This window comes from Ruegeria sp. H9 (assembly GCF_056532915.1).
The window spans coordinates 1020930-1077957 of record NZ_JBQFNX010000001.1; the positions used below are offsets into that span (position 1 = coordinate 1020930).

Annotated in this window: 53 protein-coding genes, 1 pseudogene and 1 riboswitch (2 of these 55 only partly in view); of the genes and pseudogenes, 27 read left to right on the top strand and 27 right to left on the bottom strand. The window is 54.9% G+C overall.

Annotated elements, in window-relative coordinates; all coding sequences use genetic code 11:
- The 6 genes from ACR0CZ_RS04770 to ACR0CZ_RS04795 all read left to right on the top strand — a co-directional run.
- Positions 1-203, top strand: the 3' portion of a protein-coding gene (locus ACR0CZ_RS04770) for a DsbA family protein (RefSeq protein ID WP_170392750.1). 457 nt of this gene lie to the left of the window's left edge; 203 of the gene's 660 nt are visible here — the last part of the coding sequence; the start codon falls outside the window, past its left edge; it ends in the stop codon at positions 201-203.
- A gap of 18 nt (positions 204-221) precedes the next feature.
- Positions 222-701, top strand: a complete 480-nt coding sequence (locus ACR0CZ_RS04775; protein WP_170392749.1) for a copper chaperone PCu(A)C — start codon at positions 222-224, stop codon at positions 699-701.
- Positions 701-1327 (top strand): SCO family protein, encoded by a 627-nt coding sequence (locus ACR0CZ_RS04780; RefSeq protein ID WP_170392748.1) that lies wholly within the window; start codon positions 701-703, stop codon positions 1325-1327. Before ACR0CZ_RS04775 ends, ACR0CZ_RS04780 begins: the two co-directional genes overlap by 1 nt.
- Complete coding sequence (locus tag ACR0CZ_RS04785) at positions 1324-2691, top strand: M23 family metallopeptidase (protein ID WP_170392747.1); 1368 nt, start codon at positions 1324-1326, stop codon at positions 2689-2691. Before ACR0CZ_RS04780 ends, ACR0CZ_RS04785 begins: the two co-directional genes overlap by 4 nt.
- A gap of 76 nt (positions 2692-2767) precedes the next feature.
- On the top strand, positions 2768-2959 hold the full coding sequence (locus tag ACR0CZ_RS04790; RefSeq protein WP_170391782.1) for a hypothetical protein: 192 nt from the start codon (positions 2768-2770) through the stop codon (positions 2957-2959).
- A 23-nt stretch (positions 2960-2982) separates the two neighbouring features.
- Positions 2983-4878 (top strand): penicillin acylase family protein, encoded by a 1896-nt coding sequence (locus ACR0CZ_RS04795; protein WP_480503655.1) that lies wholly within the window; start codon positions 2983-2985, stop codon positions 4876-4878.
- 192 nt (positions 4879-5070) lie between these two features.
- Here ACR0CZ_RS04795 and ACR0CZ_RS04800 read toward each other — a convergent pair whose 3' ends face one another.
- Positions 5071-7413, bottom strand: a complete 2343-nt coding sequence (locus ACR0CZ_RS04800; RefSeq protein WP_170392746.1) for a heavy metal translocating P-type ATPase — start codon at positions 7411-7413, stop codon at positions 5071-5073.
- 159 nt (positions 7414-7572) lie between these two features.
- On the opposite strand from ACR0CZ_RS04800, the gene ACR0CZ_RS04805 reads away from it, so the two are divergent.
- Positions 7573-7872, top strand: a complete 300-nt coding sequence (locus ACR0CZ_RS04805; protein WP_480537045.1) for a hypothetical protein — start codon at positions 7573-7575, stop codon at positions 7870-7872.
- Positions 7873-7913: 41 nt separating this feature from the next.
- Here ACR0CZ_RS04805 and ACR0CZ_RS04810 read toward each other — a convergent pair whose 3' ends face one another.
- Positions 7914-8576, bottom strand: a complete 663-nt coding sequence (locus tag ACR0CZ_RS04810; RefSeq protein WP_170392745.1) for a L,D-transpeptidase — start codon at positions 8574-8576, stop codon at positions 7914-7916.
- Positions 8577-8791: 215 nt separating this feature from the next.
- A riboswitch (cobalamin riboswitch) is annotated at positions 8792-9004 on the top strand.
- Positions 9005-9080: 76 nt separating this feature from the next.
- On the opposite strand from ACR0CZ_RS04810, the gene ACR0CZ_RS04815 reads away from it, so the two are divergent.
- Positions 9081-9764: an energy-coupling factor ABC transporter permease gene (locus tag ACR0CZ_RS04815; protein WP_170392744.1), complete on the top strand. Its 684-nt coding sequence runs from the start codon at positions 9081-9083 to the stop codon at positions 9762-9764.
- Positions 9765-9869: 105 nt separating this feature from the next.
- Here ACR0CZ_RS04815 and ACR0CZ_RS04820 read toward each other — a convergent pair whose 3' ends face one another.
- The 10 genes from ACR0CZ_RS04820 to ACR0CZ_RS04865 form a co-directional block, all read right to left on the bottom strand.
- A complete protein-coding gene (locus tag ACR0CZ_RS04820; protein ID WP_255611833.1) occupies positions 9870-10493 on the bottom strand; it encodes a transglutaminase-like cysteine peptidase in 624 nt (207 codons plus the stop codon).
- Positions 10494-10997: 504 nt separating this feature from the next.
- Positions 10998-12419: an AMP-binding protein gene (locus tag ACR0CZ_RS04825; RefSeq protein WP_170392743.1), complete on the bottom strand. Its 1422-nt coding sequence runs from the start codon at positions 12417-12419 to the stop codon at positions 10998-11000.
- The gene (locus tag ACR0CZ_RS04830; RefSeq protein WP_170392742.1) at positions 12412-13257 is read right to left on the bottom strand and encodes a hypothetical protein; all 846 of its coding nucleotides are present in this window, start codon (positions 13255-13257) and stop codon (positions 12412-12414) included. The genes ACR0CZ_RS04825 and ACR0CZ_RS04830 overlap by 8 nt, the downstream gene beginning before the upstream one ends.
- Positions 13254-14585, bottom strand: coding sequence for a hypothetical protein (locus tag ACR0CZ_RS04835; RefSeq protein WP_170392741.1), 1332 nt, complete (start codon positions 14583-14585; stop codon positions 13254-13256). Before ACR0CZ_RS04835 ends, ACR0CZ_RS04830 begins: the two co-directional genes overlap by 4 nt.
- Positions 14582-15682 carry a DUF3419 family protein gene (locus tag ACR0CZ_RS04840; RefSeq protein ID WP_170392740.1) on the bottom strand — a complete coding sequence of 367 codons (1101 nt, stop codon included), beginning with the start codon at positions 15680-15682 and terminating at the stop codon, positions 14582-14584. The genes ACR0CZ_RS04835 and ACR0CZ_RS04840 overlap by 4 nt, the downstream gene beginning before the upstream one ends.
- The gene (locus tag ACR0CZ_RS04845; protein ID WP_170392739.1) at positions 15675-18131 is read right to left on the bottom strand and encodes a PEP/pyruvate-binding domain-containing protein; all 2457 of its coding nucleotides are present in this window, start codon (positions 18129-18131) and stop codon (positions 15675-15677) included. Before ACR0CZ_RS04845 ends, ACR0CZ_RS04840 begins: the two co-directional genes overlap by 8 nt.
- A complete protein-coding gene (locus ACR0CZ_RS04850) occupies positions 18128-19039 on the bottom strand; it encodes a UbiA family prenyltransferase (protein WP_170392738.1) in 912 nt (303 codons plus the stop codon). Before ACR0CZ_RS04850 ends, ACR0CZ_RS04845 begins: the two co-directional genes overlap by 4 nt.
- Positions 19036-20274, bottom strand: a complete 1239-nt coding sequence (locus ACR0CZ_RS04855) for a hydroxymethylglutaryl-CoA reductase (protein WP_480503650.1) — start codon at positions 20272-20274, stop codon at positions 19036-19038. Before ACR0CZ_RS04855 ends, ACR0CZ_RS04850 begins: the two co-directional genes overlap by 4 nt.
- Before the next feature lie 370 nt (positions 20275-20644).
- Positions 20645-22012, bottom strand: a complete 1368-nt coding sequence (locus ACR0CZ_RS04860; RefSeq protein WP_480544529.1) for a sensor histidine kinase — start codon at positions 22010-22012, stop codon at positions 20645-20647.
- Positions 22009-22677: a response regulator transcription factor gene (locus tag ACR0CZ_RS04865; RefSeq protein WP_480537043.1), complete on the bottom strand. Its 669-nt coding sequence runs from the start codon at positions 22675-22677 to the stop codon at positions 22009-22011. Before ACR0CZ_RS04865 ends, ACR0CZ_RS04860 begins: the two co-directional genes overlap by 4 nt.
- 139 nt (positions 22678-22816) lie before the next feature.
- Here ACR0CZ_RS04865 and ACR0CZ_RS04870 point away from each other — a divergent pair, with 139 nt between their 5' ends.
- The 5 genes from ACR0CZ_RS04870 (at position 22817) to ACR0CZ_RS04890 (ending at position 28461) form a co-directional block, all read left to right on the top strand.
- Complete coding sequence (locus tag ACR0CZ_RS04870; protein ID WP_170402506.1) at positions 22817-23905, top strand: type 2 periplasmic-binding domain-containing protein; 1089 nt, start codon at positions 22817-22819, stop codon at positions 23903-23905.
- Positions 23906-23984: 79 nt separating this feature from the next.
- Positions 23985-26015, top strand: a complete 2031-nt coding sequence (locus ACR0CZ_RS04875) for a tripartite tricarboxylate transporter permease (protein WP_170392734.1) — start codon at positions 23985-23987, stop codon at positions 26013-26015.
- A gap of 92 nt (positions 26016-26107) precedes the next feature.
- A complete protein-coding gene (locus ACR0CZ_RS04880; RefSeq protein ID WP_170392733.1) occupies positions 26108-27196 on the top strand; it encodes a 4-oxalomesaconate tautomerase in 1089 nt (362 codons plus the stop codon).
- A 51-nt stretch (positions 27197-27247) separates the two neighbouring features.
- Positions 27248-27484 (top strand): hypothetical protein, encoded by a 237-nt coding sequence (locus ACR0CZ_RS04885; protein WP_170391780.1) that lies wholly within the window; start codon positions 27248-27250, stop codon positions 27482-27484.
- Entirely contained in the window at positions 27481-28461 is a 981-nt protein-coding gene (locus tag ACR0CZ_RS04890) for a D-2-hydroxyacid dehydrogenase family protein (RefSeq protein WP_170465168.1), read from the top strand. Before ACR0CZ_RS04885 ends, ACR0CZ_RS04890 begins: the two co-directional genes overlap by 4 nt.
- Here ACR0CZ_RS04890 and ACR0CZ_RS04895 read toward each other — a convergent pair.
- Positions 28430-29494 (bottom strand): AbrB family transcriptional regulator, encoded by a 1065-nt coding sequence (locus ACR0CZ_RS04895; RefSeq protein ID WP_170465166.1) that lies wholly within the window; start codon positions 29492-29494, stop codon positions 28430-28432. The genes ACR0CZ_RS04890 and ACR0CZ_RS04895 overlap by 32 nt on opposite strands.
- A 78-nt stretch (positions 29495-29572) precedes the next feature.
- Here ACR0CZ_RS04895 and ACR0CZ_RS04900 point away from each other — a divergent pair, with 78 nt between their 5' ends.
- From ACR0CZ_RS04900 to tcuB, 3 genes are read left to right on the top strand one after another with little or no spacing between them, the layout of a single operon-like run.
- The gene (locus tag ACR0CZ_RS04900; protein WP_170392730.1) at positions 29573-30253 is read left to right on the top strand and encodes a GntR family transcriptional regulator; all 681 of its coding nucleotides are present in this window, start codon (positions 29573-29575) and stop codon (positions 30251-30253) included.
- Between the two features lie 11 nt (positions 30254-30264).
- Positions 30265-31659, top strand: a complete 1395-nt coding sequence (gene tcuA, locus ACR0CZ_RS04905; RefSeq protein ID WP_480503644.1) for an FAD-dependent tricarballylate dehydrogenase TcuA — start codon at positions 30265-30267, stop codon at positions 31657-31659.
- The gene (gene tcuB, locus ACR0CZ_RS04910) at positions 31649-32719 is read left to right on the top strand and encodes a tricarballylate utilization 4Fe-4S protein TcuB (protein ID WP_480537042.1); all 1071 of its coding nucleotides are present in this window, start codon (positions 31649-31651) and stop codon (positions 32717-32719) included. Before tcuA ends, tcuB begins: the two co-directional genes overlap by 11 nt.
- 226 nt (positions 32720-32945) lie before the next feature.
- On the opposite strand, the gene ACR0CZ_RS04915 is transcribed toward tcuB, so the two are convergent.
- Positions 32946-36038 carry a hypothetical protein gene (locus tag ACR0CZ_RS04915; protein ID WP_480503642.1) on the bottom strand — a complete coding sequence of 1031 codons (3093 nt, stop codon included), beginning with the start codon at positions 36036-36038 and terminating at the stop codon, positions 32946-32948.
- Between the two features lie 374 nt (positions 36039-36412).
- Here ACR0CZ_RS04915 and ACR0CZ_RS04920 point away from each other — a divergent pair, with 374 nt between their 5' ends.
- Together ACR0CZ_RS04920 and ACR0CZ_RS04925 are read left to right on the top strand one after the other, a co-directional pair.
- The gene (locus ACR0CZ_RS04920; RefSeq protein ID WP_170392727.1) at positions 36413-36712 is read left to right on the top strand and encodes a hypothetical protein; all 300 of its coding nucleotides are present in this window, start codon (positions 36413-36415) and stop codon (positions 36710-36712) included.
- Positions 36709-37743 (top strand): hypothetical protein, encoded by a 1035-nt coding sequence (locus tag ACR0CZ_RS04925; RefSeq protein ID WP_170392726.1) that lies wholly within the window; start codon positions 36709-36711, stop codon positions 37741-37743. The genes ACR0CZ_RS04920 and ACR0CZ_RS04925 overlap by 4 nt, the downstream gene beginning before the upstream one ends.
- 58 nt (positions 37744-37801) lie before the next feature.
- On the opposite strand, the gene ACR0CZ_RS04930 is transcribed toward ACR0CZ_RS04925, so the two are convergent.
- The gene (locus tag ACR0CZ_RS04930; RefSeq protein WP_480503640.1) at positions 37802-37927 is read right to left on the bottom strand and encodes a hypothetical protein; all 126 of its coding nucleotides are present in this window, start codon (positions 37925-37927) and stop codon (positions 37802-37804) included.
- 9 nt (positions 37928-37936) lie between these two features.
- Positions 37937-38038: a chlorhexidine efflux transporter gene (locus ACR0CZ_RS04935; protein WP_480503638.1), complete on the bottom strand. Its 102-nt coding sequence runs from the start codon at positions 38036-38038 to the stop codon at positions 37937-37939.
- A gap of 201 nt (positions 38039-38239) precedes the next feature.
- Here ACR0CZ_RS04935 and ACR0CZ_RS04940 point away from each other — a divergent pair, with 201 nt between their 5' ends.
- On the top strand, positions 38240-39046 hold the full coding sequence (locus tag ACR0CZ_RS04940; RefSeq protein ID WP_170392725.1) for a LysR family transcriptional regulator: 807 nt from the start codon (positions 38240-38242) through the stop codon (positions 39044-39046).
- Here the strand turns inward: ACR0CZ_RS04940 and ACR0CZ_RS04945 are convergent.
- From ACR0CZ_RS04945 to ACR0CZ_RS04965, 5 genes are all read right to left on the bottom strand, one after another.
- Positions 39043-39924, bottom strand: a complete 882-nt coding sequence (locus ACR0CZ_RS04945) for an SDR family oxidoreductase (protein WP_480537041.1) — start codon at positions 39922-39924, stop codon at positions 39043-39045. The two genes, ACR0CZ_RS04940 and ACR0CZ_RS04945, sit on opposite strands and share 4 nt — an antisense overlap.
- A gap of 53 nt (positions 39925-39977) precedes the next feature.
- Positions 39978-41093: a lyase family protein gene (locus ACR0CZ_RS04950; protein WP_170392723.1), complete on the bottom strand. Its 1116-nt coding sequence runs from the start codon at positions 41091-41093 to the stop codon at positions 39978-39980.
- Complete coding sequence (locus ACR0CZ_RS04955; protein WP_170392722.1) at positions 41086-42600, bottom strand: tripartite tricarboxylate transporter permease; 1515 nt, start codon at positions 42598-42600, stop codon at positions 41086-41088. The genes ACR0CZ_RS04950 and ACR0CZ_RS04955 overlap by 8 nt, the downstream gene beginning before the upstream one ends.
- 6 nt (positions 42601-42606) lie before the next feature.
- Positions 42607-43074, bottom strand: a complete 468-nt coding sequence (locus ACR0CZ_RS04960; RefSeq protein ID WP_170392721.1) for a tripartite tricarboxylate transporter TctB family protein — start codon at positions 43072-43074, stop codon at positions 42607-42609.
- 69 nt (positions 43075-43143) lie between these two features.
- Complete coding sequence (locus tag ACR0CZ_RS04965) at positions 43144-44103, bottom strand: tripartite tricarboxylate transporter substrate binding protein (protein ID WP_170392720.1); 960 nt, start codon at positions 44101-44103, stop codon at positions 43144-43146.
- 103 nt (positions 44104-44206) lie between these two features.
- On the opposite strand from ACR0CZ_RS04965, the gene ACR0CZ_RS04970 reads away from it, so the two are divergent.
- Positions 44207-45124, top strand: coding sequence for a LysR family transcriptional regulator (locus ACR0CZ_RS04970; protein ID WP_170392719.1), 918 nt, complete (start codon positions 44207-44209; stop codon positions 45122-45124).
- 231 nt (positions 45125-45355) lie between these two features.
- Here ACR0CZ_RS04970 and ACR0CZ_RS04975 read toward each other — a convergent pair whose 3' ends face one another.
- Positions 45356-46252 carry a LysR family transcriptional regulator gene (locus ACR0CZ_RS04975; RefSeq protein WP_170392718.1) on the bottom strand — a complete coding sequence of 299 codons (897 nt, stop codon included), beginning with the start codon at positions 46250-46252 and terminating at the stop codon, positions 45356-45358.
- Between the two features lie 85 nt (positions 46253-46337).
- Between ACR0CZ_RS04975 and ACR0CZ_RS04980 the strand changes: the two genes are divergently transcribed.
- Positions 46338-46769, top strand: coding sequence for a VOC family protein (locus ACR0CZ_RS04980; RefSeq protein ID WP_170392717.1), 432 nt, complete (start codon positions 46338-46340; stop codon positions 46767-46769).
- A gap of 27 nt (positions 46770-46796) precedes the next feature.
- Entirely contained in the window at positions 46797-47552 is a 756-nt protein-coding gene (locus ACR0CZ_RS04985) for an isochorismatase family protein (RefSeq protein ID WP_170392716.1), read from the top strand.
- A gap of 328 nt (positions 47553-47880) precedes the next feature.
- Here ACR0CZ_RS04985 and ACR0CZ_RS04990 read toward each other — a convergent pair whose 3' ends face one another.
- The 3 genes and pseudogenes from ACR0CZ_RS04990 to ACR0CZ_RS05000 form a co-directional block, all read right to left on the bottom strand.
- Positions 47881-48717, bottom strand: coding sequence for a TauD/TfdA family dioxygenase (locus tag ACR0CZ_RS04990; protein ID WP_170392715.1), 837 nt, complete (start codon positions 48715-48717; stop codon positions 47881-47883).
- Positions 48718-49222: 505 nt separating this feature from the next.
- Positions 49223-49891 carry a LysR substrate-binding domain-containing protein gene (locus ACR0CZ_RS04995; protein WP_480537080.1) on the bottom strand — a complete coding sequence of 223 codons (669 nt, stop codon included), beginning with the start codon at positions 49889-49891 and terminating at the stop codon, positions 49223-49225.
- A gap of 57 nt (positions 49892-49948) precedes the next feature.
- A pseudogene (locus ACR0CZ_RS05000) lies at positions 49949-50125 on the bottom strand (helix-turn-helix domain-containing protein); the annotation flags it as partial.
- Positions 50126-50306: 181 nt separating this feature from the next.
- Between ACR0CZ_RS05000 and ugpB the strand changes: the two are divergent.
- The 5 genes from ugpB to ACR0CZ_RS05025 all read left to right on the top strand — a co-directional run bounded on the left by ugpB (position 50307) and on the right by ACR0CZ_RS05025 (position 55423).
- Positions 50307-51617, top strand: a complete 1311-nt coding sequence (ugpB, locus tag ACR0CZ_RS05005) for a sn-glycerol-3-phosphate ABC transporter substrate-binding protein UgpB (RefSeq protein ID WP_170392713.1) — start codon at positions 50307-50309, stop codon at positions 51615-51617.
- 61 nt (positions 51618-51678) lie between these two features.
- Positions 51679-52560 (top strand): sn-glycerol-3-phosphate ABC transporter permease UgpA, encoded by an 882-nt coding sequence (ugpA, locus tag ACR0CZ_RS05010; protein ID WP_170392712.1) that lies wholly within the window; start codon positions 51679-51681, stop codon positions 52558-52560.
- Positions 52561-52580: 20 nt separating this feature from the next.
- Complete coding sequence (gene ugpE, locus ACR0CZ_RS05015) at positions 52581-53417, top strand: sn-glycerol-3-phosphate ABC transporter permease UgpE (RefSeq protein ID WP_170392936.1); 837 nt, start codon at positions 52581-52583, stop codon at positions 53415-53417.
- Between the two features lie 3 nt (positions 53418-53420).
- Positions 53421-54476, top strand: a complete 1056-nt coding sequence (gene ugpC, locus ACR0CZ_RS05020) for a sn-glycerol-3-phosphate ABC transporter ATP-binding protein UgpC (protein ID WP_170392711.1) — start codon at positions 53421-53423, stop codon at positions 54474-54476.
- The gene (locus ACR0CZ_RS05025) at positions 54476-55423 is read left to right on the top strand and encodes a glycerophosphodiester phosphodiesterase family protein (RefSeq protein ID WP_480503632.1); all 948 of its coding nucleotides are present in this window, start codon (positions 54476-54478) and stop codon (positions 55421-55423) included. The genes ugpC and ACR0CZ_RS05025 overlap by 1 nt, the downstream gene beginning before the upstream one ends.
- 431 nt (positions 55424-55854) lie before the next feature.
- Here ACR0CZ_RS05025 and ACR0CZ_RS05030 read toward each other — a convergent pair whose 3' ends face one another.
- Together ACR0CZ_RS05030 and ACR0CZ_RS05035 are read right to left on the bottom strand one after the other, a co-directional pair.
- Positions 55855-56463 carry a histidine phosphatase family protein gene (locus ACR0CZ_RS05030; RefSeq protein ID WP_170392710.1) on the bottom strand — a complete coding sequence of 203 codons (609 nt, stop codon included), beginning with the start codon at positions 56461-56463 and terminating at the stop codon, positions 55855-55857.
- A gap of 417 nt (positions 56464-56880) precedes the next feature.
- On the bottom strand, positions 56881-57028 hold the final stretch of the coding sequence (locus tag ACR0CZ_RS05035; RefSeq protein ID WP_480537040.1) for a mannitol dehydrogenase family protein. Its footprint extends 1352 nt past the window's final position; the window shows 148 of its 1500 coding nt (coding positions 1353-1500); its start codon lies beyond the right edge, outside the window; it ends in the stop codon at positions 56881-56883.

A 57028-nucleotide genomic window follows, 5' to 3' on the forward strand; every position in this document is an offset into this window, starting at 1 on the left:
CGGGACTGGATGCCGAGGCAGCGCAGACACAAATGCTCGCACCCCAGACAGTCGGTGTTCTCAATCAGGATCGCGCTGATGTCGAAGCAGTTGGTGTACGGCAAACTCCCACGTTTTTCGTCAACGGCAAATCGCTCGATCCGTTTGGTGAGGCCGAGTTGAGGCGCCTGGTCGCTGCAGAAGTTGCAGCGCTGCAAAGCTGATCTATAGCGAGAGATAAAATGAGACTCACTGCAAAAAATACTCTTCTAGCAGGGGCGCTAAGTGCATTCGGTTTTGCGGCCATTCTCTCGGCGCCGGTACTAGCAGGGGTCGATGATGTTGTCGTTGAAGGAGCCTGGTCGCGCGCGTCAATCGGCACCAACCGGCCGGGGGCCGCTTACATGACGATCCGCAACACCGGCAATGAGGCCGTTACGCTGACGTCTATCCGCACCGATCTTGCGATGATGCCCGAGATACATCAGACATCGACCAATGCAGAGGGCGTCAGTTCCATGGCACCAGCTGGCGAGCTGGAAATTGCGCCGGGCGGTTCCGTAGCGCTTGAGCCGGGCGGGCTCCACGCAATGCTCATGCGGCTGCAACGCCCTATGACCGAAGGCGAGAGCTTTACGCTGACTCTTATCTTTGCCGATGGCGCAGAAAAGACTGTCAACGTGCCGATATTTGGCATTGCTGCGCGAGGCCCTGAGAACTGATGCAGCGGCAACGCGTTCTCAAATTCGGGGCTGCTGGACTTGGTGTAATCGGCCTGACACTCTTTGCCGGATGGTGGCAAGTGGATGGGCCGGGAGCGGCTCAATCTGATCGCCTTCGTCCCCTTGCGTTGTCAGACATGAACTTTCGCATGGTTGATCACGAAGGGACCACCGTCACCCCGCAATCGCTCGTCGGACGTGCAACAATGGTGTTCTTCGGCTTTACCTACTGCCCGGATGTTTGCCCGACGACACTTTCGGATATTTCCCTCTGGCTGGATGATCTGGGCAATGACGCGGATGAATTGAACGTCGTGTTCATAACCGTAGACCCTGAAAGAGACACAGTCGAATCTATGGCCGACTATGTCAGCTACTTTCATCCCGCTGTCCGAGGGTGGGTCGGCGTTTCGGACCAAATCGCTCAGGCCGCAGACGATTTTCGCGCCACTTATGAAAAAGTTCCAATGGAAGATGGCGACTACACAATGAACCACACTGCAAGTGTATTTCTGTTTAGCCCCACAGGCGAATTTGTCAGCACCATCGACTATCATGAGCAGAGAGAATTCGCTGTGCCCAAGATCCGTCGTGCTTTGAAAAGTGGAGCGGATAAAACATCATGAACGCACGGTTTCTAGCAACCTCGGCAATTGCGATCAGCAGCGTCTCAATTGCTTCGATCGTGTTCATTGCCTCGAACCGGTCTGAAGTGACGGCGCCTGCGCCCACGGTCTTTCCGGTGCCCAAGCTTCCTGCGGAACCGCAGATCACATCGGCTCCGTTGCTGAACGTACCATCAGCAGAACTCGCTCCAAGCCCCGTTTCGTTTCGACCTGCTCAACCGGAACCCATTCAGGCAGAGGAACCTTTGCCACCTGTTGAACCGCCTTCACAGACATGGACGCGCGAACTTGCGTTGGGTGACACGCTCGACAGTTTGCTGTCTAAAGCCGGGATCAACGCAACCGATCGGGCCGAAATCGCACTTGCGCTTGGCGCTGAATATGATTTGCAGCGTTTGCGCCCGGGCCACTCGATAACAGTCATTACAACCGCAGCGGATCAACCGCAGAGCGTGGAGCTTGCGGTGGAAGATGGTGTAAGAATCGAGGTGATACTCAGCGAAACGTTGTCCACGCGCGTGGTCTCGCCAGAACCCGACACCGTCATTCTGGCCCGCAAAACAGAGATCGAAACTTCGATTTCAAATGCGCTGAGTAGCGCAAAGATCCCGGTTCGCTTTGCGGTGGATCTGGCGCAGATGCTGAGCGGGACAGTGGATTTTCGGAGGGACCTGACAGGTGGTGAAGCTCTCCGTCTTCTCTGGCGCGAAAAGAGCATCGATGGCGAGAGAACAGGCCAGCCAGAACTCATTTTTGCGGCGCTGGAAGTTGATGACCAACTTTATGAAATAGCATGGCCAGATGCCGAAAATGGCCGCGCCACAATCTATGTCGATGGTGAGCTTCTTCGCGTCTTCTCGCAGCCAGTCGAGGGCGCGCGCCTGAGTTCAGTCTTTGGTCGGCGAAAACATCCGGTCTACGGAAATGTTCGGATGCATACAGGTGTCGATTTTGCTGCCGCACGTGGTACTCCGGTGCATGCGACGGCCCCGGGCCGCGTGTCTTATATTGGTTGGCGCGGGGGGTATGGGCGTGTGGTCGAAATCGCTCATGGATCGGATACGGTCACGCGATACACGCATCTTAGCGCAACCGCCGATGGTCTGACCAAAGGTCAGCGCGTGGAGGCGGGCCAGGTGGTTGGTCGTGTCGGGTCGACCGGCACCGCGACCGGCCCAAATCTTCATTATGAAGTATTGGTCGACGGGCGCCCGACAGACCCGCTTTCTGACGATCGACTTGCTGCCGCTGCGAATGACAAGGTAGAAAACGAAGCAGCGCAAAAGCGATTAAGTAGTGCACGGGCACAGCTTGAGAAGCAGCTGGGCGATCTCACTGCCAAGAAACGCGAAGCTAACTCGTGAGAGTTCTTTCAGAACGCCTTCAGACGCGCGGCTATCAGTTTGACGGTTTGAACGCCTGAAGTGAACTGCACCGCAAATGAACAAAATCAGAGGATGTAAGATGATGGCAATCGCGGGTGCCTTGGTTGGCGCCGTTTGGGGTGGGGTTCTGGCAAAGCGCCGGAATGGCAACAGCCTTGATATTCTTCAGTATGCTGCAGGATACGCCATCGTTTGTGGCCTGATTGCGTTCTTTCTGTCGATCGCAGTTGTGCGTCTGATTTCCTAGGCTGATCCGAATGGTGGTTGAAATTGAAAGCGCTGCTCAGGATTGTGCTTGGGTTGGTTCTTGCAGCCCTGTTCATCGCTACCGTCTGTTTCGTCACGGCTACATATCTCATGCTGGCTTCTCTTCCGGACTATGAGGAAGATTTTAGGTTAGAGGGTTTGAAAGATTCTGTGGACGTCCTGAGGGACTCTATGGCGATCCCACATATCTCGGCTTCATCCCCGTCCGATGCCTATTTCGCACTTGGTTTCGTTCATGCGCAGGATAGATTGGGTCAGATGTTAAGGGAACGACGGTCCGCTTCGGGTAAAGTACCAGTTCCGCGATATCGCGATATAGATCCAGTTTTGTCTGAAATGCTGATTGCCTATGCAGCCGGTGTCAATGCATGGATCGGGGAGGTGTCAAAAGGCCGGCGTGGCCGGGGGGCACCAGAACTGTTGTTGTACGATGAAAAGACAATCATGGCCTGGCGGCCAGAGGATAGTCTCAGAATAACTCAACAGTTCTTAGGCAATCTTCGGCAGGCCGAGAGTGGCGGCGCGTCAATTCCAGGCGACAGACCGAAAACACCCGGATTGCTCAAGAGCACGCCAAAAGCTCGGCTGGGTGCCTGGGCATTGACCAGTGAACGAACGGTTTCCAATTCCCCAATTCTCGCGATCGAGACTAGCGGGCCGCTTTCGCTCCCATCAACCTTGTACATGGCTGATCTTCAATTTCCCTCGGGGGCAGTAGCAGGGGCGACTTTGCCCGGCGTTCCGTTCGTTGTTCTGGGTCGTTCAAATGACGTTGCTTGGGCCTTGGACTCAAATGCCGGGCAACCTGAATTGCAAAACGGCACATCCGAACGGGTAGATAGCGATATCTTTTTGAGAACTCTTTACCGACTGACACAGGTAGTCACCGCAAAAGACGCCGTGAAGTTGATCTCTGAAATGCCTCTGTTCGGGTTGGAGACCGTCGTTATTGACAAAGAAGACGTCATGACCTGGCCGGGCATCTCCGATGAAGATGCAATCCTGCTTCGGCAGCAAAGGCTCAAAGAACTTGATGCGCGCCAACGCGTTTTTTCAGTTGATGGTGTTATGGCGGTACAACAAGATACCGTTAGTTCAGCAGCGCGTAGCTTGTTGCCTCTGATGGCAGCGGACTTGTGGCGTTCTGCACCCATGATCCCCGCAACCGACGACCCGCTCGATGGAATCCGACAGGATGCCTTGAACCGCTTGGCTGAATGGAACGGTGAAATGGATCGTTTTTCGCCGGAGCCATTGATATTCTGGGCATGGACGCGTGCTTTGCAACGCCGATTTCTACAGGATGAATTTCCTGCGGCGCGTGATTTGTGGACCAATCCGAATCCATATTTTCTTGCCGCGGTTCTTTCAAATAGAGACGAGGCCGCGATGTGGTGTGACAATCGCACCTCAACTCGTGTCGAAACCTGCGACGAGTGGATCGTTCTCGCACTCGACGATGCGCTCGTCTGGATAATCGAGCGCTACGGTCCCGACCTTTCTTCGTGGAGCTGGGGAGCTGAACACATTGTGAATCTGGATTGGTCTGCGGTTAGCCCAGCCGGATTCCTCAATGGGTTGTTATCTGTGCGGGAACCGAAGTCCGGAGGACCTTATTCATTGCTCTCGTCTCAATTCGGGATGTCTGACGAAAAACCGTTTGCAACAAATATCGGCACGAATTTTCAGGCCGTCATGTCTGTTTCAGAAGACAAAGGCTTCTTTTTTCTGACACCATCCGGGCAGTCGGGACACCCGCTTTCGCGGTTCTACAAGAACTTGTTTTCTTCATGGATGCGCGGTGATTACAGGATGATGACAATGGATCTGGCAGTAGCAGAGGGTGGGGCAGTGGGGCGATCCAAACTAACCCCCCTCATTCAGGATGAAGTTGACTGATTAAAGTGCGGCGCCGGGAAACCAGATCAGTGTCAATGTCCCTCATCTTCAGGATGAAATGCCACACAAAGCCCAGGACTGATTGATATATCGGGCACCACGCCACAGTGATAGATTGCGAAAATCGGCTGTGGGATGCTGATTTCAATGGGCATCCCACAGCACACGCGATCTTAGGTTCCGCGCGCCTGATTACTGCCCATGCGCCAATTCAGCATTTTCACCTGGCGTTCCAACGGTTTCTGTTCCTGTTGAGTGTATGTTACCCTCCGAGGCTTTCAGAAGCCGCAAGGCGTTAGCCACGACCAGCAAGGACACTCCGACATCTGCGGCGATTGCACCCCACATTGATGCCAATCCAAAACCGGTAAGGGTCACAAACAGTGCTTTGGTCGTAAGTGAGAAGCCGATGTTCTGACGGATGATCGACATGGTTCGACGTGAATGATCGATCAGCCAGGGTACTTTGCCGATGTCATCAGTCATCAGAGCAATGTCTGCAGTCTCAATAGCAGCATCAGATCCAACTGCACCCATCGCAACTGCATAATGTGCCCGAGCCATCGCAGGCGCGTCGTTGACGCCATCGCCGATCATCGCAACCATCTCGTGCTGTTCTGCCAGTTCCTCAATCGCAGCGACTTTGTCCTCCGGCAGAAGTTGGGCCCGGACTTCGTCGATGCCGACTTCGGCTGCTACCGCTCTCGCTGTTTGTTCGTTGTCACCAGTCAGCATGATGATTGACTTCACGCCCTGCGCATGAAGCCGGGCTACGATGCTTCGGGCTTCGGGTCGAATGCGGTCCCGCAGCTCAAGCAAACCGGTTAACCCGTTCTCATCCCCGACAACAACAATTGTGCTTCCCGCGCTCTCGATTTGGTTGCGCAACTCGGCAGGGATGGACGCGCCAAAGCCTTTCTCGACAGCGAAGCGGTCAGAGCCAAGCCAGATATCTCCACGCTCGGTACGGCCTTCCAGACCACGACCGGGAACGGTTCGGATGTCTTCAGCCGCCGATATCGAAATGTCGGTCTGTTCTGCCCGGGTCAAAATGGCGCGGGCCAGCGGGTGTGAAGACCGAACCTCAAGGCTGGCAGCGTTCGCCAACAGCTCCTGCTCGGATGCGGCGCCCAGCGGATAGACATTGGCCACTTCAGGCTCGCCCATGGTGATCGTGCCTGTCTTGTCCATGGCCAGTGCGGTGGTACGCCCGGGGGCTTCGATATATGCGCCGCCCTTAATCAGAACCCCAGCCCGGGCCGAAGCGGTCAAAGCCGCAACGATTGAAACCGGTGTGGAAATGACGAGCGCACAGGGGCAGGCGATAACCAGCAGAACAAGTGCATTGTAAAACCAGAAGCCCCACGATGCGCCAAATGCAAGCGGTGGGATCAGGGCGATAGCCACTGCGACGACCATAACGATGGGCGTATAGATCCGCGCAAATTTTGTAACCCACTGCTCAACCGGCGCACGGCGAGCATGAGCATCACCGACCATCCGGATGATCTTGGCAAGCACGGTATCGGACGCTGTTTTCGTCGCACGTATTTTGAGGGTGCCTTCACCATTGATTGTGCCGGCATAGACCTCATCACCCAGCTCTTTAGGAATCAGCGCGCTTTCACCTGTGATTGGAGCCTGGTCAACGGCACCAGCCCCTTCGATGACTTCCCCGTCAAGTGGAATGCGATCCCCACCCCGAACGATGAAGCTGTCACCGACAAAGACATCCGCCGCCGGGACCGTTGCCTCAGAACCGTCAGCACGAACCAGCCGAACCGTCGGGGGGGCCAGATCAAGCAGTGCGGATACCGCGTTCCGAGCACGTCCGACACTCCAGCTTTCCAGATAAAGAGAGAGCGAAAAGAAAAATGCCACAGTTGCCGCTTCAAAAAACTCACCCAGAGCGATGGCACCAGCGACGGCAACAACCATCAAAAGGTTCATATCCGGCGAAAGTCGACGCGCCGAAGACCAGGCCTTAGGGGCCACCAGCCAGACGCCAAACAAGATCGCGACCGCGAACAAAGCTGCCTCGGCTAAAGGCATCGGAACCTCACCATGTCCCGAGAACAGCCCGAGCGCACCGCCCATGCCGGTTTCGAAAATGTGCCAGCCAAAACCTGCTGCCCAAAACCCTCCGCTAAGAGTGGTGAACCGCCGCTGACGTGCAATATGCGCCGCCTGGTCCTGGGCGGCATTTCCGTCATCCCATGGTTTGGCGGTCATACCAGTACTCGCAACCAGCAGCATGACATCTTCGTCAGATAACTTGGAAGCACTATCAAGAAGTGTCATCCGACCGTTGATCACATCAAATGCAAGATACTCTTCACCACCTGCTTTCGGGCCGACGACACGGTTCAGGATCGCCACCTCTTCGGCGCAATCAAGGCCAGAGACCTGAAAGCTTCTACCACCTTCAGGAATTGGACCGGCGGGGGCGATGTCGCCACACCCGCCACTACCGCATGCGTGGTGACCATGTTTGTTTTCGTGGCCATGGTCGTGGCTATGGGTATCGGATGACATGATTGGACCTCAAGAATCTCTATGGTCCTTTGTAAATAGTTCCTACAGTAACTAGAGCTTCAATACCTTTTATATTTTTTTCATCCGGGTTCTTTGCCTGCGATATTGTTAGTTCATTTCGTCTTGCGGGCCGGCCGTGTGGATGCAATCCAATTGCAGATGACGCAAAAAATTTGGAACAGATCAATGCAGAAACGGATCGCCATTACCATCACGTTAGTCTCGATTACGGCTGGTTGCTCAGCCCAGTTCACTGGGGCCAAAAGCAAAGCACTTGAACCAGGCAACGTGCCAGATTCGGTGGTAGCGCTGGCAGGGCCGGCGCAGGATTTGACCACGGCACGCCTTTTGCCAGAAGATAATTGCTTTTGGTATGAGCACAGCGGACCTGTCGAGACGACATTGGTACCATTGCGCGCGACGAATGGCGCTCCGATCTGCATTGCGCGCGACGCCTGATCGAAATGAGGGCAGCGACGTCCACCTACGCTGCCCAAAATTTATGAGCGGGCTGTGACGCTATCTTCGGCCGAGTATAGGAAAGCGGTCGAGCCGGTTTTCACGTTTGGGTAGAGGTCATTGATATGAGCCATGATCATTCGCACACATCCAGAACTTGCGCGACCGCCGATGCTTCTTGGCTCAGGCGTGCCGTGAATTCTGAGATATGTGTCTCGGTCTCCAACGTATAGATAAAGGGCACGAGAGCCGAGAGCATTATTCGGCCCGGGCTCCATGCCATTCCGGAATTCCGCGTATTCGGGGTTGCGCTCGATCATTGAAGCGGTTGGTGTCCAGTGTGGCCATTCGACCTTTCGGCGGATAACATAGGTGCCGGGCTCGTAAAGATTCCCACGCGCGATCGCTACGCCATAGCGCATTGCGGTCCCGTCTTCTTCGATATGATAGAGATAGCGCGCGACGGCATCCACATGGATGTCACCTGGAACCAAACCATCATTTGCCGCGACGCGTCTTGGTAAAAAACGGTCATGAACACCCCACGGATTTGAGGTCATTGGATCGTAACCAATTGGCGTGACCTGACTGTCCCAATAGGTCTTCTGCGATGCGGTTGGCCAGGTTTTGGCGATCAATGGACTGGCCGCAGACGCCGAGAACAGCGCTGTGGTGGATTGAATGAAATGGCGCCTTGTAAGCATAGGTCTCGTCCTGGTTCACAAGTTTAACGTATTTGGATCGCACTATCGCGAATTAATCCGAATCTTAAAGCCTCTAGCAGCTAGAGCTTCAAGAGGTTTCAGGTAACGCTTGGTTTACCCTGTCGATCAAGTGACCGGTTGCGTGAATCCTGCTTCGGTCGAGTTTACATTGGAATAGGTCGCAAAGACAATTGACACAGGCGAAGCCGCCATTGTAGCGGTGAATTGTTTTCGGTTCCTGATGGCTGAAGCCAAAAGGATTAAAAGGGAATACGGTTCGGTGTTTTCAATGGCGCCAATTCCGTAACTGCCCCCGCAACTGTGAGCGGAGAGCGATGCCAAGACACCACTGGTTCGTAATGGAACCGGGAAGGTTGGCGGAGCGAGCACCCGCGAGTCAGGAGACCTGCCGTAAAGCGCCGGGCTATGCCCAGACTGAACCTGTCGGCCTTACGGTCGATTCAACCTGACAAGCCGCCGGGTGAGGCGGTAGGGAGAAAGAACATGCATATCGAACCGGGCATCGTGAATGGTGCCAAAATCGCGCTTTCCTATGTTACCGCCGCAGGTGCGGCTACTTACGCAGCGAAAGAAACGTTTTCCACATTGCGAGCGAATGGACCTGCATCTTTTGTTATGCGCTCGGTGCTCGCCACTGTTGGGGTTTTCCTTTTCTTCGAAGTCCTGCCGCATTTCCCGGTTGGTGTCTCTGAAGTCCACTTCATCCTGGGGTCGACGCTGTTTCTGCTTCTCGGTGCTGCACCCGCGGCTTTTGGATTGGCAGCTGGTCTCCTGATTCAGGGTGTGTTTTTTGCCCCGTTCGATCTTCCGCAGTACTTCATCAACCTGACCACTCTGCTGGTGCCGCTATTTGCGCTACAAGCACTGGCCAGCCGCATCATCGCACCCGGCACAGCATATGTTGACCTCAAATATGGCCAAGCTCTTGCCCTAAGTGCGACGTATCAGGGAGGAGTAGTCGCATGGGTTGGGTTCTGGGCCTTCTACGGCCAGGGTTTCGGCGCAGAAACCATGGCGTCGGTTCTGTCCTTTGGCGGTGCTTATATGCTGGTAATTGTCATTGAGCCGATTGCTGATCTGGCAGTGCTTGCGGCAGCCAAGGCGATGCGCGGTTTGAACAGTACAGGTCTGGTGACTCCGCGTTTGTACAACGCTGCGAAAGCTTGACCAAAGTTTGAAGCGGTGTCCTAAACTTGGGTTGCCGCGAAACAACCAGTAGCCGCAGGACCAAAATTTTATTGTGGCGCGTCTCGAGGGCGCGCCACATTGTTTTTAGCCGCTAGAAACCTGTACCCAACGATCAGGGTGATTTGGGTCCTGTATTCGTAGGAAAAGATACCTCGTTTCCTTCCACGATTTGATCCTGTTGGTGACATTGTCCAGAATCAAATCGCCTTCACTCGAGCGATAAACTAAAACTGCATGGCCACTGCGATTGGTGTCTAAGACAGTTGCAATAAGTAGCTTCGTAGGATCCAAGCCGTTCTGCATTAGTTCAAACTTCTTTTGCAAAGCGAAATCTTCGCAATCCCCTGACCCCTGCATTGGTAGCGTCCAGTATTCCTTTGTCCCGTATTGGTTTTGATCCGAAACGGCGCGGATCCTCCGATTGACGCGCAAGTTAATCGCTTTAACGATCTGTTTCTCCTGCGCTTCTGGCAGACCAGAAGTACGAGTATTCGCGCACGCCCACGAATAATCTTTGCAGAGTGATTTGGCGCCCGATGGCGCCTGAACCTCTCTATCTAGTTTGATCCAGGGAAGCTCAGAAGCTTGCAATGAAGCGGCGGAGACAAGGTAGCTGCATATGATACAGGCCAACGATAGATAAACTGGTAACCGTTCCGAAAGTTTTTTCTGAGCGGAAGTAGGTTTTGTCATATCTGCTTTCCCCATACTCGTTTCTCCTGGGTATCTGAAGCTACCGAGCCAAGAGAACTCTATTTCAATCTTTTATGTTCATCGACGCATTACAACAGCTTATTCAATTTAAAATGCAGAGCAGCAAAATTCGCGAGCGCGCAGTTATTAGTCGTGATTGTGTGCGTGAGCTTAATTGAGATTCTTGCAGCAGCATAGAAGAAAGCCGGCTAGTAGTTCTGGGTTAGAAACGCTTGAGGTTTGGGACGGATTTGGATGACGCGTCAAGCCGAACATCTTTGTGCAATGACATGGGTATCAACCGTTCGCCGGGGCGCACCCTAACAGTGTATCTGCGATTATATGTTTCATGCGGCCAGATGTAACTGGCAATTGCAGATTTCCCCTGACCAAGGTGTGCAGGTTTTGATTGGAAATTCTAAAACAATGACTTCGTCGCTACACTCAGTCCTCTGTTAACGCGCACAGCGACGGGAGCGATGAGTTGGGCAGGCTCAGTGGCCTACGAGCCATATTGCGTCAGGTTTCTATTATGCGTGTAAGTTTCGTACGATCGACTTTGGAGGCATGACGCTTGTCCATAGGAATGTGCTTAATCGAAATCACATTTGGAACGTCAAAACCAAGCGCAGATTTAGTCCAATCGTCGATGTGATCCGCGGAACCTTGGACGCAAAGTGTGGGGCCTGCTTTGGTATTGACGAGCGCGCATCGATCTACACCTGGCCATCGCTGTGCCGCGACTTCGATAGCAAAGGGGAAGAGCGTACCTGAAAAGACTTCAATTTCGGACCCGACGCGCCCCCATAACCATAAACGCCCGTCATCATCCAGCGCGCCAGCGTCACCGGTCCGGTGCCAAATGACGTCACCTTCCTTGATTTTGTTGTTCTTTGAGTGGGTCGGGTTCAAATACCCGTCATTCACATGTGCGCCGGCGACCTGAATTTCATTGTCGCGGATGCGGAGCGTGATTTCGGGCACCGGGTATCCCACAAGAAGACCCCTTCCAACAGCCATGTCGCGGTGATCCTTCACCGTGATATCCGCGGCGTCAAGATGGGCAATCGGTTCAGCCTCGGTCGACCCATAGACGCACACAACTGACAGGCTGTGCCGGGTTCTCAACGCCTCGACAAGACTCGGAAACACCGGACCGCCGCCGGTAAACACCGTGTGCAACGGACCGGTATCGTCGGATTGAACCAGTTTTTCACATAGCGATGGTGGGATGAGGGCCCGGGTGATCTGTTGCGTTTGGAGCCAGCTTTCCAACTGCACAGTCGACAGGCGGTCCGGCTTGCTGAACCTCCAGTTGGGTAGAACACTTGTGCGCCCGGCCGCCAGATTGATCAGGGTGAACACCGGAAAGGCCACCAGATCGCGCTCGGCCTTGCGGCTGTCGAGGAGGGGTGCGATGGCATCGTACTGCGCCATCAAAAACGCGTGCGAGCGCGGAATGGCTTTGGGCTGGCCAGTTGTACCAGAGGTAAAGGAAATAAGGGCGATATCGTCCGGTTGTACCTTTTGCGCCACCGGGTTGCTACGGCTTTTACCAGGCGTCAGCAGGGGCAGGGCCCAGAGATCCGGAACCAGAAACTTCAGCAAAGAATACGCACCCGCTGCACAGAACGCTTTTGGCTTCGTTGTTCGGGCGGCGTGGCGCAGACCGGCCAGCCCTAAGGCTGGCTCTGGTAAGACAGCGGTTGCGCCAAGGGTCCAAAGCGCAGCCAGACTCGCATATAGGTCCGTGTTGACAGGCATGGCCAACAACACACGATCACCTGACCGGATACCCTTGTCCTGCCACCGACCTGCCAAGTGCTGAACGCGCGTGTGCAGGGTTTGAAAGGTGATCTCGCAGCCTTTGCCGTCCACTATGGCTGTCCGGTCAGGAACCCGTTTAACCGCTGCGGCGAATTGGGACAGCAGGTCAGCCATTCAGCTTCCGTCCAAGCAAAGTATAGCGCCGGAATATTGTCGCGCCTTCCGCTGCACTGCGCTCGGCGGAGGTGTTGTCATCATGGATCAGCGCATGAATGGCGGTTTCGTACCCCATCCTGAGCGCCGCCTTGTGAAACCGGTGAGCCAGATGCCGTCCGGCGCCCGGTTCGAGGCTTGCATAGGTCTTGAGGATTGCGGATGCCGGATTGGGGCCTTCGGCATAATTGGGAATGCCAAACAGAAACCCGGCCAATGTCCCGTCATGGCGGCGCGCAAAAAGGATCAGGTCGGGCTTCATCATCGGCACAACTGGCATATACATGGCCAGAAAATCTGCCTCGGCAATCGGTTTGTAGAACGCGTTGTTTGAGAACGCACGGGTTGAAAGTTTGAAGACCTGACGAAACAGGGCCTCGGGGTCTGTTCCATCCCATTCTTCCACGACAAAACCATCGGTTACTGGCGGTGCTGATCCAGCGGCGGTCCGCAACGGCACCCGGGCCGAAAAATACCGGCTGATCTCTGTAAATCCTGCCGACTGGAAAACCCCCGGCTCATGAAGTTTGTTGGTAGGCTCCATCAGGAACGGAGCGGACCCGTCGCTATCCGAGACGAACCGGTAACTGTGCCAGGTATCGCCTGACATCGGCCCGATGATGCGATCCAGGCCTGCGTCTTGCACCCTCTCGATCCCTTTGCGCAGGATTTCGGCACCGGCTTCGGGCGTTTTGCAGGAAAAATCGCCGAAGGTCGCGGCGCGCGCGCCTTCCCAGTTCGGACCGTTCAGATAAACGGTCAGCTTTGCATCCGCCGTTCTGATGTTCTCTTTGGTCATGAAAAAACTCCGGCAAAGAACCCAGCACTTAGCGATCCAGCAACGATCCAAACGTAATAAAGCAACGGCGGCGCGAGGGCCAATAGCGTCAGCCTGAGCACCCTATCTTTTTCGAACCAATGTGGTCGGAGTAACGGCGCAGCGACTGAACAAGCTAATGAGAACAGGGCCAGTACCGTCAGCGGCTCGGCCCAGTTCGACTGTTCAGAATTCTGGGAAACAGCCCATGTCCGAATAAGAAACAGGACAGCCGCAGCAATGGGTATCACAATAGGAATGGGACGCAGCGCTACAGCGGTGAGGCCCATAGCCAGCCCCATCGCGCTGAGCCCAAAAAAGGAAACCGCATCCCATCCCGTTGCATTTCCAGCCGCAAGCCAACCGAACCCCAAAAGCCCCAAGGCGGCTATGATATCCAGATCGGGGTACTTACTGTCACAAGGAGAAGCGGTACGCGCCCAGCCATGTGCGGCAAGAACCATGATCGGCAGTACTGTGTTCTGCAGTTTTGCGGCGGCCAGCAGCAAAAAAACCGCGACAACATACACACGGGTCGCATGTTTGGTCAGGCCCAGTTTGGTTCCCACCACGCCAAAACTGGCAAGGGCGGCAAAGAACATGGCGGCCAACAGCGCGAGCTCTGCCAAAGAGCTGAAATAGTGGCCGTTTAGGAAAATCAACAAGCCAAGCGGCAGGAACAGGTTGTCAAACCCGCGCCAGCTTTGTGCCTCGACCAATGTGCCAAAAGCCGCAACCATAAGGCACAACATCATGATGTTAGATGGCGGGAGTTTCGATAAGAACAAGAAGCAGATGATCGCAACCAATAGCGTTACGACAAAAAACACCACGGACCCTTCTAAGCTCTTGTCGCCATCTTCTACCACGTAGCGTTTGGTTCCATACGTAGTCCCGGCAAGCGCAGCGGCTGCATCCGCCAGTGTTAGAACGGCGATTGGCAGGATGTAGAACAGCGTGTTTTCCCCGGCTAGCAGAAAGCATAGCCCAACTGACAGGGCGAGCAGAAAGTCGCCGTAGGACGTACGATCCACACCATGCAAAGTTGCACCCAGACCCGACGAAAAACGAGGCAGGCGCAGCACCAGCATCACCAGGATTGTGGCCGCAATCAGCATGTAAACCGGCCAGCGATCGGGAAACAACCAGGGCAGCAGCAACGCAAAGAGGCCGGTGCTGACATGCATAAGCTTGCGCTGCACTTCGGGTTTCAGGCCCGCTGTATTAGCCAGATTGCGTATAATCATCATTACGCCGACCAGAGCCAGCACCGACCCCGCCGCCAGCAGAATCTGCCCAATAACAGTCACGGTTGAAACTCTTCGACGACGAAATCCGAATAGAAGAATGCCATGTCGCGGGCCTTCTGCTGTGTTTCGATGTCGGTCAGGGTTTCAACCTTGTTTCTGAATTCCGACGGAACCCTCCGGGGTGCCATCATGTTCCAATAGACTAGTCGGGCATTTGGCTCTGCAGCGGTCAGGATCGACCCGTAAACCTGATGGAAGGTCTCGGGCGACATGTACTCGAAGATGTCGGACAGGTTGAATCCTCTGGCTTTTTCGTCGGTTGACACAAAAGCCTCAAGCGATCCAAGGCGGATGTCTAGACGATCCAACCGGGATCGGATTGTCTCATAATGCTCGGGACGCCACGCCATTGGCAGCGCGTCGCCATGATCGCCTTTGAGAATCCAGTGCAGATAGGGATTTTGCGAGGGATCGGTGGTGACTCCCGCATGACGGATGCGGCGGGCGACATGTTGGGCCGGGCTACCCTCGACATGGTCGAAAAACGCACTGTCCCGGCCCATGCGACCCATGACGAGGCGAGAGAAGAAGATGTTCAGCAAAAGACGCCATCGCACCGTGTTGAACCGTGTGTCGAAGAACGACTGTCGCTCTGCGGGCGAGCGGGGTACAAACACTGCGTCAATCGTTCGGCGTGAATGCACAAGAGGCAGTAGCCAAGTTCGAAAGATGCGAAAATAGCGCTCGAACTTGCCGACGCCACCGATGCCGTGTTTTTCGACTTCCGTGATCAGAGTCCGCCAGAAAGCGCGCGTTTCGGCATCTGTGGCTTCCAAAACCTGGTTCAGCAATGCGCCCCGTCGGCTACTTCGCCGCGAGCCGGTGAGTTCAATGAATTCGGGATGGGTCAGCACCTTATAGGCCGCGATCCTGAGCTTAAGGCAGGCCAGCTGGGCCGGTGAAAGATCCAGAACGACAATGCGCGCGGGATCGAGTGTCAGCATTGCCAGCGCATTATCCCCGGCAGAGCAGATGGAGACCAATGTCTTGCCCGCACAATCGCCCAAGGCGGAGGTAAGAACATCCGCGTCTTCCCACAGTTGGGCATAGCGGATATGGTCGAAATCCGCTTTTTTCTCAATCTCACTGCTACCCATCGCAGCGTTCCACCGCACCGCTTGCCCCGTCGACCCGGATCATCTCGCCATCTTCGATCCAGTTTGTGGCGCCTTTCAGGCCAACCACGCAGGGGATACCCAGTTCGCGCGCGACAATCGCAGAATGTGACAACAGAGACCCCCGTTCGACGACGATGGCGGATGCGTTCGAGAATACTGCGATCCAGCCCGGATCGGTGTGGCGCGCCACAAGTATATCTCCGGGGTTCAAGGCCTCGGTGCGCGGGTCGCGGATCACGCGCGCGCGCGCCTTGATCTGACCTGCGGAACAGCCCGTGCCCTGCTTCATCCGTGCAGGGTCCACCTCGGCTTCTGCGCTCTCGGACCAGACCGGCGCGATGGCGGGGCCACGGATTTCGATGCGTTCCGGCGGATCTGGGCGTCGGGACGAGGCTTCGTCTTCCAGTTTGCGCTGCGCAACGATGCCTTTCAGATCAGGTGTCAGGCTATAACCTTCGACTGCTCCGAGAACTTCATGTGTTGTCAGGAAGAATACATCCTTTGGCGATGAAAGCAGGTCACGCGCAGCGAATTCGCGGCCGATGCCCAGAAACACGCGCCGCGCATAACCAAATATGCGCGTGCGTTCAAAGCGCAGGTTTTCTCGGTCGCGCACCCGCGCCTTGGTCCAGCCTAAAATCCATTTGGCGAAGTACCGTTTGAGTGGGTTTGACGGAAACAGAGCCTTCCAGTCCGGTTCATCGCCGTCCTGACGCCCGGCAGGTGGACGTTCAGCGCTGGCTGCAATGGCCAGCAACAGACTGGTCGGGTCATCGCGCAACGGAACGCTTTCCAGCTTGAGCTCTTCCGTACACCGGTCGCCGAACTTCTCAAGATACGCATCAACCTCGGCTTCGATTTGTCGGTGTCCTGACAAAACCGACAGATGTGCATTGGTCTTCAAAGGAGCGGCAAGCCCTGCCTGCCGAACCAACTCTCCCATCCGGGCGATGCGTTGCGCGGGTTCCGCCGAAACGATATCACCTTGCCCGATCATGAGGTCGTTGTGCAGGGTCAACCCGGCCTCGCCCAGCCACTTTTGCAGCAGGTTGCGCGAGCCGCCAAAGGCAATCATGCACAGGAAATCGTTGATCAGCGGGGCATCCCACCGATCCAGCAGAGTGCTTTCAATGCGCCGGTATTCCGCAGCCAGTTGGGTCGCGTTAGAGGCATCCACGTTCAGCCCCGTCTGTAATATGTCGTTCAGCCTGCGGTAAAAATCACGCCGGGTCTGCGGTAGGCGGATGGCCTGCCAGATCAGGCCGCCCGCAACCTTGACCAGTTTCGCGTACTCCACGACCTTGCGCCAGCCGGTGGTGGGGGGTGGGGCAAGAGCATCCGTGACCTCACGCGGCATCGGTTCAGAAACGCCCATCATCGTTTCCATATAGTCGCGGTTCAGTGAAAACCCGGGCAACAGTGCCAGCGCGCGATACCAGTTGATCAGATTGTAATAGGCGCGCCCGTCCACCCGCCCCAGTAAATTGTCAAACACAGTGGGGTTCAGCGCGACCGTGTACCGGGACACGCCCAGCAGCCTAACGAAAGCGCGATATACCTGAGAATACACGTGCAGGGCAAAGGAATAAGTCAGCGGGCTGACGATGCCCGGATAGCTTTCGACGATATTGGAATTGTCGAAAATGGTAAGCGTCTGATCTTCGAGCGGGGCAGGGCGCAGGGCCGTGGTGATCGGGCGGGCCTGCAGAATATGCAGCCCTTGCGCATCAATGGCCCATTCGATGTCCTGAGGAGAACCGAATAACGCCTCGGCCTTTCGGGCGAGGGTCTCGATGGATCGCGCCTCCGTGACGGTCAAATGTGCAGGGGCGTCAGGAGCGCTTTCCGGTACGCCATCTGCATCGATGACCCAGTCTTCTCCGTCCGCTTCCCCCGACACAAGCTGCTCTGCAAGCCCGTCAATCGCTGAGATCACGACCACATCGCGCCGGCCACTGACCGGATCGGCAGAAAAGGCGACACCGGCCGCTTTGGCATCGATCATGCGTTGCACGATGATCGCGGGGGCCTCGGCCTCGCCGCCGGATTTGACCGCGCGGTAGGTTTCGACCGTTGATGAGAAACCGGATTGCCAAACCTGCTTGGCCGCCGCGATTACACTCCTGCCGGGAACATTCAGGACCGTTGCGAACTGTCCTGCATGGCTGTGGTCCACGCCATCTTCGGACTGGCCAGAACTGCGTACCGCGTACGGCCCGGACCCGAGTGTTTCAAGCGCGGTGGACACAGCCAGTCGCAGGCCTTTTTGCGCGATCGGGCCCGATTGCCCCATACGAAACGCGTCATTTGTGATGACAAAGAATGCGGGCGGGGAAAACCCGTGCTGTGACAGATGCCACAGGGCTGCCGCTTTGCCTCCAACCACAGAGATGTCGTTGGCATCCATTTGGTCGACGATGAAAGTCATGCTACGGCTCCGATCAGGTAGGGTAGGAAACCAGCCGTGGCATAACAGAAAAATACCCACAGACCGGAAACAGTGTCCATCCTGTTCTGTGCTTTCACAGTGGGTGCCTGACCGTAGTGGAATGCAGCAACCCCGCAGGGAACCAGCGCTAGTGCGCCGATCAGGGCGCTTGGCCAGCCAACTCCGGTGGCGCTTCCTGTGCCGGCGAGAAGCGCGTAGGATAACAGAACGCAGCCGATCCAGATACGTCCCGCCGTACGCGGACCCCATAGGGAGGAATAGGTGTCGACCCCTTCAATCTCGTTTTCGGGCGCCCACAATTTCCGCCCGATCTCAAGGACGCAGCCATTCACAAAGGACAACGCCAGGAACAGCAATAGTGAGGGTGCTGCGCCGCCTGCCGGCAGCCATTCGAGGCCAGTCAGCAATAGATCGATCAAGGGCATGATTGCCATGTGGCTTAGCAGGTACAGAACCGGCCGGGCCTTCAGCCAGGCCGGGACACCGAATTCAACTGTCATCGCAGCGAGCCAGATCCAAACCGCGCCCAACAGCCACAAAACCGACGGGTGCCAGAACCAGGAAGCCGCAAGTGCAATTGGAATGGTCAGTAAGCCCAAGCTCAAAACTTCGCCTGGTGAGACCAATCCGCGTGGGATTGGCCTGTTGGGTCGGTAACGTCGGTCATCCTCGGCGTCTTTGAACTCGTCACAGACCCGCATCTGGAAGAACAGCGCCATGGCCAGCACAAAACCGGCGGCAAAGGCAGGCCACTCGGGCAAGGGGCGGTCTGCCAGACGGGCAGACACACAAATGCTGGCCGAGGAAAACACCAGCAGCAGGGGGACGGTTTTCTTAAGCGGAAAGCGCTCGGATTGGTAAATCCAAAATCGGTTCTGAAAGCTCATCTGTGGCGGGCCAGACTTTCATGGGCGCGGGTGAAATGACCGGCAGCAATCGCGGCGACAATGGAGATTTCGCCGCATAAGCACGTGGCCGCAGCAACTTCGGCCAAAGCCGTGCCACACCCGCTGCCCCGTAGACCGAGTATGTTCAGCGCTGCTGCCTGGCTTGGCAAACCGGTTCCGCCGCCGACCGAGCCGACAAGGATATTCGGAAGCGTAACCGAGCAGAATAGATCGCCGCCCCTAGGTTCCATACGCGTGACGCCCATTGCACTTTCGGCAACGCAGGCCGCGTCCTGTCCGGTTGCGATATAGAACGCAGCCAGCCCGTTGGCATAATGCGCCTGTGCGCCAAACTGGCCAGACAAATGTGCGCCCAGATTGGCGACACGGCCATAGTCCAGCATCGCCTCGACCGTCGTTCCCAGTGTCTTTTCGACAATCTCAGCCGGAAGCGTAACCGAGGCGCTGACTTTCCGCCCGCGCCCCGTCACCAACCCCAGCGCCGAGGCCTTTTTGTCGCCCGAGAAATTACCTTCGACATACCAGTTCTCAATCGCAACAGGACAGCTATCCGTGATTGCGTGGCAAAGGGCGTCGGTGGCGATGGTCACCATGTTCTGACCTGCAGCATCACCAGTGGTATAGCGGCAAATCAGGAAAACGACGTTGGTGTCAATGAATGGCTCCAGCGATACAAGCTTGCCATGACGGGTCGTCGCTTCGGCCGCAGATTTGAGCCTGTCAACATTGGTCACCACCCAATCCACAAATTGCCCCGCTCTTAGCAGGCTATCGAACACAAAGGCCGGGGTCCGCAGCACGCCTTCGTATAAAACAGCGGTACTGATACCGCCCGACCGAGCGGCGGCGTAGGCGCCCCGGGCATAAGATGCGACCAGCGCTGCCTCGGTTGTTGCGAGGGGGACATGAAAGTCGCCGTTGGCGTTCATTCCGTTCAGGCGTAAGGGGCCAATAACCCCGACTGGAAGCTTAACCGTCCCGATGAAATTCTCGATATTGGCGCCATAGGTTTCGGCATCTTCGATAGCCGCCGAATCTGCAATTTGTGCCTGATCCTTGTCGCTGGCCGTTGGTTTCAACTTCTCCCAGAATCGTGCGACCATCTCCTTGGTCGGCTTGCGAGATGGGCGTAAGGTTGAAAACTCTGCATCGCTTGGCGCCATCTGCTGAGGTATCTGGTCAGCATCAAATCGTGCTTTTATGCGTTGAAGCATTTCCCGGACATGAAACGGAATTACCAATAGCGCGCTCCAATAGATTTTCTGTGCAACGCTGTTGCAATCAAAAACCGCTGCGAGGCAAGTTATCAGTCGTTTGATCGAAATCCAGTCAAATGTTCATCGATCAAGTGTTTGATCCTAAAGGGTCTCGCATTTGTCGCAGTTGAAATTACCGGTAGGCCTGAGGACGATGATCTTGGCACGACACGCATCGCCAATGCGGGCCCCCAACTCACGCGGGGCCGGCACGTTTAGTGAACATCTCAGTCGCAGCAAAAAGGACGCGGAAAACCTACATTCGCAGCAATTTTAAATAATGTATTTCAATCCTGATAGGGGCCGGATTTGTCAAAAACGAAACAATTCAAAGAATTATCGGAAGTTCAAGCGTAACGCTCGCTCCTCTTTCGACCTGGTTGATTAAGACTGATCCGTCGTGGCGCTGCGCCACCGCAGAGACGATTGACAAACCCAGACCACTGCCTTCGGAATATTCCAACTGGGAGAACCGACTAAATGCAGCTTCGCTTTGGTCGGGCGAAAGGCCAGCGCCGTCATCAGCGACAGTAAGCCTAACGTTTCCGCCGTCAGAACGCAGCACGACTGAAATGCGGCTCAGTTTAGCGCCACCGTGCTTAACAGCATTGTCTAACAGGTTCTTTAGAGCTTCAGTTAGAAACACCTGATCACCTGATACTGTGACCGCCGTCTCTGGCATCGTGACATCAAACTCGATGCCTTTTGCAAGAATGTGAACTCCCATTTCTGCGCAGGCTTCTTCGACAACCGAGCGGAAATCAATTTCAACCATTTGATCTTGGTGCGTCGGTTGCCTGAGCCGTTCAAGTGATAGCAGTTGTTCAGCGACTGTTGCTGAGTTCTTTGCCGCTGCGACAAGCTCGATGATGCGTTTATCGCGGTCTTCATCGGTTTTCGCATCTCGAAGCGCTTCGGCCATCGACTGAACGGCGGCCGCAGGGTTCCGTAGCTGATGTGCGGCTTCGGATATGAACACCTGATGGGCATTGATACTTTTTTCCACCTGTCCAAAGAGTCGGTTCAAGGTTTTGACGACACCTTGAACTTCGACCGGTACAGGGCGTTTGATCTCACTCAGGTCATCTGGGGAGCGCAGGTCGATTGCGTCCTGTAAATCCAGGAGGGGCCGCAGGCCGCGAGCAACTCCGAACCATACCACAAATGCCAGAGTGGCAAGTAGGATTCCCATGAGAATTCCTGCGCGGATTGACAGCTCATTTGCAAACGCGTTGCGATCCGCCATACGTTGCCAAACTGTGACCGTCGCATCTCCTATCAAATTTTCTATGGTCACACGTTCTGTCAGCTTAAGAACTCGTACCGGCTCGTCGCGATAGAGTGCTTCGAAAAACTGCGGCCTGTTCGCCTCTTGAGCAGACGGGTTTGCGGGTGCCGGAGGGTATGCATAGCCGGTCACGTAGATGCCACCCGGGCCCGTAACATGATAAAAGATCTCTCCGCCCGACGCGTCGCGGATCAAGCTGCGCGTGGTGGGCGAAAGTGCGTCACCTCCTGAAATCGCGACATCTCGTGAAATTGCAAGACCGGCAGATAGCAGGCTGTCGTCGAACAGCTCCTGAGCCGTTTCCTGGGCAATCATAAAGCGCCAAAGCCCAAGAAGGATCGCAAGCAACACCAAGGGTGTCAGGATAAGAATGAAGAGTCGTAGCCTGAGGGAGCCGTGCCTGATCACTTCTGCACCTCAAGAAGGTACCCCAAACCGCGCGCTGTCTTGATCTTAACGCCGAGATTCTGAAGGCGTTTTCGTAACCGCGACACATGAGGTTCAACAGCTGAGTCATCGACATCGGCCCCAACGCCATAGACATAATCTGTGAGTTGGCTTTTAGGAACAATTCTGCCCCGACGCTCCAAGAGGCATTCAAGCACCGCTATTTCCCGCCGTGGTATATCCATGACTTGGCCCTGAACACTAACCTGACGCGATGCGCGGTCGAATTCGAGGCTACCGATGCTCTCCCGCGCTCCGTAGTCAAGTTCTTTGCGCCGAGAAAGTGCTCGGACGCGTGCTTCTAACTCGTCCATTTCGAAGGGTTTGACCAGATAGTCATCTGCGCCCATATCCAAACCGGTCACCCGGTCGCTTGTTTCGGTGCGCGCTGTTAGCAGGATCACGGGCGCACTGTCACCACGTTCGCGAAGCGACCTCAGGATGTCCAACCCTGACCGGCCGGGTAGGTTGATATCCAGAACGATCAAATCCGCGCCTTCTTGTTGAAGGTACAGCTCAGCCGCATCTCCGTCAGTCAGTATATCTGCCGCATGACCTCGGTCACGAAGGCGATAAGCAATGGCATTGGCGAGTGGCTCATTGTCCTCGACTATGACGATCCGCATTAGGTCTCCCGCAAGTTTCGCGCAAGGTTGGCGCTCCATGATTGCCAGATGGGAGGGGGAATCAACCCCACAGTTCTATTTGCGATCACGGTAGCGCCGGGGGCGATGACGTGATTGTCTGGTCAACAGGGAGGAACCAATGACCATTTCCAACTTCACCCGTCGCGCCGTCGTGGGGCTGATCGCCGCCGCCGGTATCGCTGCACCTGCCGCTGCCGAGGTTGATTTCTCGGGCAAGACCATCGAATGGGTCATCCCGTTCTCGGAAACGGGTGGTTCGGCGAAATGGGCCAACTTCTTTGCGCCGCTTCTGTCCGAAGCTCTTCCGGGTCAACCGACCGTGGTCGTGAAATTCATGCCGGGTGCTGGTTCGACCAAAGGCGCAAACTGGTTCCAGGAACAAAGCCACGATGATGGAACCTTGTTGTTCGGCACTTCCGGTTCAACTCAATTCCCTTATCTGCTGAGCGATCCGCGCGTGCGATATGAATACAACGACTGGATCCCGGTCATGGCGTCCGGGACGGGTGGTGTCGCCTATCTGAACGCAGAAGATGGTGCCAAGTTTGATGGCTCCGCAAATGCGTTGAAAGACACGAACTTCATCTACGGCTCGCAGGGCGCAACGCGTCTGGATCTCGTGCCGCTGTTGGCATGGCAAATGCTGGGTATGAACGTTGAGCCAGTCTTTGGCATCAAAGGCCGTGGCGATGGTCGTCTGATGTTCGAACGTGGCGAAGCTAACATCGACTATCAGACCTCATCCGGCTATTTGGGTGGATCGGCCCCGCTGGTTGAGGCCGGTCAGGCTGTGCCGATGATGACCTGGGGGGCGCTGGATGCCGATGGAAACATCGTCCGCGACCCGACCTTCCCTGATATTCCAACCTTCAAAGAGGTTTGCGAGGCAACGGATGGCTGTGAAACCAGTGGCGAGGCGTGGGACGCTTGGAAAGCGTTCTTTGTCGCGGGTTTCCCGGTTCAGAAGTTGGCTTTTCTGCCTGGTGATACACCACAGGAAGTGGTCGACGCCTACACCGCAGCGTTTCAGGCTGTGACCGAGCGCGGCGACTTTGCTGATATTTCGTCCAAACGCGTCGGTAAGTACCCGGTATTTGTAGGCGACGGTTCCAAGGCGGCGCTGCAAACCGCGACAAACGTCGACGACAATGCCAAAGGCTACGTTCTGAACTGGCTCAAAGAAGCCTACGGTGTCGAGCTGAACTAAGCCCACACACCACAGCGCGCACCCCAATGTCGGGTGCGCGCTTTTTTAAACACAAGACAGTATATGAAAGGCGGCCGCTATGGAGGTTTTCGCCACCGCTCTTCCTGCGCTCAATGATGCGTGGGGTTTGATCCTGCAACCTATCGTACTGGGATATCTTGTTCTCGGTGTCGTTATGGGACTGGCCGTAGGTGTTTTCCCGGGACTTGGCGGTATTGCCGGTTTGTCCCTGTTGCTGCCTTTCATGTTCGGGATGGACCCAATCCTTGGTTTGGCGCTGATGATCGGGATGGTCGCCGTTGTTCCGACCTCTGACACCTTTGCTTCTGTTCTTATGGGGATCCCCGGCAGTTCCGCCTCTCAGGCAACTGTCCTGGACGGCTTCCCAATGGCGAAGAAGGGTGAGGCTGCGCGGGCACTATCTGCCGCGTTCGCTTCATCGCTGTTTGGCGGTTTGGTCGGCGCAACCTTCCTAACAATGTTCATTCTGGTCGCGCGGCCCATCGTTCTGGCGTTTGGTCTACCAGAGATGCTGATGATCACCATCCTCGGCCTTTCCATGGTTGCCATTCTGGCTGGGCGCATCCCCTTAAAGGGCGTCGCAGCTGCTGGACTTGGGTTGATGGTGGGCACAATTGGTGAGGCGGACGCTGGCGGTTCGCTCCGTATGGCAACCTATGACATTCCGTATCTGACAGATGGTTTGAAGCTGGTCATCGTTGGATTGGGCATCTTTGCCGTTCCCGAAATCGTCTCGCTGCTGCGGCAGGATCGATCGATTGCCAAAGGGGCTTCGCTGGGGGCGGGTTGGCTGGACGGCGTCAAAGACTGGGCCGCGAATATCTGGCTGTCTGTTCGCTGCTCGATCATCGGGGTGGTCGTTGGCGTCATTCCCGGCCTAGGCGGTTCGGTCGTCGACTGGATCGCTTACGGCCATTCGGTTCAATCGACCAAAGATAAAAGCAACTTCGGCAAGGGCGAAGTGCGTGGCGTCATCGGGCCGGAAAGCTCAAACAACGCCAAGGAAGGCGGCGGGCTGGTGCCTACGCTACTCTTCGGCATTCCCGGCTCGGGCTCGATGGCGATCTTCATCGGTGCAGTGGCTCTGTTGGGATCTGGTGACATCGAGGTCGGTCCAAGCATGCTCAAGGACAATCTCGACATCACCTATTCGATCGTTTGGCTTTTGGCGCTTGCTAACGTCGTGGGCACCATCCTGTGCATCGCGGCTTCCGGAGGCATCGCCAAGCTGACAACGATCCGCTTCACCTATCTGGCACCTTTCCTGTTTATGCTGATCAGCTTTGCAGCTTTCCAGTCCGGTCAGAACTTCGAAGACCTTCTGGCGCTGTTCGTGATCGGCCTGATCGGGATCTTCCTGCGCCGGTTCGATTGGTCGCGTCCGGCCTTTCTTATTGGGTTCGTGCTGTCGAACCCGGTTGAGAAGTTTACCAATCAGGCGTTCCAGATTGCCTCATTCCGGTTCCGCAAAAGCTTTGGTGAGGGCATGGAGTATGTCTTCAGCCCGATCGTGATTGTTCTGATCTTGGTCACTGTGGCTTCGGTCATTTTAGGAATTCGGCAGGCTAAGATGATCATGGCCGAAGGTGAAGTCCAGTCTGGCAGCAAGCGCGCGCCGTTGATCTTCCTGCTGGTGATCATGGCCTACCTAATCGCGGCATTGATCAACGCCAACATGATCCCAGACTACAACATGACCGACAAGATCATCCCGTTGGTGATCGGCGGTGTGTCCTTGTTCTGCTGCGTGATCCTGCTGATCCAGATGATGCGGAGACCCGAGGGTGATGCAATCTTTGCCGATAAGGAAATTGCCGGTGAAGATGCGAGCGCACCGCATGGGCTTTGGTCGACGTTGGCGTGGTTTGCAGGTCTTATCGCGGCAACGTGGGTTGTTGGTTTCATCCTAGCCCTGATCGGGTTTCTGATTGCCTTCTTCCGCATTCGAGCCGGTTCAAGCTGGCAGATGACGCTGATCCTGACAGCCTGCGGCATCGGTTTCATGTGCGTCATGGCAGGCGCTCTGAACCGGGATTTCCCACCGGGACTGTTGCAAGACATGGTGAGCCTGCCATGGCCACTGAAATGAATGCTCCACTGAGGTCCGGCCTGCGAAGCAGGCAGGTCGGACAAAGCTGAAAACACAACAGTTTTTGACGGTTTGTAGAGGAGGGGTTCGAGATGACCCAGACAGCAATCCCGTATATTTTCATGCGTGGCGGCACTTCGCGGGGGCCCTATTTTCGTCGCTCTGACCTGCCCGCGGATATGGACACGTTGGCTGATGTGCTGGTCGCTGCCCTAGGGGCCGGGCAGGCGTTTAACATTGACGGAATCGGTGGCGGTACTGCTGTGACGACCAAGGTAGCCATGTTATCTGTCAGCGATGATGAATGGGCCGATATCGATTATTTCTTCGCGCAGGTTTCGGTTGAGGAAAAGCTGGTCGACTTCAAGCCAACTTGCGGAAACATTCTTTCCGGCGTCGCTCCGGCCGCAATTGAAATGGGTTTGTTTCAGCCTCAAGGCGATGAGACCGTGGTCCGGATACGCGCAGTTAATACGGGTGCGCGAGTGGTTGCCAAAGTGCAGACCCCGGGTGGTGATCTGGCCTATGAGGGCGATGCCGAGATTGCCGGAGTTCCCGGGCAATCTGCACCGGTACAACTGAGTTTTATGGGAGTTGTGGGTTCGGCAACGGGTGCATTTCTGCCCACCGGAAATCTGCGCGATACGGTGCAAGGGGTCGAACTGACCTGTATGGATGTCGCGATGCCTATGGCTATGGCCCGCGCCACCGATTTTGGACTAACTGGGTATGAAAGCGCAGAAGAACTGGACGCCAACCGCTCTTTCTTTGCCCGGATGGAGGCAGTTCGGATCGAAGCCGGGGTACTGATGGGTATGGGGGATGTATCGAAATCGGTAACCCCCAAATTCGGGCTGTTGGCACCAGCCAAAGAGGGCGGAACCCTTGCAGTTCGGTATTTCATGCCATGGAAAACTCACCCGACAATGGCCGTTACGGGTGCGCAGTGCATGGCGTCTTGTGCTTTGACGCCCGGAACCGTCGCTGATGGGTTGTTGGACCGACCTAAGGCAAGCCCGGCTGAAGTTGTGCTGGAACACGCTTCTGGGAAGATTGATGTGCTGGTGGACTTCTCGAATGATGGGGACTTCAACGTAAACTCTGCTGGTCTGGTGCGGACTGCGCGAAAGCTTGCAGATGGGCATGTTTACATACCCGGATCTGTGTGGAGCGGCAGTTGAAACTGGGATCTCCGTTATGTATACTAAGGTATACAATATGAAGGTGCCACGATGAACAATTATTCTGAATGCCTCGATATTGCGCGTCAGGAACTCAGGCTGGCGCAGTCGGTCCTGCGGCGGGATATTGCGGAATACCCGACGCCGATCGCCGGGTGCGATGAGCAGTTCAACCATTTGCTGGATCAAAGCGAGCGGGTCCGCAATGCGCTTGCAGCACTCGATACGCTGCATTTTGTGCCGACGCCAAGAAAACTGAACACCGGGCAAGGTGTGGAAAGTCGATGAAGGTTCACATTCTGGATGATTGGTTTGATACACTGCAGGGCTTGCCTTGTTTTGGAAAGCTATCCGACCACGAAGTGAAGATCTGGACAGATCATGTCGAGGATACCGATGAATTGGCGGCACGGTTGCAGGAGGCCGAGGCGTTGGTTCTGTTTCGCGAACGCACCAAGGTAACCCGCGACTTGATCGAAAAGCTGCCGAACCTGAGATTGATAAGTCAGCGCAGCGTGTATCCGCACGTTGATGTGCAGGCATGCTCGGACAACGGTGTTCTGCTGTGTTCAAACATGCATGGTGGAACGCCTTCGTATGCTGCAGCCGAACTCACTTGGGCGCTGATCATGGCTGGGATGCGCGATTTACCGGCGCAGATGGCCTCGGTCAAAGCGGGGCGGTGGCAGGCCGGAGTTGGCAAGACGCTGAGAGGGCGGCAACTGGGACTGTACGGCTATGGCCGTATCGCACGCGCTGTCGCGGGCTACGCCGAGGCATTTGGAATGAATGTAGTCTGGTGGTCCTCAGATGAAAGCCGGGTTCGGGCGCAGGCAGATGGTGTTCAGGTCGCCGCGAACCGCGAAGCTTTCTTTGCTAACAGCGATGTTGTCTCGATCCATGTTCGCCTGAAGCCAGGCACAAACGGCATCATTACTGCGTCGGACTTCGCGCACATGAAGCCGGGATCACTGTTTGTGAATACATCCCGTGCTGGCCTTATTGCAAAAGGGGCATTGCTTGGGGCGCTGAATGCCGGCCATCCCGGGAAGGCCGCAATCGATGTCTTCGATTCCGAACCCCTCAATGATCCGAAAGACCCCTTGCTTTCGCATCCAAATCTGATTGCGACGCCGCATATCGGCTTTGTGACCGAGGATGAGTTCGATCTGCAATTTTCGGACATTTTCGATCAAGTGAACGCCTACGCTGCAGGCGCTCCGGTTCACATGATCAACCCCGAGGTTTGGACCAGCGCAGGATAAGGTTGGCCGCTATCGGCGCACCGATGATTACCAACACGATCCTTGTCAGATGATGTGTGATCACAAAGCCCAGATCCGCGCCTGAGACGATGGCCAGAACTGTCATTTCTGCCTGCCCGCCGGGGGCAAAGGCCAAAAATGCCTCGACCGGTTGGCCCAGCCCCAAGGTGGTGACAACGGCAGTGAAAGCGGCCGCCAGAACGGCGAGGACAATGACATAGGCGATGCCCGCCGCTACCACACGGCGTAGTTCGACCCATGTGACACCTACGAATTTCACGCCGATTCCGCAGCCGATAAAGAACTGAGCCGCAAGGATGGCCTCGCGAGGCGGTCGGGTGTGAATGAAGTCGCCCAGTGACAACGCAGCCGTCAGGATCATTGGCCCTAGAATCGACGCCCCGAACAAGCCGATCCGCTCACCGCCTTTCCAGCCGACAAAGGCAGCAAGAACCATCAGCGCCAATTCATGTATCGGCAGGTTGCGCGCGGGCTCTCCGATTGGGTTGGTGAGTTGGGCGTCGTAAAACACCGTAAGAAACAGAGGGGCCAGCGTTACAATAATCAGAACGCGGGTTCCGTGGATTAGGGACAGCGTTCGCGGGTTAGCGCCAGCCTCGGCCCCGAAGATTATCATATCCTGCAATCCGCCGGGCATGGCCGCGTAAAACGCGGTCGTGGTATCAAAGCCCCAGACCTTGCGGAAGAATGGCACTCCGACCAGCGCGATCAGCAGGATAAAGAACGGGATCAGTGCAATCGACGCTGCCATCTTCGGCAGTTCTGCAAATAGGGCTGGGGTAATCGAAGCCCCTACAGCCACGCCGAGTATGGTGCGCGCCGCAATCGAGACCTGACCAAAGCCTTCCAGTGGAGCATGAGCCAGAGCCGCGATCAGACACGCGCTCATCGGGCCGAACAGAAAAGGCAATGGCAGATCCAACGCCCAGAATAGCCCTGTGCCAAGAAGTGCCAAGCCCAGTGTTAGGGCCCGCTTCGCTAGGAGAGAAGGTGTATTGTTCTGGGTGGGCAAAGTGCAGCTTCCGACAATATTGACTCACTATGTATCCAAATGTATACAAATGGACGCAAGAAGACAAGTGAGCACGCGATGACCATTCAGGACGACCCCTTACAGCCTGGCCCGCAAGGCAATTCGGCGTATCAACGCCTGTTGGATGAGATTCGCGAGGGCACCCTTCTGCCCGGCGAGCGCCTGCGCGAGATTGAGCTGTCTGAACGGTTGGGTGTCAGCCGAACACCGGTGCGCGAGGCGATCCGGCAGCTGGAGACCGACGGCCTGGTCACGCATGTACCGCGGCAGGGCGCGACCGTCCGCAGTCTGGATTACGCCGAGGTGATGGAACTCTATGAGATGCGCGCAGTGCTCGAGGGCACTGCGGCCCGTCTAGCAGCGCGTGCGGCGTCGGATGTCGAATTGGACGAGTTGGATGTTTTGAATGATCGTTTGGCAGAGGCTGGCACAGGTCCAGACGCGGCTCGGATCAACCGGATATTTCACGCCACGCTTTTGGATGCAGCCAAGAACCGATTTCTCGCGAAATCCATGTTGTCCTTGCAGAAGGCGCTGCTGATCCTTGGGCCGTCGCAATTGTTGGACGGAGATCGGGCCGAAGCGGCAGTCGCTGAACATCGGCGTATTATGGCCGCGCTGAAGGCACGTGATGGCGCGGCGGCCGAGACAGAAATGCGCGGGCATATTCAGGCCGCACAACGAATGCGTATCCGGGCGTTGCAGGAACGCGATCGGACAACCGACGAAAATCACTAGGTAGACAGGATATGGCCACCCAAATGGAAGCTTACGATATCGCTGTGATCGGTGGCGGGAACGCTGCTTTATGCGCCGCGATGACCGCCGCCGAAGCCGGTGCCCGCGTTCTGATACTGGAAACCGCACCAAAACCCTATCGCGGAGGAAACTCGCGCCATACGCGCAATTTTCGCTGCATGCATGGTGGCCCTTTGGGCCCGTTGATCGAAGAGTATAGCGAAGACGAATATCTCGCGGACTTGATGAAGGTCACCGGCGGCAAAACTGACGAGCATCTGGCCCGCCTTGCGATCCGCACTTCCGAGGAATGCCTGCCATGGATGGAAGAGCACGGTGTCAGGTTTCAACCCTCTCTTTCCGGAACACTTTCTTTGGCACGGACAAATGCCTTTTTTATGGGAGGCGGGAAGTCTCTGGTGAATGCTTATTACCGAACTGCGGCGGGTTTGGGTATCGATGTTTTGTATGAAGCCGCCGTCACGCATTTGGAGCTGAACGGGGATCGGATCGAATGGGTCGACTATACCTATGAAGGTCAAAACCACCGGATAATGCCAAACGCAGTCATCGTCGCCTCGGGCGGGTTTCAGGCCGATACGGAATGGCTGACCCGTGCATGGGGTGAGCCTGCAAAAAACTTTCTGATCCGAGGCACTCCTTATAACCGAGGCGTGGTCCTAGCTGATCTTCTGGATCAAGGCGTCGAGAGTGTTGGCGACCCGACCCAATGCCACGCCGTTGCTATCGATGGGCGTGCACCGAAATTTGACGGTGGTATTGTCACCCGTCTGGATTGTGTGCCGTTTTCGATCGTCGTGAACAAGGATGCCGAGCGCTTCTACGATGAGGGCGAGGATGTCTGGCCCAAGCGCTATGCAATCTGGGGGCGCTTGGTGGCAGCCCAACCAGATCAAGTTGGCTATGTGGTCATCGACGCCAATTCGTTGAATCTGTTCATGCCGTCGGTGTTTCCACCGCTGAAGGCAGATACGTTGGAAGAACTGGCCGGGATGATGGGCCTGCCTGCCGAAAAGTTGGCCGCAACAATCGCTGAATTCAACGCCGCCTGCGGAGACACCAGCGCCTTTCATCCGACAGAGCTGGACGGCGTTTCAACATCTGGCTTGAACCCGCCCAAGACCAACTGGGCGCGTCCGATCACCGAGCCGCCATTTTACGGTTATTCGCTGCGTACGGGCGTAACCTTCACCTATTTGGGCCTCAAAGTCGACGATGCCGCGCAATGTTCGAGCGCCGACGGCAAGATCAAAAACATGTGGGCGGCTGGCGAAACCATGGCGGGCTCGATCCTTGGGCAAGGCTATCTAGCCGGTTTCGGCATGACCATCGGAACCGTCTTTGGACGCATCGCAGGACGTGAGGCCGCCGCTTATGCAAATTGAATTGATACAGGAAGCCCGCCGTCAGGCTGAAATTTGCAACGCCTGCCGCTATTGCGAGGGCTATTGCTTGGTCTTTCCGTCGCTTCATGCGGAACGCGCGTTCTCGGATGGGGACATCACGCAACTGGCCAACCTGTGCCACAACTGCCGCGGCTGCTACTACGCCTGCCAGTACACAGCCCCGCACGAGTTCGACCTGAATTTGCCGAAGGCTCTGGCCGAGGTACGGAGGGACAGCTGGGAAAGCTTCGCATGGCCGCAGCCGCTGGCGCGCCGATTTCACACCCATGGCCGGGCGATTGCGCTGGCACTTGTGGTCGGATTTGCCCTGTTGTTCTGGGCAATTCGCGCGATAGGTTCCAGCGGAGGGGACGGGTTTTATGCCGTTCTGTCGCATAATGCGATGGTTGCGATTTTTGCTCCGGCATTCTTGCTGCCACTCTTTAGCATTGCCATCAGCCTAAGGCGCTATTGGGCCGAGGTGGGGGGAAAACCCATCAAAATGGCGGACCTGCTGGCCGCCTTCAAACGAGCGGGCAAAATGCAGGATCTTGCCGCAGGTCATGGTGAAGGCTGTAATTTTGAAGACGAAGACCGGTTCAGTCAGGCGCGACGTCATATTCACCACGCGATCATGTATGGCTTCCTGCTTTGCTTCGCGTCGACCTCGATTGCAACGGTTATGCATTATGGCTTTGGAATTCACGCGCCGTACGGGTTCTGGTCTTTGCCCAAACTATTCGGAATTTCCGGCGGTGTGATGTTGACAGTGGGTTGCTGCGCCATGGTAATTCTCAAGCAAAGGTCCGATCGTAATCTAGGTGATGCTTCGGCATGGGGCGGCGATATCGGTTTCATCCTGTTGCTGGGATTCGTCGGTTTTAGCGGACTTGTTCTTTACGCTTTCGGATCAACGGCTTTGATGCCCGCGTTGCTTGCTATTCATCTTGGATCGGTCCTGACATTCTTCCTGCTAACGCCCTACACCAAGATGGCCCACGGTTTCTATCGGCTTGCTGCTCTTATTAAGGATGCGCAACGGAAAAGAGATAGTTACTAGGCTGCGGCGACCCTGTCGCTCCTTGGGAAACGGTGAAAAAGTAAACTTAAATCGCAGCTTGAGGTCTGACTTTGGGATCAGACAGGGCGGTCCCACCTTGGTGTCGTTGAAGCAAATTGCCCTCCCGTACGTAGAGCGCAATCACGATCATGATGCAGCCTTGCGACCAGCACCTCTAGATCGCGCAGCCCGGGCCGATAATGGCCCGGGCCACTCCCAGTTTGCTTTAGCTGGCCAGGCCGCAGGAGGAAGAGTCGCTGTTGTTGGTGGTGTCTGTCTCCGTCACACCATCGGCCGGATTGGCATTGACGGTGATCTTGAAGGGGATCTGCTCGCCACCTTTGACCTCGTCCGGGAATTCGAGCGATAGTGTGGTCTCATCCCCGTTTGGCCCCAGTGCCGGTGTCGGCAGATCGACCACCACGCCGCTCTGGAAGAAATCGACCCGCGTGGTCGAAGGCCCGGCAGCCCCTGCACCAATGTTACGCACGATGATCCTCAACTTGCGCGGCTCCTCACAATACCAAGCCGGGAAGGGTGGCGGGCCGGGAGGGAAGGGCTGCACCGGGATCAGGTCCGGTTTGTCCTCGGGTGGAGGCGGCGGCGGAGGTGGCGGTGGCGGGGGCGGTACCTTTTTGATCAGCCGAGGCACGACTGGTTCGACATCGATGGTTTCCACTTCGCCTTCACCATGGGCGGCGGTGTAGACCGCGACCACGTCCAGCGGTGTTTCGCTGTCGATAAAGACAAACCCTTTCAGGAAACAGCATTCGGCCACCCGCAGGTGTCGTGCCACATCCTCGCAATCGATCTCCATCGATTCCCAGGGACCGAGTTTATTCTTCGTTCTGGCCGAGACATTACCCGGTTTTTCGTTTGGCAAGGCCGACGACACCCGTTTACGAAAACGCACAGCATCTCCGCTGCCGTTTCCGATGTTGATTGCTGTGTGATAGCGGCCCTGGGACAAAATGCGGCCCTTGGAACAGCCGCAGACGAACTTGACAGCGTAACGATAGGTCATCTTCGGTTCTTCCTCCTCGCAGCAAGGGGTGTCATCTTCGGCGCGGTTCACCTCCATTCGGCGAAGGGCGACGTTGTTGTCACCAAGCGCCAGTCGATCGACAGGCAGACTGCCTGCGATCGTTTCGACATTGCTGCGGTCTTCTGGCGTATCCACGCTGGCAAGAATGTATTCCTCGCACAGGTCCTCGGGGCACCATGGGATCGGGCCGACGATCACTTCGTCGCCACAATGCACTGATTGGCCGATAGGTTCGCCTACGATCAACGGATCCCAGTCATCCGGCCATGTGGTGCCCTTGCCTTCGGTCGCGCGGGCTAATGACAAAGTCACTGATTGGGCTGGGTAGTTGCCGCGATTGCCGATCCGGACATACAGATAATTCTCGACGCAGCGGTGCGGAGTCTCGTGGTCGGTGCCGCCGTCAGGACGGTGCCGATTCCAGATGCCGGGAGCATTGTTGCCCGGTTGGTGCCAAGGGTATTCACCCTGTCGTCCGTCATCAATGAAGACGTCAACATCAGGCGGGGATCCGTTGTAGAGCGCCTGTTTCTCAAAGCCCCAGCGTACCACTTTGTGTGCCCAGCCTCCGGCTGCACCGTCGAATTGAGCAGTGTTCTCGTCTGATTCCTGCAAGGCGCGGGAAAAACCTTCGACTGTGTTGGGCACGATCCCGGCCAAAAGCGGCACCGCCTGCAGGATCAGATAGATCGTGTAGCGGCTGGCATGCAGCCTGTCGTCCAGTTCTGTGGAATCACCTCCGAGAGATCGATAGATTCGGCCCAAAGTAGTGGCATTGATCTCGGTCGACCGATATCCGCCCACGTCCATCGTGCCACCCCAGCCCCAACCCGAGGCGACCGACCGATCCCATCGCCGGGTGATCAGGTTACTGAAGGGGAAGGTGCGGAAACGATCCGGTGCGATACCCTGCGGATCGTAAAGTATTGCCGCCAGCGCGTCACCAAAGCCATGACAAAAGCCGAAATTGGGCCAATTGAGATGATCCCATAGCACCGCGTGCCCGAATTCATGCGCCGATACGCGCGAGTCTGTGGCCATGCCGACTGTGGAGCCATTTGCCGCAAGCGCATAACGAAAGCGTAGCACACCATTGCCTATGGCATTGCCTGGCGCCTGAGCATTCACCGGTCCTGCAATGGGATTGAACCAGCGGTGATCAACATCCACTGGGAAGGTCACCCCGTCGAAATAGCTGGGCAGATCGAAGCCCAAAGACTGGACGAAGCGATACAGGAAATCATGGTTGTAGTACGCACAGACCGCCGCGAAATCGTCGCTGTCGGCGGGATAATCAAAGATCGATGCGGCACCGGCGTTTTCAGTCGGTGGGGCGATGTTCGGTGTGTCGAGATCCCGTACCGCCACCAATTCGCCGCTTAGTTCCACCGGTGCGCCTCCGCCCGGTAATATCAACCGTTCCAGCGCCACCAGTTCGCGTTGCGCATCCAAAAGCGCAACCGGGGCCGTCGGATCAAGCTCTGAATCTCCTGAAAGTGATATCGGGTCGTCTGTGAAGACGTAGCCCGAAACACACCCCACCAATGGCCGGATGTAAAGCACCGCGCCGGTCTCCCAATCGACCAATGCTCGCCAGTTCAGCTCTCCGTAGTCGGGAATTTTGCAGCCAAAATGTACAAGGCTTACGAAACGCCATTCGCCGTCCTTGATGCCCTTTGGCACACGACCAATCTCTGGCAGCGGGGTTAACTCGGCCCCTTCGATCTCGCCCGGTTCTTTGTGTGGCAGGCGATGTTCTGCGTCGTAGCGATAGACAAAGTCCCGGGTGTCATTAACCTTGAATTTTGTGAACTTGGCCCCTTTCACAGCTTCGCGCAGAACCGTGCCAGCTTGTTTGTCGCGGCCAGCAGGCGGAGTAGGGGCGTTGCTGAGTTCGATATCGGCAGCAACACTTGAGGACGAACCGGTGACCACATTGTCTGGGCCGGCCATGCGCAGTGTCAGACCGCGCTCCCAGACCGGGATGCCGTGATGTGTCTGACGAAATGTGTAGACCAGAAAGGACTGTACTGCCTTGGCTTCTTCCAGCCGCAGCTTGCTGCCCTCCTCGCGATTATACTTGCCTGAAACACTCTCGCCGAGCCTGTCAAGAAAATCGGGCTTTATCCGGTAAAGCCCCGCCACTTCGGCGGCATAAGCCTGCGCCACATCCAGCGCACTGGTTCCTGTAGAACGCCCTCCAAGAGGGTCGCCATGATGCTGAAGTCCAATGATCGCGCCGTCTGGCGCGCGTTCAAATACTGTTTCGGGCATGTCTGCCTCCGTTCAAAATCATTCTAAAACGCTGGGCCAGAAGCCCCGGATCGCCCGGCCGAACGGTAAAAAAAAGAACTTGTTGTAATAAAAAAGAATAACGAAGCGCGATGGCCGGAGAGACCCAGCGGCGATCCTGCCAACAAAGCTATCGTAGCATTTATTGCCGATTCCCGCAAAAATCTGCCAGCTAAGCCGGAAGGCGCGATCACCTTTGTTTTGCTATCGCCGCTCACCCGAGGTTCTCGGTCAAGGCGGAGCTGTAGCTGCAGGTATGTAACGGTTAGCGCCGTACAACTGGCATCGAATTTGCACCGCCATTGCGGATGTAATCACTGTGTTGCTGAAGAAGAGGGTCATCAGACTAGGAAGCCATGAATATCCTCTACGCGGACATTCACATTGATGGCCTAGAATGGTGCGACCGGATTTTCGGGAAATACCGTCCTATCGCACCGCTGCATTGCCTGACCAGTCGTTCGCGACAACGCTTGGCATTTTGGGCGCTATTAGAAATGGTGGCGCGGAATTGCGAGCGCGGCGAGATGAGTTTTCCGCATTCCTGTTGCATAAGCTACATCAGCTCTGTTTGGGCATACCCAAGCAACCATCTTGGGTTGGAGCACAAAGATGGTAACCTGATCTGCAAGACGATTGCAGGAGAAATGCCATGAACAATTCGTCGCAGCTTTGGGGCACCATGTCAGTGCGCGATCACCTTCGACCGAGCGCTTTCGTCGCCGAGTTGGTGCTTTTCGAGACACTGGTGATCCCCCGGCCACCGCAAGGAGCGACCTGGCCTGCAAAATGGAACCCGGTGCGCCAGGACAAGATACTAAGCTGGATTCCCAAAGATCGTTTGATGGAGGTTTCCTGGGACAACGCGCACCACATGGAGTGGAAAAAACGAAAGATTGCTACGGACGCCGAAATGGATGTGGCCGATCTTCAGCAACAGCCCGGATTCGAAGCAGCGCAAAAGGAAGAGGATTTCGATGCGCCTGCGTTTCACCTAACCCGTCGGGTTCTTCAGGATTTCGTGGATGCCAAACGGAACCGGGCGCTGATCAAGGGAATACCTCTCACCGAGGTCGCAGTTATCCCGGCCTATGATGGCCCTCAGGCTTTCCTTGATGACACTCCAGAGCAGGAACCTTTGCTGCGCGCGTTTGGTTGGGAATTTCTGGTTCCACATCACGAAACTGCTGAGGGCAAGACACGCTCTCATCAAGACCAGATCAAGGCCGCGCTTGATCTTTGCGCAATGCCTGAGGTGCAGGAACACCGCAACGCCTTGCGTGCCTGGACATCGGTCGAAGCTTTGAGAGGAACCAGCAAACAAGAGGCGCGCGAGCGCATGGAGACGCTGGTTAAGGCCTACGCAAAGGCTGTTGCAGCCACCAAAATACCAGTCAGATTGAAATGGGGCGCGGGCATCGCTGAATTCATTGGTGCGATCGCAGCTCTTTCCATCAATCCTGCCTTCGCACTGCTCGGACCGGCGATCAAATTGGGCGAAACAGCAGTCGAGCCCCGTGTTGAAAAGGCGGCAGAGATTCCCGATTCCATAAAACCCGCAGGATTAATCCATGCCATGCGAGAAGAGTTCACAAATGCTCAGGTCGCACACCTGAACTTTGACGACGCTCAACGGACCAGGATCGAAGATCACTGGCCCAATGGGTCGCCATATCTGTTCCTTTAGCGGATGATGAGAATCCCATCATCAGTATAGAGGCATACGCATTGGGCATAATCACTGGTCAGTTGCGATAGCTCGAAACAGAAGACTTGGCCTGATTGACCAGTTTGAAATGCGACCAATCAAAAGTGATATTAAAGACAACGTTCCAAAGCAACGCAGCCAAGGAAAAGAACACCCTAAGCATCAATGATTTCTACGCGTCGATATGTGTGATTAGCGGAAGTAGTAGGGCAATACTTATAAGCGCAACGATCTCGAACAACACCGCGTGCACAATCCGACCGGCAAAGCTCATGAAAGTTCTCCTCAATTCATATCGTTGGGCAAGTAACGGACTGTTGTTGCGATCCATAAAGATGCCTACCATACTGATAATAGATAGATGGAAAGAGGGTTCTGATGCGCGCGTCATTCGAGCAGTCGGAGGCGTTCGTTACCACCCACAACGAAGGATCCTTTTCCGCCGCAGCCAGAAAAATGCAACAAAGCACAATCGGTGATCAGCACTTTGGTCGCCAATCTGGAGGTCGATCTGGATGTCGAGCTTTTCGATCGCAGCTTAAGATATCCCTCGCTTACCAAAGCAGGAGAGGCGTTGATCTCGCCGGCCGAAATTCTGTTGGAACGGCGCAGCCGTTTTCTAGCGGTCGCAGATGCCTTATCCATGACATTGGAAAACCGCGTTACCCTCGCCATGGCGCCGCACATCAAACTGGCCAATCTGGGAGAGATCATTCGCAGCTTCAGTGAAGAATTTCCTTCTGTCGATGTGGAGATACGTGCCTTTGCTGCCGCTGAGATTCAGCGATTGATCGTCGATGGTGTGGTGGATTTGGGGGTTATTCTGGAACCTGAGAGCATCCCCCAGGCACTAGACTTTTGCTCATTGGGCACGCTCAGGCTGGTGTGTGTCAGCCATCCCGAAGGTCCGCTTGCTCAAATGTCGTCAGTCTCTTGGGAAGAATTGCGACTACATCTTCAGATATTATTGAAGGAAGCCGATAATCCCAACAGCGCTATCCTTAAGGCATCGTCGTCTATTTGGCAGGTCAGCACTGCATCGGAAGCCATTGATCTTGTGCAGGCCGGCCTAGGGTGGTCGGCGCTGCCATTGCACGCGGTGGACGTCTTTGTTCAGACCGGAGCGTTAAAAATCCTGCCACTGCAATTCGAGACCAAGAACTACGCCGAACGCTCGGTGGATATGATCTGGTCTTTCGAAAGGCCTATAGGTCGAGCGACGGTAAGGCTTAAGGAGTTGCTCGCTGAAAAAGCCGTTATTCAAAATTCCAACGTGGCTTAAGCCTCATTTCGAAGCTCCTCGGCGAATGAGGTAATGGTGTGTTTTGGCGCTCCAAAAATCCCACGGGTTTCTCTGTCCACTTGCTCTTCCCGCAACTGTTGCACAAACGTCAAAACGTGTTCGATGAAAACGGCCTGCTCTTCCGGCAGCCCCATTTCATCAAGAGCATCCATGGGTAACTCAACCACCTCCGCCTCGGGGGCGAAAGAAGCGAGGAATTCTTTGGCCGCTTCGGTATACGTGACGGCCTGTTGACCCTGCACGGCAAATTCCATGTTTTTGGCAGCATCGTTACCGATGGCATTGTGGACGAGTTCTGCAAGATCGCTGGGATTGGTGAACCAGATTGGATGAATGTGATTTCCGATTACGGCCAATTGATTGTCCATCAATAGCTTGGGCAATGAATCCAAAAAGAAGGAGCAAAAGAAAAAAGTATAAGGAATGCCAGATGCTTTGATGGCATTGATCCCGCCCGTGCGTATCGCGTTGGTGCCATAGGCCATGCCCTCGGTCGAAAACTGCGGATAAGCGTAGTCGACCCCTGCAATTTGCATGATGTGCTGAACATCGACCTCTTTTGCTGCCGCGATAATGTTGATTACGCCTTCCCGCTCTGTGTGAAATGGTGCGGTGGTGTCCAGAGATTCGCTATTCAGCGGAATGTACAGCGTCTCAGTGCCGTGAAGGGCTGATCTCAGGCTGGCCAAGTCCGACACGTCGCCCTGGATAAGCCGAACATGCGTGGGAAGCATTGAATTTGCCGCCTCAGGATCACGCACGATGGCAGTTACTTCTGCACCTTTCTCAACAAGTTTCGCGGTCACGCGATGCCCCAAATGGCCTGTGGCACCGATGATTGTGATCTTCTTGGTCATAGTGGCATCCCTGTTCTGCCACGCTTCTACAAGTCAGGATGCGATGTGTTTAGTTATGATCTATCTAGATGATAGATACTATTCACAGGGCGATAAGACGAAACCAGCAGCGCCATCGCGTTAGTATCGGTCACTAAACTCTTGAACATCCGTTCCGACCAATGCAGCGCGCCGGAAGTCAAAAGAAAGACCTCGGGAACAACGATCCACTCCCCAATCCAGACGCCACCGGATCGTTCATGCTCATGATGGGTCAGTTCACCTATTTGTCCGGCCCGTTGGCGTCCCAGCCGAGCGACGGCCTCCCCAAATTCCGATGCGCGTTGATTTCGTTTGTGGGCCATCGCTGAAGACGATCCTTTGCCAGGTTCATGAACTTCGGCGAATTCACCGATGTCGGATGATGACAGTTGATTGACGTTGTGGGCGATTTTGCACAGCGTCCCGCAAAGCGAGCCAAGGGCGGTGACGATGTCAGCGATACCGTCACGAGCGTTCTGCCAGTGCGGTTCGACGACGCTCAGACCGAGTGAATGAGCAACATCCTGTTTAATCTGGCGACCAATGCCATTTTCATATCCGCGCAAGTCTCCGACGGGGCCACCAATCTGAACATTCAATCCACGTTTTGCCGCCTCTTGAAGTGCCTCAGACCGCCGACCCAGTTCAGATCTCCAGACTTCAAGCTTCGTCGCAAGGCGAATGGGCACAGCATGCTGACCATTGGTTCTTCCCATCATCATTGTGTCTGGATGGGCGGAAATATGATGAGCGATCGCAGCCATGACATCGCCGAGGGTGCTTTGTATTTGCTCAAGCCCCAGTTTCATCTGCATCGCCAACGCCGTGTCCATCACATCCTGCGTGGTCGTACGATAGTGCACATGGGCCGAGTGTTCTGGCAATAGTTGGCGCAACTGTTTGGCCAGTCCTACGATGGGGCGGCCAACAAACATCATCTCTTTCCGCAATTCCTCATGGTTCAGATCGCAGATCGAAATCTCCTCAATTGCCTCAGCAGCCTCAATCGGGATTAGACCAGCCGCAGCTTGATGCGCCGCAAGAACCTGTTCGACCTTAAGCCAGGCGGATATCGTGGCGTGTTCAGACCAGATCGACCGCATATCGGCGCTGGAAAAACAATCTCGGTAGATACTGTATTCAAGCATCTTCGAGCCCTCCACGAGAGATGCGGCGTTCTTTGACGATACCTCGGATTCGGAACGCCATGGCAGCAAAGCCGACGATGATGAACGCAAGAGCTATGGGGCGTTCGACAAATATCAGTGCGCCGCCTTCGGACATCAGTAGGGATTGGCGAAAGGTTTCCTCGGCACCCTTAGCCAGCACAAAGGAAATTACGAACGCTGCAACGTTGAAGTCGTATTTCCGCATCAGCCAGCCGGCGAACCCCGCTACGGTCATGACGGTTACGTCAAACATCGATCCACTGGCTGAATAGGCTGCTACAAACGCGGTTAGGAAGATCAGTGGATACAGCACATTGGTCGGAATCTTCAGGATCAGGCGGGCAACTTGTGTGGCGCCGAAATAACCGATCAAGCCATAAGCCAGAATACCCAGCATGCCGCATGCGAAAAGTTTGTACACCAGCTCCTTATCCGTCAGGAATAAGGTCGGACCAACCTGAATGCCGTGGATCAGGAAAACGCCCAGCAATATTGCCCCGATGGTCGAACCTGGAATGCCCAGCGTCAGCAATGGAGCCATTGATGGACCGGACACAGCATTATTGGCAGCCTCAGGTGCGGCAACGCCTTCTAGTGCCCCCTTGCCCCACATCTCGGAGTTGTTCGCGTGGCGTTTGCCTTCTCCATAAGAGATGAACGCCGCGATCGCCGATCCCAGGCCGGGCAATACACCGATGCCTGCGCCGATGAACCCACCACGCAATGCGTGCGGAAGACAGGGTTTGTATTCCGCCCAGGTTAGACTGTTGCCATCCGCTGTGGTTTCATTCTCTTTGGTCTCTCCGGTGGCCTTGCGGCGGGATTCTAGCTGCGCGAATACTTCGCCCAATACAAAAACACCTATCATCAGGGGTACCAAGCCGATGCCATTGGATAGATCGAACGATCCGAATGTATAGCGCTCTTCGCTCGAAATCGGGTCCAGCCCGACCATGGCGATCAGGATGCCCATCAAGGCCGACGCCAGACCCTTGACGATGGAAGTGCCAATGACAGAACCGATTACGACAAAAGCGGCAAAGTAGATGGCGAAAGTCTCAGGCGGGCCGAGTTTCAGTGCGACGGCCGCAATGAAACCTACACCGATGACCAGCAGGACATCCCCCATCAGGTCGCCGATGACGGACGAGATTGTCGCCACTTTCATAGCTTTTCCTGCTTTGCCCGCTCGTGCCAACGGATAGCCATCGATCTGAGTCGCTGCACTGGCCGCTGTTCCGGGTGTGTTGAACAGGATTGCTGCGATCGAGCCGCCGTACCGACCGGACTTGCCGATCACATACAGAAATGCCAACGCAAAGATCGGCGACATATAAAAGGTGATTGGAAGCAACATCGCGATAGCCGCAGAGGCAGTAAGGCCAGGTGTCGCACCAACCACCATCCCAACCGCCGCTGCAAGTACGATGGCAAAGAGCAATGTAGGGTCAGTCACCACCGACAGAAGTGCAGGAAAGATCTCCATGATGTTTTACCCCTGAATCCAGCTGAGAAGGTCGAAAACTTCGCCATATGGCGGGTACACACCCAGCAGGACAAAAAAGATGAGATGGAAGACCAGCGGGCAAAGAACGATCGACAAAACCAATCCGATCCGACTGCGTACGCCGAAAATGTAGAGGACGATCGGCGTCACGATCGCAGTCGGCAGCAGGTAGCCGAACCAGCGGAACGACTGCTGGTACAGCATAGCGATGATAAACAGACCTATGATCTGTAAAGTCGCGTTGCTGTCTTGATCGTCACTTGTATCACCCGCCGTCTGGCGCGTTGCGATCAACACCATAACACCGGACAGAGCAAGTAGAGCGAGAGCGGCGGAGAATGGCACAATCCCGGCCCATGTATCGCCCGGAGATGCGGCCGGTACTTGCCAGGCCCCCCAGATTGCAAAGATTGAGATGAGGGCAAGCACCAGACCTTCTGCATAGGCACGCATGTCTTTCCTCCGAGATATCAACATGAACAAGGGGGTCGGGTGACCATTGTTCACCCGACCATGAGGACATTAGTTGGTCAGGCTTTGGACCAAGGGAGTGGCGTCCTCTTTCATTGCGGATAGGGTTGTTTTTGCGTCCGCTCCATTCTGGTAGACCGGGCCGGTTCCGCGTGAGGCAAGGAGTTCCGCAAATTCTGGCTTGGCGGCAATTTCTTCCAGCGCGGTCTCCAACGCAGCAATCACTTCTACCGGTGTGCCCTTAGGTGCAAAGACGATCACTGGGGATGATACTGCAGCGAATGGAATGCCCAGCTCACCAAACGAGGGGACATCAGTCATGATCCCATCCCGCTCCTGACTGTTGACGGCCAGTGCCCTCAACTGCTCTTGAAAACCAGCAAGTTGCTGAACGCCAAGGAACCCGAAATCAGCCTGCTCGCCGATCAGGGCAGCCCGGGTCGGCCCGCCGCCTTTGAACGGCACATCCTGGGCGTCAATCCCGTTACTGGCCAGAAAGCCCAACCCACCGACGTGGTGGAATCCACCACGCCCCGAGTGTGCCCAACGCAGCTCGCCGGGATTGGCCTTGGCCGCGTCAATTAAATCCTGAACGGTCTGATACGGACTTTTGACTGGTACCATAAGCGACGTCTGCAATTGTCCTACCTGAGCGACAAAATCGAAGCTCTCCAATGCATCAATGTCAGTATCTCGGGTCATCGTCGACAAAAGGAACGATCCTCCGGATGTCATCATCAGAGTATACCCGTCGGGCCGTGCGCCAACCACCGCATTGGCCCCATTCAGGCCGCCCGACCCCGGCTTGTTGACCACAACAACGGGCACATCCAGCGTGCCTTCCGCTGCGGCCGAGATGGCGCGGGCATAGGCGTCAGTACCGCCCCCGGCCTTGTAGGGAACAACCAGGTTGATTGGTCGTTTTGGCCAATCCGCTGCAAAGGTTGCGGTGGCAGTCGTGGTGACGGCTATGGCGGCAATAACAGCACCAAGAAGCGTTCTGCGTTTCATGAGTAACCTCCCAAATTCGCTTGGGATCAAATTACGCGAAAACATCAATTGTAAAAAATGCAAATATGTTATCTACTCTTGCAAAAATTGAAAGTATGGATTGATGAACATCAAGGCCCTACGCGCCTTTCGCGCAACATTGTCCGAAGGCTCGCTAGTTGCCGCATCCGAGATTCTGCACCTTAGCCAGCCTGCGATCAGCCGCTTGATTTCGGGGCTCGAGGCCGAACTCAAGCTGACGCTGTTTGACCGCAGCGGCCGCAATCTGACCCCGACACCCGAAGGGTTGGCGTTCTACCGCGAGGCAGGCCGCATCCTGGACAACCTTGATGAAGTTCCTCGGATCGCTGCCGAAATCCGGGCAGGTCGCACGGAAACTCTGAGGATTGTAACCATGCCCCGAATTGCGCAGTCGCTGTCAGCCCCGGCCGTAGCGCGATTCATGAAGGCCAGCCCCGGCACCAATATCAACCTTGATGTCCGGGCAAGACGTGAAGCGGGGAAATGGTTGGCCGGACGAGAATACGATATCGGTATTGGTGCTTTGCCCGTCGATCATCCGGGCATTGTCACTAAACCTTTGTTGAGAGTGAGAGCACAAGCGGTCTTACCATTGGATCATCCTCTTTCTATCCGAGAAGAAATTACGGCGAGTGATCTCGCGGAAGAAACTATCATACGCTTGATGCACGGTCTGTTGTTGCGCGACCAGTTGGACGATATTTTTCACTCTGCTGGTGTCACACCAAAGCAAACTTGCGAAGTGGCAGCATCTCAACTCGCGTGCTCGCTTGTTGCAGAGGGTGCTGGTGTAACTGTTGCGGACGAGTTGGTCGTCGCCCAAACCAATTCGGACAAACTAGCACTTGTACCGGTGACGCCTGAACGCTGGATGACGTTTGGCCTGCTTTACCCGATCGTGGATGCGAAGTCCGATGCCTTGCTTTCATTCGAAAATGAGTTGTTTGGCGTGGTCAACGCGTTGGCTCAACTAAGCCCGACGCTTGAACGTGTTCAATGACCCTGTCTGCCGGATTCCATGTTTCGACAGATTGGGACTTACGGGAAAGATGTAATGATTGCAGTTTTCTACCCATTATTTCCCATCAGTCAGCTCATTGCTGCCTACCGTGGCGTAACTAAAACTATGAGGTGGTTGAACAAATCAGACATTGCTGCAAGGTGCGATACTGTCTGCAAGAAGACTGCTCACAGCAAACGAAGGACTTTGAAACTTCGGCAGCACCTGACTTCAGCCGCTCATTTCGACCAGAAAATCGATCATAGAGCGGGTCTTTGCGGGTAGGTTGTCGCGGCTGGCATAGATCACATGGACTCCGATAGAAGGCGGGCTGAAATCGGGTAAGATCGCCACCAATGCCCCGGCATCCAGTTCAGCCTGACAGGAAAGCTGAGGCAGACGTGTAATCCCGCGACCAGCAAGGGCCAGCACCTTTTCGGTATGACCATCGTTGCATCGAATACGAGGAGCGATTGGAACCGCGATTGCCTCACCATCTGGTCCTGGGTAGGTCCAGTTTTGGGTGGCCCCGTGAAACGAAAAATCAATTAGTTGATGCCCCTTTAGGTCATCGGGGTGGCGGGGCGTGCCGTTTCGTTTCAGATAGGCGGGGGAAGCCAGTGTAAGGCCTTGTGTGCGAAAAAGTTCGCGTGCAATCAAATCGGACGGAGGCAAATCACCGATGCGCACCAGCAGATCGATGCCTTCACCGATCATGTCGGCCCGGCGCTCGGATATGTCAATGTTCAGATCAACTTCGGGGTATCGCTGCAGAAATTCGGGCAACCGATCGTTCAGCCATCCATGTGCAAAAACCACAGGAACGCTCATCCGAAGCTCTCCAAAGGGTCTGTCGCCGATGGAATGCAACCTGTTTTGTACGGCGCGGGCGTCATCCACAATCCGGCGGGCGTTTTCATAGTATATGCGCCCTGATTCCGTCAGGCTGATCCGACGCGTGGTCCGATTCAATAACCGGGCGCCAAGCCGGGCCTCAAGCCGTCCGATTTCTTTACTGACATGGCTAGGCGTATGGCCCAGCAGTTTTGCGGCGGCACTCATGCCTTCCTGTTCCACTACTGTGCAGAACAGAACCATGCCGTCGAACAAATCCTTATTATGATCCATTTGGAATAAATTACCTTCCAGATGAGCTATTAAGCATCAACACAAGTATAGTTACATTGGTTGCAGTGTAATGAAAGGCCAAACCATGTTGGATATAAGAAACTTCGATCACATTGGCATCCGAATCAGCGACCGCGATACATCAGTCGCCTTCTATGAGTTGCTGGGATTCGAGTTGATCGCGGATGGCGGCTATGACCATGGCCATCCGTTGGTGATGCTGCATCCGTCCGGGATCAACATCAACCTGTTAGGCCCCGCTACAGCTAAAGCTGGTGAAAACGTCTTGATGGATGAGGTCGAGAAGTTTCCCGGCATCACGCACCTGGCCGTCAAGGTAAGGGACGCCGAAGCAACCGAGGCCTTTGTTACCGAACACAGCATAGCCATAACAGGTCGTCGAGAATTTCGCGGTACCAAGACAATTTTCATCCGCGATCCGGATCGTAATGTCCTGGAACTTGTTGGTCCCGGGCCATCTGTCGCGCAACTGATCGCCGAGCATGTGCACGGTTGAACCCCCATCATTAATGGAGATGCTCCCATGACCACTTTCATCAAACCGTTCGCCACTGCCCTGAGCTTGACGATCAGCGCCGTAGCACTCCCAGCAACCGCAGAAATACCTATGATCAAAACAGTGGATGGTGTCGCAACATACCCAGACGGCTATCAAGGCACGCCTGTCCGAGCCGCAGATAATGACCCGTTTCTGTCACCGACTAACTCGGCGCTGATCCTTATCGACTACCAGCCGCCGAATTTGGCTGGGGTTAAGAATATCAACCACGAAGCGCTGATCAACAACACCACTGGTCTGATAAAGACCGCCGTGATCTACGACATCCCGATCATATTCAGCCATGTAGCCGTAGGATTGAACGGCTATGATCCTATGATCGAAGAATTGCGCGAACTGGCCCCGAACGCGGTATTTGTTGACCGGACCAATGTGAACGCTTGGGAAGAGCCTGAATTTGTAGCTGCAGTTGAAGCAACGGGCCGAAAGAAGCTGATAATGGGCGGTCTTTGGACGGATGTGTGTCTGGCTTATCCCGCGATTGAGGCCGAGTTGGCCGGATATGACGTCTACGTTCCGGAAGATGCCGTTGGATCGATCACTCAGACCAGCCACGCAAACGGCATGCGCCGCATGATCGAGGCTGGTGTTGAACCTATAACATGGAATGTGGTTCCAGCCGAACTGCAACGCGACCACGCGCGCACCGATAAACTGCAGGCCGTCACTCGCGTTTTTATGGAGCATCTTTTCAAAGTCGACCCGGACTCAACCTGGTAAATTCAACATCTGTCAGGGGCTTCGGTCCCTGACGACGAATTCTGCTTGAAATCAGGCTTTGCCTGTTTGCACTTGAGCAATTTCTAGAAAGCCGGCGTCTGTTACTATGGGGAACCTGATTGGGACAGCTCCCCGCTGCTGATTGCGGTTCAGCAACAACTTGTCCTTCCGGGCGCAAACACCAAAATCGAGAACAGCCCGAACCCACCATTTGCTTGAGGTTGCCATTGTGACGGTTGGGTCCGTCAAATCAGGCATTCGCGACATTGGCAATTTAATGGTCCGAACTCACACCATAGGCAATTTTGCGCACCCTCGGGGCTGTATTCTATATCGGCTGAATGGCGGAAACAGCTGAGCCTTCCACAGTTACTCGATGCATCAGGCGTCGAAATCCGTGATAGTCGTTGATGGCCTTGTGCCATGTCGCTCGGTTGTCCCACATGGTGATGTCTCCAGTCCGCCATCGGACGCGGCATTGGAATTCAGGTTGTTTGCAATGTTCATAGAGCATGGCAAGGATTGCATCGGACTCCTCACGGGAGAGGCCCTCGATATGCGTGGTAAACACCGGGTTCACGAATAATCCGCGACGCCCACTCAAGGGATGCGTGATGACTACTGGGTGGCGTGCGTCTTGAACGGCGTTTTCTGCGTTGCTCAGACGCCCGCTCGTTGCAGCCTCGCTTTCTTGCGCAGCTGCACCAAAGACGTGCCGCGATGAATGAATGGCTGTAAGCCCATGCAGAAATTGGCGCACCGGCACGGACAGTGCGTCATAGGCTGCGCCCATTGAAACAAAAAGCGTGTCCCCGCCGTATGGCGGCATTTCGATGGCATGGAGAATAGAACCCATGGCGGGTTCTTGATCGTACGAATGGTCGGTATGCCATCCTTCGCCGACCGCTTCTCTTTGATCCTTTTCCTTAAGCACCATGGCGATCTCAGGATGGCCATCGACAGGTCTGAAGAATCGATTGACATTGATCGGACCGAAGCGACGGGCAAATTCCAGGTGATCGTCTGGGCTGACCTGCTGATCTCTGACGACGATCACAGAGTACTTTGCAAACGCGGCGTGAATATCTTCAAACTGGGTACTGTCGCGGATGTCAGCATCCATGATCTCAGCTCCCAAACCGCCTGTCAGTGGTCTTATGTCCATTATTCTGCTCCTTGCTCTAGTGGCGGAAGTTTAAGGGTGGCCAATGATCGGAGAAACTGAACTATCTGGACACAGTTTTGTTGGTGCTGCGTAAAACCTGCATCTGAACTGGCTCGATCATTTCGTGTACAGTGCGCTGGTTCAGCATAAGTGCGTTTGCGTTGTTCAAACTTAACCTTCGATAACATCGGTCCCCGCATTTCGATCAACCTGCACTACGGATAAGCCTGCCTCTTACTGCAGCGCTAGCACGTTGGTCAGACGAATGCTATTTGCGCGGTCAAATGGATTTTGGCGAGCAAGGATTAGGAAGCTTGCAATTGATGCTCCTTTGCGAAATTTATGGCTGTTTCACTGATCATGGCTGAATGGTGTGTATCGCTTTGGCGCTGGATCCGGATGATGCCCAGAGGTCTCAAAACTCTGATGTTTCTTATGCAGAGATGGGTAGGTGATTTGTCGGCAGCGCAAAGGCTCTTTCATGTGCCGTAGTTTTTTGACGGGCTCATTGGGCTTTGAACGGTTTTAAGCTTTCTTGAAACTGTTCGATGAATTCGAGTGTCACCAGTGACGGTTGTTTCAATATTGGGCGCACAAGCGATAGTGTATGTGGAAGCAATGGCTTGAAGGGCCTATAGCACAATCCACGCGTTGAATACTGGACGGCGTCCAACTCGCTTACCACGGAAACTCCGACACCTTTTAGTGCCAACTCACAAGCTGCGGTGAACTGCCTGACTTCGATGTGGGAATTCAACTCTACGTTGGCGCTCTGAAACGCTTTGGAAAGCCGCACAAAAAAGTCGCTGTCGCGTCGTGTATGGATAATTTTAGCATCTGTAATATCCGCTGGTGTCACCTCAGAGAGGCTTTCCAATTCATGTCCGGTGGGAAACACACAAACTGTGCGGACATTGATGTTTCTGCTTTCAACGGCCGGGTGACCGTTAAAGCTGTCAGTGATCCCGAAATCATACTGCTCACCTATCATCCACTCGAGAATCCGTTCCGGTCGGTCTGGTTCAATCGTCAGGGTGACGCCGGGCCGATCCTGCAAAAACTTGGCGACGACATCGGGAAGATGACTTGTGGCGAACCCCGGTAAGCAAGCGACGCGGATGTGACCCGCTTTGCGCTGTGTGATGTCCTGACTGACATCCGAGATTTGCTTCATCAATTCCAGAACGCGCTCTACGCTGGGTTGCAGATATCGTACCTCCTGCGAGGGCACCAAGCGACCTTCGCGGCGATCAAAAAGCTGAAAGCCAAGTGATTTTTCCAAATCAGAAAGCAGTCTGCTGACTGCGGGCTGACTTATCCCAAGATCCGTTGCCGCAGCAGTGACCGACCCATTGGTGGAAACGGCCATGAGCGCTTCCAATTGCCGGATCCGCAAAGTTTGACTCATATTTTGAACCTGGTTCGTTGTTTCCCTGGTTGGTTTATAATGTAATGTTATGTTTTTCTCAAAAATTAAATGCTTGAATTATAAAATTGTAACGTTAACGTCGTGAAATCGTCATGTGTGCTGATTACGCGTTGCGGTCGGTATTCAACGAAGCATCAACCCCTGATGCATGGGAGGAATCATGAAAAAGAATTTTCTAGGCGCTCTCGCCTTAACAACTGCTCTGTCGCCGGTGGCGGCTATGGCGCAAACCGAAATTCAGTTCTGGCATGCCTTCACCGGTCGACTAGGCGATCTTGTGAAGGCTCAGGTTGAAGAGTTCAATGCCAGCCAAGATGAGTTCACTGTAGTAGAAAGCCATAAAGGCAACTATTCGGAAACCTTGAATGCGGGTATTGCTGCTTTCCGAGCAGGTGAACAACCACATATCCTGATGGTTTTCGAAGTAGGCACGGCAACGATGATGTCGGCCGAAGGGGCTATCAAACCCGTGTATGAAGTGATGGCTGAAAGCGGTGCATCATTCGATCCTGATGCCTACATTGGTGCCGTCAAAGGCTACTATACGACCACTGACGGGGACATGCTGTCGCTGCCCTTCAACTCGTCCACACCCGTTCTCTGGGTCAATCGCGATGCTATGGAAGCGGCGGGTGTTGACCCTGACACGGATTTGTCGACCTGGGAAAAGGTTGGTGACGTTCTTGACCAGCTTAAGGCTGGGGGTGAAGACTGTCCGCTGGTCACTGCTTGGCAAAGCTGGATCCACCTTGAGAACCTTTCGGCCTATCACGACGTCCCATTCGCATCGAAGGACAATGGATTTGCCGGTCTTGACACCGAGCTGATGTTGAACGGACCGACGCAGGTAGCACACCTGACCGCGATGGGTGACTGGGCAAAAGATGGCAAATTCATTTATACCGGCCGCAGAAACGAAGGTGGCGCGAACTTCCGGGCAGGTGAATGCGCACTATTCACCGAAAGTTCGGCAGGTTATGCCGGCATTAGCTCTGAGGCTGAGTTCGAATTCGACGTGCGCCCATTGCCCTATTGGGAGGCGGTCGTAAGCGAGCCGCAAAACACCATTATTGGTGGCGCTTCGCTTTGGGTGATGGAGGGTCACGATCCTGAAGAATACAAAGGTGTCGGTGAATTCCTGAGCTTCCTTTCGTCTTCGGACGTTCAGGCGAACTGGCATCAGAACACAGGGTATCTTCCAATCACCGCCGAAGCTGGCGTCGCGACCCGAAATGCTGGTTTCTATGAAGAAAACCCAGGTACTGACATTGCTGTCATACAGATGACCGCCAAAGAGCCGACTGCGAATTCGAAGGGTCTGCGTCTGGGGTCGTTTGACCAGATTCGCGGCATAATCGACGAAGAGCTCGAGGCTGTCTGGTCCGGTGAAAAGACCGCTCAGGAAGCAATGGACAGTGCGAAAGAACGCGGCGATGCCCTGCTGCGCCGGTTCGAGTCTGCCAATCAATAAGTCCTAATTTGATGCGGGCCTGTTTCGGGCCCGCATCTTCTTTATTCGGTGGTTTATCGGGATGGAAAAACGCGTCACCTTTCGCGGCTGGCTTCTGCCATTGGCGCTGATTGCCCCGCAGGTCATCATCTCCGCTGTCTTCTTCTTCTATCCGGCCGGGCAGGCGGTGTGGCAGTCCCTGTTCATTCCTGACCCATTTGGGCTGTCGTCCCAATTTGTTGGATTGGGTAACTTTGAATTCCTGCTGAGCGATAAATTCTACCGTGCTTCTTTCGTGACGACGGCGGTGTTTTCAACGCTCGTAACACTGTGTTCAATGATCCCGGCGTTGTTTCTGGCGGTCATAGCGGACCGCCTGATCAAAGGATCGGGTGTTTACCGGACGCTGCTGATCTGGCCCTATGCCGTTGCCCCCGCGGTTGCAGGCGTGCTGTGGCTGTTCATGTTCAACACACGCGTTGGTGTCGTGTCGTGGTACCTCGGCCAGCTTGGTTATGACTGGAACCACGTTCTGAACGGCACCGAGGCCATGGGCCTGGTGGTTCTAGCCTCAGCCTGGGGGCGTATCAGCTATAACTTCTTGTTCTTCTTCGCAGCGCTGCAGTCGGTCCCAAGATCGGTGATCGAGGCTGCGGCAATTGACGGCGCGCGCTTCTGGCGCCGGTTCTTCACAATCGTGCTGCCGCTTTTGTCACCAACCGCGTTCTTCCTGTTGGTGGTGAATGTTGTCTACGCATTCTTTGAGACCTTTGGCGTCATCCACACGATCACTGGCGGTGGCCCACAGCAGGCGACGACCATTCTAGTTTACAAAGTCTTCTCGGATGGGTTCGTTGGACAAGATCTCGGTTCGTCCTCCGCTCAGTCCGTTATCCTGCTTATTGTCGTTGGTCTGCTGACCGTCATCCAATTCAAATACGTGGAAAAAAGGGTGCACTACTGATGGCAGCCCAACAACACGGAATGGTCGAAAAACGTGGCATGGGGATCTGGTTGACCCATGCCATGATGATCCTTGGCGTCTTAATCATATTTTTCCCGATCTGGCTGGCGTTCGTGGCATCGACTGTGACCCAGCCGGAAATCGTTTCGCCGCCCATGCCCATTCTTCCCGGCGATCAATTCTGGGAAAACTATAAGGCCGCTCTGTTCTCCGGCGTGAACGTTCCAGTCGCCACAATGTTGTTCAACAGTCTTGTGATGGCCATCGGAATCGCAGTGGGCAAGATCATAATTTCGCTGCTGTCAGCTTTTGCGATCGTCTATTTCCGTTTTCCCGGGCGAACGACATTCTTTTGGCTGATCTTCCTGACGCTGATGCTTCCGGTCGAGGTTCGTATTGTGCCGACGTTCGAAGTTGTCGCCGGGTTCGGCATGCTCAACAGCTACTATGGGCTGATCTTCCCCTTAATCGCCTCGGCCACGGCAACGTTCCTGTTCCGGCAGTTCTTTCTGACGATCCCGGATGAACTGGCCGAAGCTGCACGCGTCGATGGTGCCCGCCCGATGCGGTTCTTCATTGATATCGTGGTCCCCATGAGCCGAACGAATATCGCGGCGCTATTCGTGATCCTTTTTATCTACGGGTGGAATCAATATCTCTGGCCGCTGCTCATCACTACCGATCCTGAAATGAACACCATCGTGATGGGTATCAAACAGATGTTCCCATCCGGCGACGACGTAGCTGAATGGCCGGTCATCATGGCCACTTCGATTTTGGCAATGATCCCGCCGGTCATCGTAGTGGTGTCTATGCAAAAGCTCTTTGTCCGCGGCCTTGTCGATAGCGAGAAATAAGAAATGGCAACAGTAAACTTAGAGAATGTCAAAAAGAGCTTTGGCCCGACGGACGTTATCCATGGCATCGACATAGATATTGCGGACGGTGAATTCATTGTGATTGTTGGCCCTTCGGGCTGCGGAAAATCCACGCTTTTGCGAATGGTTGCGGGCCTTGAAACCGTAACGTCCGGTGAAATCCGGATTGGAGAAGAACGAGCCAACGACAAAGAGCCGATGGATCGCGATATCGCGATGGTTTTCCAGAATTATGCGCTCTACCCACATATGTCGGTGCGCCAGAACATGGGGTATGGGCTAAAAATCGCGGGGCTTCCAAAAAACCAGATTGACCAGAAGGTGACCGAGGCCGCCAAACTGTTGCAGCTGGAAGCTTTGTTGGACCGCAAACCCCGGCAGCTTTCAGGCGGTCAACGCCAAAGGGTGGCAATGGGGCGGGCAATTGTTCGCGAGCCGGCGGTTTTCCTGTTTGATGAACCACTCTCAAATCTTGATGCCAAGCTGCGTGTTCAGATGCGTTTAGAAATTCGCGAGCTTCAGGAAAAGCTTGGAATTACATCGCTTTACGTGACTCACGATCAGGTCGAAGCGATGACGATGGCAGACAGGATGATCGTGATGAACGGAGGCATCGCTGAGCAGATTGGGACGCCATTGGAGGTATATGAAACACCAGGAACCCTTTTCGCGGCTCAGTTTATTGGTAGCCCTGCAATGAATATCTTTGATGCTCAGCGTGAAAACGGAACGGTTAAGATAGGGGGCTTAGAGATTGGCCCATCCACGGGGCCTGATACCCCACTAAAGCTTGGAATCCGACCAGAGCATCTGTTTCTGGACGACAATGGTCCGTTGGAAGCCGCTATTCAGATGGCGGAACCGCTAGGCGCAAACACCTTATTGCATGGCCAGCTCACGGATGCAGGCGACGCGATTACGATTAGTCTTCCGGGTGTCCACCCAATCGAAGGCCGGCATCCGAGCATGCGGTTCTCAGTTGCCTCAGAGCACATGCATCTGTTTGACCATTCATCCGGCAAGAGGTTGGAAGGCTGATGGTCTTTCCACAGGTTGAAGCCTTTCGTGGTGGCAAAAACCTGATCCGGGTTGTGGGGCATCGAGGTGCGCGGGGTGTGCTGCCCGAAAACAGTATGATTGGCTTTGACTTTTTGCTCTCTATCGGCGTCCCGCTGCTTGAGTTTGATGTTGTCCTGACGGCCGATGACGTACCGGTCATAACCCACAACCATCGGCTGCACGCTCCCAGCTTTCGTGACGCAAATGGCCTGTTTCTGACCGGAGAAGAGCCGAAGGTCTCGTCATTGACGTTCGAGCAAATCCAGCAATTTGACATCGGGCGGTTGGATGGTCATTCGTCTTATGGCCAACGGTTTCCGGACCAGGCTCAACTGGATGGCATCCGTGTTCCAAAGTTGCAGGATTTGCTGGATCTGGTTGATGATCCAAAATACGGCGATGCCTATCTGATGCTCGAACTGAAGTCGGATCCGGATTTGGCTCACGATGCGCTTTATAGGAAGAAATTTGTCGGGCGGGTTCTTCAAGAAGTACGTGACAAAGGATTGTCTTCGCGCGCGGTGCTCCACAGTTTTGATTGGAACCTGTTGGAGGAGTGTCAGCGGCAGGCTCCTGACATGCCGTCTTCCTACCTGACGCAGCTTCCGGAAAACGCGGCGGATGTTGGTGAGGATTCCTCGAAAGCGGTTTGCCCTGACTTTCGTGGTCGTCGTGATGAAATTCCAAATTTGGTCAAGCAAGCTGGCGGTTCGCTTTGGTGCCCATACTACACGGATGTAACGGCTGAAAATGTGGCGCGCGCAAAAGAACTGGGCCTATGTGTTGCCGTATGGACGGTCAATTCGCACGAAGAAATAGGCAGAATGATCGACCTGCGCGTGGATGCAATTGTATCTGATTATCCTGGGCGGGTTCAAAGGCATCTGTCGGATTTGGGCGTGAGGTGGAGTGTCGATTGCCGGTGAGCACCGCGCCACAAAAGCTGACGCCGTTCATGTTCTTTTCAGTTGCAGTTGGGAAGGATCAGACACATCAACTAGCCTAAATTTGCAAAAGAACCATCGTCTAAAGCACCGTGCAATTGTTAGGTAGCCGCATTGGATCATGCCGAAAGGCTGGCCAATGGATGCGATTAAGATCCGTGTGCAGCAGAAATTGCTTCGCTTGGAGAGGTCGGCGTGAACAGTGTGTTACACTAACAAAAAAACATACCGAGAAAAACAAATCTATCCTTGAAGTGGCGCATTCAACTACAGGGGCGCAGTTTGTGAAAACTCAGTGTCGTATTGAATTTGCGGTGAATGAGCCGATATCCCCCGCTTCATCGAGATAATAATTTGGACCTGCAACCAACGGAAAACCGGATACTCGGGACAAATGCCCAATCAACGAAGCTTTAGTGTTCAATGTAGGCTGAATGTCCGTCTTGCAACCTGATGAAGCCGTCTTGAGGTTCGTTCAATTCAAATACCTCTTGTGCGGATAGGCCCAGGAAGATTCCTCGAAACACGCGGGATGTTAATCCGTGGCCAACAATTATCACTGTTCCTTCGAACGAGCTGCTCGAATACCATGAGGAAACACGATTGTGCACGTCAGCATAGGACTCTCCACCCGGGGGTGGATAATTCCAGCGATCAGAGCATCGCGCTTCCCATTCCTTGGGAAACTGTCGAGTGATCTCTTTTTCAGTCAATCCTTCCCATTGCCCGAAACTGCATTCCACCAAACTGGTCTCGTACTCGATGATTTCTGGCGGCAGACCTAGTTCCTTGATCACGATTGATGCTGTCTGTGCAGCTCGGCCGAGCGGGCTCGAAAATATTGAAAGCGAATGATCGAAAGAAAGGCGGCTTCGTAGTTTACTTGCGTTTGCCAATGCTTGACGAATGCCTCGGTCGGTCAGGGGCGAGTCCCGACGTCCTTGCCTCCGTTTTTGGGAGTTCCATTCGGTCTCGCCGTGACGAAGCAAATAGAAGGTTGGGCTGATGTTCTGGTCTCGCACTTGTTGACTACTTTATTCATCGACGCAAAGCGAAGTAATTCTGATTTTTAGTTTAAGCAGTGTCTCGTCTAAGCGGGCAACTATTGTCGAAAAAAGCAACCAATCCTCTGGTTGACACAATTGATAACACGAATGAAGGGCCGCTACACGACCTGTGCGTTAAATGAGGCGTCGCTCATTTTGATCCTTTAAGGGCTCTCCGCCGACTTGGTTTGCGCTTAAATTCGATGACAACTTCTCGGATGCGTGGACATGATGGAAGAACTTATAGGCGAAAATCGCAAAACTTGCGCGTAGTGGGTATTGGGGTCGTATCAAAATCAACGGCTTCGCTAAGGCCGGATGGCTGAATACTGTGTCGCTCGATATTCGTATCGGCGACTGACCCTGCTCTGCAAAGCGCGTTCAGAAAAGGGCTCAACTGCGATTGATATATTCCGCGATAGCTGCCCGACTGCCGTGTTTCCAGATCGTAGTTAGCCAGAAGGCAAAAGCTCTGGGAAAGCCTGCGCCGAGGGCGCAAGCATCGCTATAGTGTTGCTGGCCGACCCAGAGTTCTGGATCG

Excerpts from the sequence above, each read along its gene's own strand:
- ACR0CZ_RS04800 (WP_170392746.1), bottom strand. The coding sequence starts at position 7,413 with ATGTCATCCGATACCCATAGCCACGACCATGGCCACGAAAACAAACAT.
- ACR0CZ_RS04975 (WP_170392718.1), bottom strand. The coding sequence starts at position 46,252 with ATGGATCATAATAAGGATTTGTTCGACGGCATGGTTCTGTTCTGCACA.
- ugpB (WP_170392713.1), top strand. The coding sequence starts at position 50,307 with ATGAAAAAGAATTTTCTAGGCGCTCTCGCCTTAACAACTGCTCTGTCG.
- ACR0CZ_RS04870 (WP_170402506.1), top strand. The coding sequence starts at position 22,817 with ATGACCATTTCCAACTTCACCCGTCGCGCCGTCGTGGGGCTGATCGCC.
- ACR0CZ_RS04775 (WP_170392749.1), top strand. The coding sequence starts at position 222 with ATGAGACTCACTGCAAAAAATACTCTTCTAGCAGGGGCGCTAAGTGCA.
- ACR0CZ_RS04885 (WP_170391780.1), top strand. The coding sequence starts at position 27,248 with ATGAACAATTATTCTGAATGCCTCGATATTGCGCGTCAGGAACTCAGG.
- ACR0CZ_RS04855 (WP_480503650.1), bottom strand. The coding sequence starts at position 20,274 with ATGCTTCAACGCATAAAAGCACGATTTGATGCTGACCAGATACCTCAG.
- ACR0CZ_RS04935 (WP_480503638.1), bottom strand. The coding sequence starts at position 38,038 with ATGAGCTTTGCCGGTCGGATTGTGCACGCGGTGTTGTTCGAGATCGTT.
- ACR0CZ_RS04875 (WP_170392734.1), top strand. The coding sequence starts at position 23,985 with ATGGAGGTTTTCGCCACCGCTCTTCCTGCGCTCAATGATGCGTGGGGT.
- ACR0CZ_RS04985 (WP_170392716.1), top strand. The coding sequence starts at position 46,797 with ATGACCACTTTCATCAAACCGTTCGCCACTGCCCTGAGCTTGACGATC.
- ACR0CZ_RS04825 (WP_170392743.1), bottom strand. The coding sequence starts at position 12,419 with ATGGCTGACCTGCTGTCCCAATTCGCCGCAGCGGTTAAACGGGTTCCT.
- tcuA (WP_480503644.1), top strand. The coding sequence starts at position 30,265 with ATGGCCACCCAAATGGAAGCTTACGATATCGCTGTGATCGGTGGCGGG.
- ACR0CZ_RS05025 (WP_480503632.1), top strand. The coding sequence starts at position 54,476 with ATGGTCTTTCCACAGGTTGAAGCCTTTCGTGGTGGCAAAAACCTGATC.
- ACR0CZ_RS04880 (WP_170392733.1), top strand. The coding sequence starts at position 26,108 with ATGACCCAGACAGCAATCCCGTATATTTTCATGCGTGGCGGCACTTCG.
- ACR0CZ_RS04820 (WP_255611833.1), bottom strand. The coding sequence starts at position 10,493 with ATGGGGAAAGCAGATATGACAAAACCTACTTCCGCTCAGAAAAAACTT.
- ACR0CZ_RS04890 (WP_170465168.1), top strand. The coding sequence starts at position 27,481 with ATGAAGGTTCACATTCTGGATGATTGGTTTGATACACTGCAGGGCTTG.
- ACR0CZ_RS04845 (WP_170392739.1), bottom strand. The coding sequence starts at position 18,131 with ATGACTTTCATCGTCGACCAAATGGATGCCAACGACATCTCTGTGGTT.
- ACR0CZ_RS04990 (WP_170392715.1), bottom strand. The coding sequence starts at position 48,717 with ATGGACATAAGACCACTGACAGGCGGTTTGGGAGCTGAGATCATGGAT.
- ugpE (WP_170392936.1), top strand. The coding sequence starts at position 52,581 with ATGGTCGAAAAACGTGGCATGGGGATCTGGTTGACCCATGCCATGATG.
- ACR0CZ_RS04970 (WP_170392719.1), top strand. The coding sequence starts at position 44,207 with ATGAACATCAAGGCCCTACGCGCCTTTCGCGCAACATTGTCCGAAGGC.
- ACR0CZ_RS04960 (WP_170392721.1), bottom strand. The coding sequence starts at position 43,074 with ATGCGTGCCTATGCAGAAGGTCTGGTGCTTGCCCTCATCTCAATCTTT.
- ACR0CZ_RS04840 (WP_170392740.1), bottom strand. The coding sequence starts at position 15,682 with ATGGGTAGCAGTGAGATTGAGAAAAAAGCGGATTTCGACCATATCCGC.
- ACR0CZ_RS04950 (WP_170392723.1), bottom strand. The coding sequence starts at position 41,093 with ATGCTTGAATACAGTATCTACCGAGATTGTTTTTCCAGCGCCGATATG.
- ACR0CZ_RS04805 (WP_480537045.1), top strand. The coding sequence starts at position 7,573 with ATGACGCAAAAAATTTGGAACAGATCAATGCAGAAACGGATCGCCATT.
- ACR0CZ_RS04945 (WP_480537041.1), bottom strand. The coding sequence starts at position 39,924 with ATGACCAAGAAGATCACAATCATCGGTGCCACAGGCCATTTGGGGCAT.
- ACR0CZ_RS04790 (WP_170391782.1), top strand. The coding sequence starts at position 2,768 with ATGAACAAAATCAGAGGATGTAAGATGATGGCAATCGCGGGTGCCTTG.
- ACR0CZ_RS04785 (WP_170392747.1), top strand. The coding sequence starts at position 1,324 with ATGAACGCACGGTTTCTAGCAACCTCGGCAATTGCGATCAGCAGCGTC.
- ACR0CZ_RS04900 (WP_170392730.1), top strand. The coding sequence starts at position 29,573 with ATGACCATTCAGGACGACCCCTTACAGCCTGGCCCGCAAGGCAATTCG.
- ugpC (WP_170392711.1), top strand. The coding sequence starts at position 53,421 with ATGGCAACAGTAAACTTAGAGAATGTCAAAAAGAGCTTTGGCCCGACG.
- ACR0CZ_RS04780 (WP_170392748.1), top strand. The coding sequence starts at position 701 with ATGCAGCGGCAACGCGTTCTCAAATTCGGGGCTGCTGGACTTGGTGTA.
- ACR0CZ_RS04915 (WP_480503642.1), bottom strand. The coding sequence starts at position 36,038 with ATGCCCGAAACAGTATTTGAACGCGCGCCAGACGGCGCGATCATTGGA.
- ugpA (WP_170392712.1), top strand. The coding sequence starts at position 51,679 with ATGGAAAAACGCGTCACCTTTCGCGGCTGGCTTCTGCCATTGGCGCTG.
- ACR0CZ_RS04965 (WP_170392720.1), bottom strand. The coding sequence starts at position 44,103 with ATGAAACGCAGAACGCTTCTTGGTGCTGTTATTGCCGCCATAGCCGTC.
- ACR0CZ_RS04830 (WP_170392742.1), bottom strand. The coding sequence starts at position 13,257 with ATGACCAAAGAGAACATCAGAACGGCGGATGCAAAGCTGACCGTTTAT.
- ACR0CZ_RS04850 (WP_170392738.1), bottom strand. The coding sequence starts at position 19,039 with ATGAGCTTTCAGAACCGATTTTGGATTTACCAATCCGAGCGCTTTCCG.
- ACR0CZ_RS04955 (WP_170392722.1), bottom strand. The coding sequence starts at position 42,600 with ATGGAGATCTTTCCTGCACTTCTGTCGGTGGTGACTGACCCTACATTG.
- ACR0CZ_RS04920 (WP_170392727.1), top strand. The coding sequence starts at position 36,413 with ATGAATATCCTCTACGCGGACATTCACATTGATGGCCTAGAATGGTGC.
- ACR0CZ_RS04995 (WP_480537080.1), bottom strand. The coding sequence starts at position 49,891 with ATGAAGCAAATCTCGGATGTCAGTCAGGACATCACACAGCGCAAAGCG.
- ACR0CZ_RS04810 (WP_170392745.1), bottom strand. The coding sequence starts at position 8,576 with ATGCTTACAAGGCGCCATTTCATTCAATCCACCACAGCGCTGTTCTCG.
- tcuB (WP_480537042.1), top strand. The coding sequence starts at position 31,649 with ATGCAAATTGAATTGATACAGGAAGCCCGCCGTCAGGCTGAAATTTGC.
- ACR0CZ_RS04925 (WP_170392726.1), top strand. The coding sequence starts at position 36,709 with ATGAACAATTCGTCGCAGCTTTGGGGCACCATGTCAGTGCGCGATCAC.
- ACR0CZ_RS04815 (WP_170392744.1), top strand. The coding sequence starts at position 9,081 with ATGCATATCGAACCGGGCATCGTGAATGGTGCCAAAATCGCGCTTTCC.
- ACR0CZ_RS04930 (WP_480503640.1), bottom strand. The coding sequence starts at position 37,927 with ATGCTTAGGGTGTTCTTTTCCTTGGCTGCGTTGCTTTGGAACGTTGTC.
- ACR0CZ_RS04980 (WP_170392717.1), top strand. The coding sequence starts at position 46,338 with ATGTTGGATATAAGAAACTTCGATCACATTGGCATCCGAATCAGCGAC.
- ACR0CZ_RS04865 (WP_480537043.1), bottom strand. The coding sequence starts at position 22,677 with ATGCGGATCGTCATAGTCGAGGACAATGAGCCACTCGCCAATGCCATT.